Annotated in this window: 57 protein-coding genes (1 of these 57 cut by a window edge); 26 read left to right on the top strand and 31 right to left on the bottom strand. The window is 67.3% G+C overall.

Annotation, left to right across the window (positions count from 1 at the left end; genetic code table 11):
* On the top strand, window positions 1–243 hold the 3' portion of the coding sequence (locus ASE48_RS09660; RefSeq protein ID WP_057166860.1) for an adenosine deaminase. It extends 846 nt beyond the left edge of the window; the window shows 243 of its 1089 coding nt (coding positions 847–1089); the start codon falls outside the window, past its left edge; it ends in the stop codon at window positions 241–243.
* A gap of 57 nt (window positions 244–300) precedes the next feature.
* Here ASE48_RS09660 and satS read toward each other — a convergent pair whose 3' ends face one another.
* The 4 genes from satS to ASE48_RS09640 are packed head-to-tail and all read right to left on the bottom strand — an operon-like array spanning window position 301 to window position 3737.
* A complete protein-coding gene (satS, locus tag ASE48_RS09655; RefSeq protein ID WP_057166859.1) occupies window positions 301–1572 on the bottom strand; it encodes a protein export chaperone SatS in 1272 nt (423 codons plus the stop codon).
* 46 nt (window positions 1573–1618) lie between these two features.
* Window positions 1619–2305: a GOLPH3/VPS74 family protein gene (locus ASE48_RS09650; protein WP_156409129.1), complete on the bottom strand. Its 687-nt coding sequence runs from the start codon at window positions 2303–2305 to the stop codon at window positions 1619–1621.
* 53 nt (window positions 2306–2358) lie between these two features.
* A complete protein-coding gene (locus tag ASE48_RS09645) occupies window positions 2359–3444 on the bottom strand; it encodes a C40 family peptidase (RefSeq protein ID WP_057166857.1) in 1086 nt (361 codons plus the stop codon).
* A 2-nt stretch (window positions 3445–3446) separates the two neighbouring features.
* Window positions 3447–3737, bottom strand: a complete 291-nt coding sequence (locus ASE48_RS09640) for a hypothetical protein (RefSeq protein WP_057166856.1) — start codon at window positions 3735–3737, stop codon at window positions 3447–3449.
* A gap of 49 nt (window positions 3738–3786) precedes the next feature.
* Here ASE48_RS09640 and upp point away from each other — a divergent pair, with 49 nt between their 5' ends.
* Window positions 3787–4410 (top strand): uracil phosphoribosyltransferase, encoded by a 624-nt coding sequence (gene upp / locus ASE48_RS09635; protein WP_057166855.1) that lies wholly within the window; start codon window positions 3787–3789, stop codon window positions 4408–4410.
* Window position 4411: 1 nt separating this feature from the next.
* Here the strand turns inward: upp and ASE48_RS09630 are convergent, their stop codons facing one another.
* Together ASE48_RS09630 and ASE48_RS09625 are read right to left on the bottom strand one after the other, a co-directional pair.
* Window positions 4412–6001: a phospho-sugar mutase gene (locus ASE48_RS09630; RefSeq protein WP_057166854.1), complete on the bottom strand. Its 1590-nt coding sequence runs from the start codon at window positions 5999–6001 to the stop codon at window positions 4412–4414.
* A complete protein-coding gene (locus ASE48_RS09625) occupies window positions 5998–6447 on the bottom strand; it encodes a MarR family winged helix-turn-helix transcriptional regulator (RefSeq protein WP_057166853.1) in 450 nt (149 codons plus the stop codon). The genes ASE48_RS09630 and ASE48_RS09625 overlap by 4 nt, the downstream gene beginning before the upstream one ends.
* 94 nt (window positions 6448–6541) lie before the next feature.
* Here ASE48_RS09625 and ASE48_RS09620 point away from each other — a divergent pair, with 94 nt between their 5' ends.
* Window positions 6542–7633 (top strand): AbrB family transcriptional regulator, encoded by a 1092-nt coding sequence (locus tag ASE48_RS09620; RefSeq protein WP_156409128.1) that lies wholly within the window; start codon window positions 6542–6544, stop codon window positions 7631–7633.
* Here ASE48_RS09620 and ASE48_RS09615 read toward each other — a convergent pair.
* Both ASE48_RS09615 and ASE48_RS09610 read right to left on the bottom strand, forming a co-directional pair.
* On the bottom strand, window positions 7590–8351 hold the full coding sequence (locus ASE48_RS09615; RefSeq protein WP_057166851.1) for a hypothetical protein: 762 nt from the start codon (window positions 8349–8351) through the stop codon (window positions 7590–7592). The two genes, ASE48_RS09620 and ASE48_RS09615, sit on opposite strands and share 44 nt — an antisense overlap.
* Before the next feature lie 13 nt (window positions 8352–8364).
* Window positions 8365–9498, bottom strand: a complete 1134-nt coding sequence (locus ASE48_RS09610; protein ID WP_235570981.1) for an FAD-dependent oxidoreductase — start codon at window positions 9496–9498, stop codon at window positions 8365–8367.
* A gap of 110 nt (window positions 9499–9608) precedes the next feature.
* Between ASE48_RS09610 and ASE48_RS09605 the strand changes: the two genes are divergently transcribed.
* On the top strand, window positions 9609–10154 hold the full coding sequence (locus tag ASE48_RS09605) for a TetR/AcrR family transcriptional regulator (protein WP_057166849.1): 546 nt from the start codon (window positions 9609–9611) through the stop codon (window positions 10152–10154).
* On the opposite strand, the gene ASE48_RS09600 is transcribed toward ASE48_RS09605, so the two are convergent.
* Window positions 10151–10945 carry a purine-nucleoside phosphorylase gene (locus ASE48_RS09600; protein WP_057166848.1) on the bottom strand — a complete coding sequence of 265 codons (795 nt, stop codon included), beginning with the start codon at window positions 10943–10945 and terminating at the stop codon, window positions 10151–10153. The two genes, ASE48_RS09605 and ASE48_RS09600, sit on opposite strands and share 4 nt — an antisense overlap.
* An 18-nt stretch (window positions 10946–10963) precedes the next feature.
* Between ASE48_RS09600 and ASE48_RS09595 the strand changes: the two genes are divergently transcribed.
* Together ASE48_RS09595 and ASE48_RS09590 are read left to right on the top strand one after the other, a co-directional pair.
* Window positions 10964–12148, top strand: coding sequence for a M20 family metallopeptidase (locus ASE48_RS09595; protein ID WP_057166847.1), 1185 nt, complete (start codon window positions 10964–10966; stop codon window positions 12146–12148).
* Window positions 12145–13314: a M20 family metallopeptidase gene (locus ASE48_RS09590; RefSeq protein ID WP_057166846.1), complete on the top strand. Its 1170-nt coding sequence runs from the start codon at window positions 12145–12147 to the stop codon at window positions 13312–13314. Before ASE48_RS09595 ends, ASE48_RS09590 begins: the two co-directional genes overlap by 4 nt.
* Before the next feature lie 96 nt (window positions 13315–13410).
* Here the strand turns inward: ASE48_RS09590 and ASE48_RS09585 are convergent, their stop codons facing one another.
* On the bottom strand, window positions 13411–13884 hold the full coding sequence (locus ASE48_RS09585) for a gamma-glutamylcyclotransferase (RefSeq protein ID WP_057166845.1): 474 nt from the start codon (window positions 13882–13884) through the stop codon (window positions 13411–13413).
* 131 nt (window positions 13885–14015) lie between these two features.
* Between ASE48_RS09585 and ASE48_RS09580 the strand changes: the two genes are divergently transcribed.
* The 4 genes from ASE48_RS09580 to ASE48_RS09565 all read left to right on the top strand — a co-directional run bounded on the left by ASE48_RS09580 (window position 14016) and on the right by ASE48_RS09565 (window position 18587).
* Entirely contained in the window at window positions 14016–15428 is a 1413-nt protein-coding gene (locus ASE48_RS09580; RefSeq protein ID WP_057166844.1) for an NAD(P)H-quinone dehydrogenase, read from the top strand.
* A 60-nt stretch (window positions 15429–15488) separates the two neighbouring features.
* On the top strand, window positions 15489–17228 hold the full coding sequence (locus ASE48_RS09575; protein WP_057166843.1) for a glycerol-3-phosphate dehydrogenase/oxidase: 1740 nt from the start codon (window positions 15489–15491) through the stop codon (window positions 17226–17228).
* Entirely contained in the window at window positions 17225–18088 is an 864-nt protein-coding gene (locus tag ASE48_RS09570; protein ID WP_057166842.1) for a pseudouridine synthase, read from the top strand. The genes ASE48_RS09575 and ASE48_RS09570 overlap by 4 nt, the downstream gene beginning before the upstream one ends.
* Window positions 18089–18161: 73 nt before the next feature.
* A complete protein-coding gene (locus ASE48_RS09565; protein WP_057166841.1) occupies window positions 18162–18587 on the top strand; it encodes a hypothetical protein in 426 nt (141 codons plus the stop codon).
* Between the two features lie 5 nt (window positions 18588–18592).
* Here ASE48_RS09565 and ASE48_RS09560 read toward each other — a convergent pair whose 3' ends face one another.
* Window positions 18593–19201, bottom strand: coding sequence for an FkbM family methyltransferase (locus ASE48_RS09560; RefSeq protein ID WP_162264209.1), 609 nt, complete (start codon window positions 19199–19201; stop codon window positions 18593–18595).
* 363 nt (window positions 19202–19564) lie between these two features.
* Here ASE48_RS09560 and ASE48_RS09555 point away from each other — a divergent pair, with 363 nt between their 5' ends.
* Window positions 19565–20335: an SDR family NAD(P)-dependent oxidoreductase gene (locus ASE48_RS09555; protein ID WP_057166839.1), complete on the top strand. Its 771-nt coding sequence runs from the start codon at window positions 19565–19567 to the stop codon at window positions 20333–20335.
* On the opposite strand, the gene ASE48_RS09550 is transcribed toward ASE48_RS09555, so the two are convergent.
* Complete coding sequence (locus tag ASE48_RS09550; protein WP_057166952.1) at window positions 20332–21120, bottom strand: enoyl-CoA hydratase/isomerase family protein; 789 nt, start codon at window positions 21118–21120, stop codon at window positions 20332–20334. The genes ASE48_RS09555 and ASE48_RS09550 overlap by 4 nt on opposite strands.
* 10 nt (window positions 21121–21130) lie before the next feature.
* On the bottom strand, window positions 21131–21844 hold the full coding sequence (locus ASE48_RS09545) for a TetR family transcriptional regulator (protein ID WP_082614085.1): 714 nt from the start codon (window positions 21842–21844) through the stop codon (window positions 21131–21133).
* Between the two features lie 129 nt (window positions 21845–21973).
* Here ASE48_RS09545 and ASE48_RS09540 point away from each other — a divergent pair, with 129 nt between their 5' ends.
* Together ASE48_RS09540 and ASE48_RS09535 are read left to right on the top strand one after the other, a co-directional pair.
* The gene (locus ASE48_RS09540) at window positions 21974–23029 is read left to right on the top strand and encodes a ferredoxin reductase (protein WP_057166837.1); all 1056 of its coding nucleotides are present in this window, start codon (window positions 21974–21976) and stop codon (window positions 23027–23029) included.
* Between the two features lie 17 nt (window positions 23030–23046).
* Window positions 23047–24210 carry a fatty acid desaturase family protein gene (locus tag ASE48_RS09535; protein WP_082614084.1) on the top strand — a complete coding sequence of 388 codons (1164 nt, stop codon included), beginning with the start codon at window positions 23047–23049 and terminating at the stop codon, window positions 24208–24210.
* Here the strand turns inward: ASE48_RS09535 and nei2 are convergent.
* From nei2 to ASE48_RS09520, 3 genes are read right to left on the bottom strand one after another with little or no spacing between them, the layout of a single operon-like run.
* The gene (nei2, locus tag ASE48_RS09530) at window positions 24198–24953 is read right to left on the bottom strand and encodes an endonuclease VIII Nei2 (protein ID WP_057166836.1); all 756 of its coding nucleotides are present in this window, start codon (window positions 24951–24953) and stop codon (window positions 24198–24200) included. The two genes, ASE48_RS09535 and nei2, sit on opposite strands and share 13 nt — an antisense overlap.
* A 16-nt stretch (window positions 24954–24969) precedes the next feature.
* A complete protein-coding gene (locus ASE48_RS09525) occupies window positions 24970–25449 on the bottom strand; it encodes a DUF2834 domain-containing protein (RefSeq protein WP_057166950.1) in 480 nt (159 codons plus the stop codon).
* Window positions 25450–25497: 48 nt separating this feature from the next.
* The gene (locus ASE48_RS09520) at window positions 25498–30018 is read right to left on the bottom strand and encodes an ATP-dependent helicase (RefSeq protein ID WP_057166835.1); all 4521 of its coding nucleotides are present in this window, start codon (window positions 30016–30018) and stop codon (window positions 25498–25500) included.
* A 122-nt stretch (window positions 30019–30140) separates the two neighbouring features.
* Between ASE48_RS09520 and ASE48_RS09515 the strand changes: the two genes are divergently transcribed.
* Complete coding sequence (locus ASE48_RS09515; RefSeq protein ID WP_057166834.1) at window positions 30141–30506, top strand: hypothetical protein; 366 nt, start codon at window positions 30141–30143, stop codon at window positions 30504–30506.
* A gap of 29 nt (window positions 30507–30535) precedes the next feature.
* Window positions 30536–30886, top strand: coding sequence for a heme-binding protein (locus ASE48_RS09510; RefSeq protein ID WP_057166949.1), 351 nt, complete (start codon window positions 30536–30538; stop codon window positions 30884–30886).
* Here ASE48_RS09510 and ASE48_RS09505 read toward each other — a convergent pair.
* The 4 genes from ASE48_RS09505 to ASE48_RS09490 all read right to left on the bottom strand — a co-directional run bounded on the left by ASE48_RS09505 (window position 30883) and on the right by ASE48_RS09490 (window position 33439).
* Window positions 30883–31542: a TetR/AcrR family transcriptional regulator gene (locus tag ASE48_RS09505; protein ID WP_057166833.1), complete on the bottom strand. Its 660-nt coding sequence runs from the start codon at window positions 31540–31542 to the stop codon at window positions 30883–30885. The genes ASE48_RS09510 and ASE48_RS09505 overlap by 4 nt on opposite strands.
* 39 nt (window positions 31543–31581) lie before the next feature.
* On the bottom strand, window positions 31582–32205 hold the full coding sequence (locus ASE48_RS09500) for an NADPH-dependent F420 reductase (RefSeq protein WP_057166832.1): 624 nt from the start codon (window positions 32203–32205) through the stop codon (window positions 31582–31584).
* 61 nt (window positions 32206–32266) lie between these two features.
* Window positions 32267–32704, bottom strand: a complete 438-nt coding sequence (locus ASE48_RS09495; protein WP_057166831.1) for a nuclear transport factor 2 family protein — start codon at window positions 32702–32704, stop codon at window positions 32267–32269.
* Window positions 32705–33439, bottom strand: a complete 735-nt coding sequence (locus tag ASE48_RS09490) for an SDR family NAD(P)-dependent oxidoreductase (RefSeq protein WP_057166948.1) — start codon at window positions 33437–33439, stop codon at window positions 32705–32707.
* 126 nt (window positions 33440–33565) lie between these two features.
* On the opposite strand from ASE48_RS09490, the gene ASE48_RS09485 reads away from it, so the two are divergent.
* Together ASE48_RS09485 and ASE48_RS09480 are read left to right on the top strand one after the other, a co-directional pair.
* Window positions 33566–34150: a TetR/AcrR family transcriptional regulator gene (locus tag ASE48_RS09485; protein ID WP_057166830.1), complete on the top strand. Its 585-nt coding sequence runs from the start codon at window positions 33566–33568 to the stop codon at window positions 34148–34150.
* Between the two features lie 77 nt (window positions 34151–34227).
* Complete coding sequence (locus tag ASE48_RS09480) at window positions 34228–34722, top strand: VOC family protein (protein ID WP_057166829.1); 495 nt, start codon at window positions 34228–34230, stop codon at window positions 34720–34722.
* Here the strand turns inward: ASE48_RS09480 and ASE48_RS09475 are convergent.
* From ASE48_RS09475 to ASE48_RS09455, 5 genes are all read right to left on the bottom strand, one after another.
* The gene (locus ASE48_RS09475; RefSeq protein ID WP_442928712.1) at window positions 34719–35594 is read right to left on the bottom strand and encodes a hypothetical protein; all 876 of its coding nucleotides are present in this window, start codon (window positions 35592–35594) and stop codon (window positions 34719–34721) included. The genes ASE48_RS09480 and ASE48_RS09475 overlap by 4 nt on opposite strands.
* 173 nt (window positions 35595–35767) lie before the next feature.
* The gene (locus ASE48_RS09470; RefSeq protein ID WP_057166827.1) at window positions 35768–36745 is read right to left on the bottom strand and encodes an aldo/keto reductase; all 978 of its coding nucleotides are present in this window, start codon (window positions 36743–36745) and stop codon (window positions 35768–35770) included.
* A 46-nt stretch (window positions 36746–36791) separates the two neighbouring features.
* Complete coding sequence (locus ASE48_RS09465; protein WP_057166826.1) at window positions 36792–37205, bottom strand: (R)-mandelonitrile lyase; 414 nt, start codon at window positions 37203–37205, stop codon at window positions 36792–36794.
* The gene (locus tag ASE48_RS09460; RefSeq protein WP_057166825.1) at window positions 37202–37594 is read right to left on the bottom strand and encodes a DUF2255 family protein; all 393 of its coding nucleotides are present in this window, start codon (window positions 37592–37594) and stop codon (window positions 37202–37204) included. The genes ASE48_RS09465 and ASE48_RS09460 overlap by 4 nt, the downstream gene beginning before the upstream one ends.
* A 102-nt stretch (window positions 37595–37696) precedes the next feature.
* Window positions 37697–38581: a helix-turn-helix transcriptional regulator gene (locus ASE48_RS09455; RefSeq protein WP_057166824.1), complete on the bottom strand. Its 885-nt coding sequence runs from the start codon at window positions 38579–38581 to the stop codon at window positions 37697–37699.
* Window positions 38582–38682: 101 nt separating this feature from the next.
* On the opposite strand from ASE48_RS09455, the gene ASE48_RS09450 reads away from it, so the two are divergent.
* Together ASE48_RS09450 and ASE48_RS09445 are read left to right on the top strand one after the other, a co-directional pair.
* Entirely contained in the window at window positions 38683–39567 is an 885-nt protein-coding gene (locus ASE48_RS09450) for an aldo/keto reductase (RefSeq protein WP_057166823.1), read from the top strand.
* Window positions 39568–39576: 9 nt separating this feature from the next.
* Entirely contained in the window at window positions 39577–40566 is a 990-nt protein-coding gene (locus tag ASE48_RS09445) for an aldo/keto reductase (RefSeq protein WP_057166822.1), read from the top strand.
* A gap of 43 nt (window positions 40567–40609) precedes the next feature.
* On the opposite strand, the gene ASE48_RS09440 is transcribed toward ASE48_RS09445, so the two are convergent.
* Genes ASE48_RS09440 through ASE48_RS09415 form a run of 6 tightly spaced genes read right to left on the bottom strand, consistent with a single transcriptional unit; the run spans window position 40610 to window position 47520 of the window.
* Complete coding sequence (locus ASE48_RS09440; RefSeq protein WP_057166821.1) at window positions 40610–41407, bottom strand: SDR family oxidoreductase; 798 nt, start codon at window positions 41405–41407, stop codon at window positions 40610–40612.
* 18 nt (window positions 41408–41425) lie between these two features.
* Entirely contained in the window at window positions 41426–42907 is a 1482-nt protein-coding gene (locus ASE48_RS09435; protein WP_057166947.1) for an AMP-binding protein, read from the bottom strand.
* Window positions 42904–43677: an SDR family NAD(P)-dependent oxidoreductase gene (locus ASE48_RS09430; protein ID WP_057166820.1), complete on the bottom strand. Its 774-nt coding sequence runs from the start codon at window positions 43675–43677 to the stop codon at window positions 42904–42906. Before ASE48_RS09430 ends, ASE48_RS09435 begins: the two co-directional genes overlap by 4 nt.
* 1 nt (window position 43678) lies before the next feature.
* Window positions 43679–45178, bottom strand: a complete 1500-nt coding sequence (locus ASE48_RS09425; protein ID WP_057166819.1) for an AMP-binding protein — start codon at window positions 45176–45178, stop codon at window positions 43679–43681.
* Entirely contained in the window at window positions 45175–45918 is a 744-nt protein-coding gene (locus tag ASE48_RS09420) for a GntR family transcriptional regulator (RefSeq protein ID WP_057166818.1), read from the bottom strand. The genes ASE48_RS09425 and ASE48_RS09420 overlap by 4 nt, the downstream gene beginning before the upstream one ends.
* Before the next feature lie 9 nt (window positions 45919–45927).
* Window positions 45928–47520 carry an SMP-30/gluconolactonase/LRE family protein gene (locus ASE48_RS09415; protein WP_057166817.1) on the bottom strand — a complete coding sequence of 531 codons (1593 nt, stop codon included), beginning with the start codon at window positions 47518–47520 and terminating at the stop codon, window positions 45928–45930.
* 169 nt (window positions 47521–47689) lie between these two features.
* Between ASE48_RS09415 and ASE48_RS09410 the strand changes: the two genes are divergently transcribed.
* The 7 genes from ASE48_RS09410 (at window position 47690) to ASE48_RS09380 (ending at window position 55951) form a co-directional block, all read left to right on the top strand.
* Entirely contained in the window at window positions 47690–48535 is an 846-nt protein-coding gene (locus ASE48_RS09410) for an SDR family NAD(P)-dependent oxidoreductase (RefSeq protein ID WP_057166816.1), read from the top strand.
* 14 nt (window positions 48536–48549) lie between these two features.
* Window positions 48550–49968, top strand: a complete 1419-nt coding sequence (locus ASE48_RS09405) for an aromatic ring-hydroxylating oxygenase subunit alpha (protein WP_057166815.1) — start codon at window positions 48550–48552, stop codon at window positions 49966–49968.
* Window positions 49969–50037: 69 nt separating this feature from the next.
* A complete protein-coding gene (locus tag ASE48_RS09400; RefSeq protein ID WP_057166814.1) occupies window positions 50038–51219 on the top strand; it encodes an LLM class flavin-dependent oxidoreductase in 1182 nt (393 codons plus the stop codon).
* The gene (locus ASE48_RS09395; protein ID WP_057166813.1) at window positions 51216–53063 is read left to right on the top strand and encodes a flavin-containing monooxygenase; all 1848 of its coding nucleotides are present in this window, start codon (window positions 51216–51218) and stop codon (window positions 53061–53063) included. The genes ASE48_RS09400 and ASE48_RS09395 overlap by 4 nt, the downstream gene beginning before the upstream one ends.
* A complete protein-coding gene (locus ASE48_RS09390) occupies window positions 53060–53893 on the top strand; it encodes a TauD/TfdA dioxygenase family protein (RefSeq protein ID WP_057166812.1) in 834 nt (277 codons plus the stop codon). Before ASE48_RS09395 ends, ASE48_RS09390 begins: the two co-directional genes overlap by 4 nt.
* Window positions 53890–54804, top strand: coding sequence for an SDR family NAD(P)-dependent oxidoreductase (locus ASE48_RS09385; protein ID WP_057166811.1), 915 nt, complete (start codon window positions 53890–53892; stop codon window positions 54802–54804). Before ASE48_RS09390 ends, ASE48_RS09385 begins: the two co-directional genes overlap by 4 nt.
* Window positions 54797–55951, top strand: coding sequence for a CaiB/BaiF CoA transferase family protein (locus ASE48_RS09380; RefSeq protein WP_057166810.1), 1155 nt, complete (start codon window positions 54797–54799; stop codon window positions 55949–55951). Before ASE48_RS09385 ends, ASE48_RS09380 begins: the two co-directional genes overlap by 8 nt.
* The last annotated feature ends 222 nt before the right edge of the window (window positions 55952–56173 follow it).

Here is a 56173-nt window from a genome sequence, read left to right as displayed (position 1 = left end):
CATCCGTTCGATCTGCTGGCGCGGGCCCGGTTCCGGGTCACGGTGAACACCGACAACCGGTTGATGAGCGACACCACCATGAGCCAGGAGATGCTGCGCCTGGTGGAGGCCTTCGATTACGGCTGGAGCGACCTGCTGCGGTTCACCATCAACGCGATGAAGTCGTCGTTCCTGCATTTCGACGAGCGGCTGGCGCTCATCGACGGGGTGATCAAACCGCGGTATGCGGTGCTGATCGGCTGAGCCCGGCGGCGATTCGTGGAGCGGCGGCCGTAATGGTCACGGCCGGCGCTCCACACGTCACTCGGCGCGCAGCCGGGATTCGACGAAGCGCTCCAGCTCTTCCCACTGGTCGACGGCCTCGGCCGTGGAACCCTTGGGCTTGGGCTTCTTGGGGTCGAGCACGTGGTCGACGAAGCCGCCCAGCGGCTGGCTGGACTCCAGCGCCTTCGACACGCTCGGGTCTTCGGCGTAATCGCCGACATCCCTGAGGAATTCCAGCGCCAGGTCCAGCTGATCACGGTCGACGGCCTCGGGGCCGTCGGCGATATCGTCGGCCAGACCGGACAGCACGTAGATGTTCTCGTCGGTCACCTCGACGCGCAACGAACCGTCGGTCGCCGCGGTGCGGATGATCTCGTAGGAGCTGAAACCGGACAGGTCGCTCTCGTGTTCGTCGGCCAGATAGCGGGCCAGGGTGCGCTCGGAGCTGAACACGCTGATGCGGCCGTTGCGGCCCAGGAAGCGCGGTTCATCGCCGAAGTAGCAGCGCAGCGTGTACAGGGTGCCGCTGCTGGTCATGATCCGGATCGGGTCGATACCGACCTGGGTCCAGAAGTCCTTGTCGCTGCCGAGGACCTGGCGTTCGGCCTCGGCCTCCAGCGCGTCGCTTTCCTCCTCGGTGTCCACCACGCCCTCGATGACCACCTCGTCGTCGTCCTCGTCGTCGACGATGATGTCGTCGATCTCGGGGGCGGGCTCGGCCAGCTCGGCTTCGGCCTTCGCCGACTCCGCCGAGGGCACGTCCGGGGTCTTCACCAAGGCGTCGATCGCGTCGACGACACCGTCCCAGGCGCGGCCGATCACCGCCTCGATCTCGGCCCACCGCTTGCGTCCGGCGCGGCCGCTGAACGCGTCGAGGCCGCCGCCGATGGTGCCCAGCACGGGGTTGCCGTTGAACATCTTGGTGACGGTGGGCAGGTCGCACACCGAGCCGATCGCCGAGACGAAGCCCAAGGTGCCGCGCAGCGTCTTGATGGACTCCTCGGTGGGCTTCTCGGCGACGAGCTCCGGCACCGCGATCAGGTCGTGCTGCTGGTCCTCGGCGGGATCGAACCGATGCGCATTGGCCTGGGTGAGCTTCTCCCAGGCGGGGTGATCGGTCAGATCGTTGTCGCTGTCGGTGCGCACGAACGCCGCCAGGTCGGCGACCGATTCGAACGCGAAGATGTCCTCGTCCTTGCCGAGGAACGCCTCCCATTCGTCGCCGGCGTCGCGCCAGCGCGGTGCCCACAGTGTGTAGAGGTCGCCGTTGGTCAGCCCGATCCGGACCGGGACGATGTCAGCCGCCATGGCGCACAGCGTAACGATGCCTGCTGAGCGACCCGGTGCCACACCCTCAGGAGATGTATCCGATCTCGTTTCGGGCATTCCTCAGCTGCCACAGAACGGCCTCGTGCAGACCCAGGATCGGTTCGATGGTCGCGTCGATCAGGTCACGGAGGCGATCGCGACAATGGGACGCCTCTTCGAAGCTGAACACCGTCGGCAGCTGGCCCACCACGCCCAGCAGGCCGACTGCCAGCGGCGGGGGATCCGCGGGCAGCCCAGCGATGGCATTGCGCACCGCACGCGTGACGCGCTCGGCAAGGGATTCGACGAGGGCGTCGTCGTGCAGGCTCACCCGGGACGCGGTGAATCCCGGAATTGTGCGCCGCGGAATGATCCAGCCCTCGGCTTCCAGCTGGAGCCGGACCGTGCGGATCGCCTGATCGGGTTTCGGCGATATCGCTCTGGCCCAACTCGAATACCTGCGGCGGACGAGCTCGTCGATCATCGCGTTCAGCACCGGGTCGTGCGGGCGTGTGCTGCCGCCGCATTCGTTCGGCATGCCCTGCACATCGTGGATGTGGCCGTTCAGGTAGAGGTCGGTCAGCATGGCCGCGCGCAACGCCATGCCCAGCAGTCGTGGACCGGTGTGATCCAACCGCCCGCGCCGGCGGTCTATGCACAGCAGGTACAGCTGCCCGTGCAGAGTGTCCGGCAGGCCCGTGGGCATCATGCGGATCAGTGTGTGGTCCTTCATCACGTCACGTCTGCGTATCCCGGTACCTGAGTTCTGGACAATCGCAGGGGTACTCACGCGGTCGGGCGCCAGAACCCTTGAAAGCCCTGTCCGGCGTTGGTCGTTCTGATCGGGGACAACTTCACCGGATCTCCCGCCTCGATCATGGTGCCGTTTCCGACGATCATCGCGACGTGGCCGTCCCACACCGCCAGGTCGCCGGGACGCAGGGAGCCGGCGCCGACGGCGGCCCCGATGTCCTGCTCCTGCGCCAGCCGGGGAATGTTCAGCCCGGCCTCCTGGTAGGCCCACTGGGTCAGCCCGCTGCAGTCCAGGCCGACACCGGCCGTCGTCCCGCCCCATTGGTACGGGACGCCGAGCTGGGTGAGCGCGTGCCGCACGGCACCGGCGGCCACCGCGTTGGGCGCCATGACGGTGCTGCCGTCGGGCAACGTGACCGTCTCGCCGGCGCCGAACTGTGCGGCCTCGGGCACATCGCCGTGGCGTGCGGCGAGCATCGCCTCGGCAGGCCCGGACCCGAACCCCGACGACAACCCCGCACCCGGACCGGATGACAGGCCCGAGCCTCCCGATGGCGCGAACCCGCCGTCGCCCGCGCTGGGCAGTGCCGGCGAGAAGCCGGCCGGACTGGTGGCAGCGGGCGACGGCGGCGACGCGGTGACGCGCTGTGCGCCGCCGGTGAGTTCGGCGCGCAGGTGATCGACCATCTGCTCGGCCGATGACCGGGCTCGACGTGCCTCATCGGCGAGTTCCTCGGCGGCGCCCGGGGTGTCCAGCTGCGCCTCCAGTGCCGCGGCGCGGGCCTCGAAGTCGGCGATGAGACGCTCCAGTTCGGCGCGCACCCGGGTGACCGCTTCGGCGGCGGCGCCGATCTTCTCGCCCAGTGCGGCGATGCTTCCGGCGAGCAGGCGGATGTCCGCCACCGACCGCTCCAGCCGGTCGGCCGCCGAGGTCGCCCCGGCCCCGGCCCATGACCCCAGCAGCTCGTCGGCAGTGCGGGTGACGGCGGCGGCGGCATCGCCGAGCCGCCGCTGCGCGCCATCCAGCGCCGCCGCCGGCTGCGCCGTCTGCCCGGTGCCGAGGAGCGTGAGTAGCTGGTGCAGCGGCGCGCTGAGCGCGGCAGTGACGGCGCCGGGCATCGTCAACCGCCGAGAGTGGCGATCGACCGGCGTTCGGCGTCCACGTAGGTCCCGGCGGTCCGCGCGGCGGTGTCTGCGGCCCGGGCCAGGTCCGCGCCCAGGCTGGTGACCCGATGTGCGGCGTCGTGCAGAGCGGACGCGAGCGCGGACACGAAGTCCGACCCGACCGGCCCCAGTGCTTCGGCGCACGGCCCGGCGGCGGCGGGCAGGGCCGCGGCAATGGCGGCGAACTCGGCGGCTGTCCGGGTCAGCTCAACGCCGGCGGCTCCGATGGCCGCGGTATCAGCGAACATGTGGTTATGACGCGCGCCGGGGCCGTTCGGTTCCATTAATCTTCGCCGTATGGACTGTCGCGTTGTTGACCACCCGCTCGCCGCTGCCCGGCTCACCACGCTGCGTGACGAGCGCACCGACAACGCGGGCTTCCGCGCGGCACTGCGGGACCTGACGCTGATGCTGATCTACGAGGCCACCCGCGACGCGGCCACCGAACCGGTGCCGGTGCGCACCCCGCTCACCGACACCACGGGCACGCGGCTGGCCAATCCGCCGCTGCTGGTGCCGGTGCTGCGGGCCGGACTCGGCATGGTGGACCAGGCGCACGCGCTGATCCCGGAGGCGCAGGTCGGCTTCGTCGGGATGGCGCGCAACGAGGAAACCCACCAGCCGACTCCGTATCTGGCTTCGCTGCCCGACGATCTCAGTGCGCGTGCCGTTTTCGTGCTCGATCCCATGCTGGCGACGGGCGGATCCATGGTGCACACCATCGATCTGCTCCGCGAGCGGGGCGCCGTCGACATCACCGCGGTGTGCGTGGTGTGTGCACCCGAAGGTATTGCCGCGCTGGAGAAGTCGGCGCCCGGTATCAGGCTGGTGACCGCGACCATCGACGACGGACTCAACGAGATCGCCTATATCGTGCCGGGTCTCGGAGACGCCGGGGATCGCCAGTTCGGACCCCGCTGAGTCACCACTGCGAGACGGCGGCCACCAGTTCGGTGCGCAGCAGCTGGGCGTGCGTCCTTGCGGTTGCGAGGTCATCGGTCGGAGCGCGGCGCACCTCGATATAGGACTTCAGCTTCGGCTCGGTGCCCGAGGGGCGCACCACCACCCGGATGTCGTCGCCGGTGAACACCAGGGCATCGGTGCGGTGCAGGCCGCGGCGCTGCCCCAGGTCATCCAGGCTCACCGCGATACCGGCAAGGGTGGCAGGCGGATCGGCGCGCAGCGCCGCCATGGCTTCAGCCGCGTCCTGCACCCGGCGCGAGACCGCCGACGTCAGGTGCACGCCGTGACGCCGGGCCAGGTCGTCGAGGGCGTCGGCCACGGTGCGGCCCCGTGACCGCAGCGCCGCCACCAGATCGCAGACCATCACGGCGGCGCTGATGCCGTCCTTGTCGCGTACGGCATCCGGATCGACGCAGTGCCCGATCGCCTCCTCGTAGGCATAGAGCAGTGCCGCGCCGGGCGCGGTGGCGCGGGCCAGCCACTTGAACCCGGTGAGCGTCTCGGCGTGCTGCGCCCCGTAATCCGCGGCGATGGTGGCCAGCATCCGGGAGGACACCACCGTACTGGCCACCAACGCCGAGGACGGATCGGTCAGCAGGGACAGCAGATAATCGCCCAGCAGCCAACCCGTTTCATCGCCGGTCAGCATCCGCCAGCCCTGCGTTTCCCCGTCGGGTACGCCGACCGCGCAACGATCCGCGTCGGGATCCAACGCGATCGCGACGTCGGCACCGACGTCGGCGGCCAACGTCAGCAGCAGGTCGGTGGCGCCGGGCTCTTCGGGGTTGGGGAACGCGACGGTGGGGAAGTCCGGATCGGGCGCGAACTGCGCATCCACCACGTGCACATCATCGACGCCCGCCAAAGCCAGTGCATCCAGGGCGAACTCGCCTCCGACACCGTGCATCGCGGTGAGCGCCACCCGGACCTCTCCGGCTGACCGCCGCACCGTCGCGACGCGCTCCAGGTAGGCCGCCACCAGCTCGGCGCCCGCGGGTTCCACCGGGGTGCGGGCGATTTCGTCGGCGTGCGGGGCCCGCGTGATCGCCGACTCGATCTCCCGGTCGGTGGGGGAGATGATCTGCAGGCCGCCGTCGGCGAACACCTTGTAGCCGTTGTCCGCCGGCGGATTGTGCGACGCGGTGATCTGCACGCCGGCCGCCGCGCCGAGGCGCCGCACCGCGAACGCCACCACCGGTGTGGGCGCCGGCGTGTAGAGGTGAGTGACGGTAAAACCCTCGGCAGCAAGAACTTCGGCCGCCGCCCTGGCGAACTCCTCGGATCCGTGCCGGGCGTCGCGGCCGACCACCACCGGTGAGCCACCCAGGCAACGATCCTTGAGCACCTGTGCCAGCGCCCAGGTGGTGCGCATCACGACGGCCTGGTTCATACCGTCCGGTCCACCGCGTAGCGGCCCACGCAATCCGGCGGTGCCAAAGGTCAGTGGATGCGCGAACCGACGGGCCAACTCATCGGCATCGCAGGCGGCCAGTTCTGCGGCGGTGACGGGGTCGGGGTCATGCGCGATCCAGTCCTGTGCCGACGTCATGTCCCGATTGTGCCTGCCTCGGCGTCGGCGAGCTTGCGCAACACCGGGGCCACCAGCAACAGCAGCCCGAACTCCAACTCGGTGAGGTTCTCCCGCATCGAAGAGTCCAGCCAGGCGTCCCGCTCGGCGCGGTCGGCGGCCAGTAGCGCGGTGCCGTCGTCGGTGAGCTCGACGAGCTGTCGTCGCCGGTCGCCATCATCGGCGCGGCGGGACACCAGCCCGGCGGCGGCCAACCCGTTGATGCTGTCGGTCAGGGACTGCACGCGCACCTGCATCCTGGCGGCCAGTTCGGCCGGGGTGGCGGCTCCGGTGCGGGTCACCTCCGCGAGGACCTGCATCTGGCTCAGGGTCAGGCCGTGATCGGGTCGGTGACGTCGCAGTTGACGTGCGACCGCCATCACCGATTCCCGCAGTTCGGTCGCTGTCGAGGTGTCGGGCTGCGCCATATACCAAGTTATACCTTGCTAATTGTCGAGAATGTCCCAGTTTGTCGCAGCGCAATTACAAGGGCATACTTGCTATCGAGAGGAGTGCTTGTTGATGAGGAAGTGGCGCGGACTGGCGAAGTGGATCCTGCTGGCGGCGGTCAGCGTGGCGGCCACCGTTCCGCTCACCGCCCTCGGCGTGCCCTCGGCAGGCCTGTTCGCCGCCCTCGTGGTCGGTATCGTCCTTGCGCTGGCGAACCTGGCCCCCGCGGCGGTGCCACGCACAGTGGGCATCGCCGCGCAGGGCGTGCTCGGCGTCTACATCGGGACCATGGTGTCGCGCGACGCCGTGGGCGCACTGGGTCCGCACTGGATGATCGTGCTCGGTGTGGCCGTGGCGACCCTGCTCATCAGCGTGGTCTTCGGCGCCCTGCTCGGCCTGCGCCGCGACGTGAGTCCGCTGACCGGATCGTTGGCCATGGTTGCCGGCGGGGCTTCCGGCCTGGTGGCCATCGCACGCGAACTCGGCGCCGACGACCGCGTGGTGGCCGTCGTGCAGTACCTGCGGGTGGCGCTGGTGACGGCCTCCATGCCGATCGCCGTCACACTGATCTACCGCGCCGAGCGGACCCACCACGGCGCACTGTCCGATCACAATTCCTCGGCGCCGTGGTACCTCAGCGTCCTGGTGCTCGTCGGTCTGGTGGTAGTCGGGGCCACGGCCGGCAAGCTGATCCGGCTGCCCGGCGCGGGCCTGCTCGGGCCGTTGGCGCTGACCGTGGCGCTGCAACTGAGCGGGGTGCCGTTCGATCTGAGCGTGCCCGCCGTGCTGGTTCAGGTCGGCTACCTGGTGATCGGCTGGCAGGCCGGCGTCGCGTTCACCCGCGATTCGCTGCGTGCGGTCGGACGCACCCTTCCTGCGGCGCTGACGCTGATCGTGGTGCTCACCGTCGCCACCGCCGGTCTCGGCGCGCTGCTGGCCCACTTCGCCGGCCTGACCCCGCTTGAGGGGTATCTGGCCACCAGCCCGGGCGGCGTGTACGCAGTCCTGGCCACCGCCGTCGAGACCGGCTCCAACGTCACCTTCATCATCGCCGCGCAGGTGGTGCGCATCCTGTTGATGCTGTTCGCCGCACCGTTTGTGGCCAAGGCGATCGTGCGGGTCAGTGACCGCTTCCGGCCGCGCGCGGTACTCGTCGGTACATGATCGGCTGTGCGGCAACACCGTTGGCCGCGAAATTCGCCAGGACGAAGGTTCGGAAACTCGGCCGCAGCAGCAGGGCCGGCAGGAACGTCCGCAACGTGGGCCAACTCGCATGGTTGACGACGCTGAAATCACGGTCCTGGCGGGGCAACGGCCGCAACAGCGTCGAGTTCGGCAGCGCGGTGCGTTGTTGGAACCAGCCTGCCGTGTACCGCCAGACGGAGTACACGGTGTCGGCGTCGTCGCAGTGAAAGTAATTGAACAGAAACCAGTCGTCGCTGCGGTGATCGACATCGGCAATCCGGGCGGCATTGTCGGCGCCGACCCGGTACGAATACTTTGCGGTGCTCGATATCTCGGCGCTCAACGCGCGATAGGCTGCGTCGCCGCGCACCGCGTCGAGGTCGTCCCGGCCGCGGGTGAGGATGAGTACCACCACATCGAAGCGGGCAGGCCGCGCGCCCGCCCTGGCCAGGATGTCGGCGCCCTCGCCGGGCGGACGCAGCGCGCCACGGAACACGACGGCCTCAAGCACATCGTCGCGCTCGGCCAGTTCCGCGCACAACTGGACCGCGCGCGCGAGCGTGTGCCCGCGTGTTCTGCTCGGCAACGCGAAAGGGCCTGCCCAGGTGCCGATTTCAGCGGCGAGCACCAGGTATCCGGCGGTGCTCGCCTCGGCGAGCCGGACGGGTACCGCCGACTGGTCGTTGACGATCTTCACGGTCGTCCGCCTCTCAGCGCCGGTCCAGGCCGGACAGTCGGACCGCGAGGCGGCGGCGCACCGCGGGCAGCCTCCCGGCGAGCCGCATCACGGCGTTGCGTAAGGGGCGTTTGCGCGCGGACAGGGTGGCCAAGTCGGTGAGCCGGTCGGCCAGTTGCACGACCCGGCCGGCGACTTCACGACGCTGGGTGGCGTAGGCGTCCAGCAGCGTCTCCGGCTCACCGTGCAGCACCCGGGACAGGCATTCACCGGCCGCGACCGCATCTTCGATACCGAGGTTCATGCCTTGCCCGCCGGCGGGCGAATGGACGTGAGCGGCGTCCCCGGCGAGCAGGATCCGGTCACTGCGGAACGTGTCGGCGATCCGGTGGTGCACCCGGAACCGCGAGCCCCACAGCACTTCCTCGACGACGACGGGCTTGTCCTGCGGGCCGCGCTCATCGAGCAGCCCCTGCACGAATGCGGTGTCGGGTAGCGCCGGGGCGTCCTCGACGGTGGCCACGATGCGGTACCGGTCGTCGGGCAGTGGTGCGAGCACCACGAGGCCGGTCGGAGAGAAGTAGAGGATCACCTCGTCGGCGGGGACGCCCCCGGACAGGCGCACGTCGGCCAGGACGAACGATTCGGCATAGGTGCTGCCGGTGAAGGGGATGGCGAGGTGTTCGCGGATGGTGCTGTGCACGCCGTCGGCGCCGATCAGGTAGCGGGCCCGGATCTGATGCCCGTCGGCGAACGTGGCCAGGACCCCGTCGGCACCCTGCTCGACTCCCGTCACAGTGGCGGGCCGCAGGACGCGCCCGCCGAGGTTCTCCAGTTGCTTGAGCAGCAGGGCCTCTGTGTCGGCCTGCGAGATCATCAGCGTGTAGGGGTACGGAGTCGGCAAGGTGCTGAACGGAATCGCGATGAGCAGTGCGTCCCGGTCCCGGATCGCGAACCGGGGTGTGTGCAGGCCGCGGGCGACAAGGTCCGGCGTCACGCCGTAGGGCTCCACTAATTCGAGGGTGCGGGAGTGCACCACCGCAGCTCGTGAGGTGTTGGCACCCTCGGGTTGACCGTCGACCAGCGTCACCGTGTGGCCGCGTTGGGTGAGCACGATCGCGGCGGTGAGGCCGACCGGGCCGGCACCGACCACCAATACGTCTGTCATGGATGGGGACATCTCGACTCCTTTGTCAACAACTGTTGGCCAACATCTGTTGACAACGGTAGGTCGCCCATGGGCTCAATGTCAACACTTGTTGGCCTACAATCGTTGACATGAGACGACCGGCCACCGAGACCAAGGCGGTGATCCTGGCCGCGGCCAGGGAACGCTTCGCCGCGGACGGCTACGAGCGCGCCACCATCCGGGCCATCGCCGCCGATGCCGGAATCGATCCGTCGATGGTGATGCGCTACTACGGCAACAAGGAGAATCTGTTCGCCGCGGCTGCGGAATTCGACCTCGAACTGCCGGACCTGACGCAGGTCCCCGTCGAGGGGATCGGCGCCGCGCTGGCCGACCACTTCGTGGAGCGCTGGGAACGCGACGAGGCGCTGCTCATCCTGCTGCGGGCCGGCGTCACCAACGAGGCTGTCGCGGAACGGATGCGGACCATCTTCGCGGCCCAACTGGCGCCGGTGATCATGAAGACCGTCGCCGACCCGGAGCAGGCGCCCAAGCGGGCCAGCCTGGCCGCTTCGCAGGTGCTCGGCATGGCGCTGTGCCGATACGTGCTGGCGTTCCCGCCGCTGCGTGAGATGACGCGCCACGAGCTGGTCGAGTGGATCGGGCCCACGCTGCAGCGGTACCTCACCGGCTAAAGCCGGGCGATGACCCCGGCCAGCAGCGCGCCCATCCTGGCCGCCGACTGCCGGCCCGCTTCCAGCACCTCGTCGTGGCTGAGCGGCTGACCCGTCATGCCCGCGGCCAGGTTCGTCACCAGCGACACGCCCAGCACCTCGGCGCCGGCGGCGCGCGCGGCGATCGTCTCGTGCACCGTGGACATGCCCACCAGGTCGGCTCCCAGGGTGCGCAGCATCCGGATCTCCGCGGGCGTCTCGTAGTGCGGCCCGGGCAACCCGGCGTACACGCCTTCGGCCAGCGTCGGATCGATCTCGCGGGCGATCGCGCGCAGGCGGGGGGCGTAGGCGTCGACCAGGTCGACGAACTGCGCGCCGACCAGCGGAGAGCGGGCCGTCAGATTCAGATGATCGCTGATCAACACCGGCTGGCCGACGCTGTACTCGGGGCGCAGCCCGCCCGCGGCGTTGGTCAGGATGACGGTGCCGGCCCCGGCGGCACACGCGGTCCGGACCGGGTGCACCACATGTCGCAGGTCGTGGCCCTCATAGGCGTGGATGCGCCCGACGAGCACCAGCACGCGGTGTGCACCGATGGTGACCGAATGCACCTGACCGCGGTGCCCGGCCGCGGTGGGCGGGGTGAATCCGGGCAGGTCGGCCATCGCCACGGACGCCGACGGCTCACCCAGCGCACTCAGCGCCGGCGCCCATCCCGACCCGAGGACCACGGCGATGTCGTGGGCGGGCACCCCGGTTTGTTCGCTGATCGCGGTGGCGGCGTCGTTGGCGGCCGTCTGGGGATCTGACACGAGTGAGATACTGCCAGGATGTCCACGGGTAGCGCGTCGTCGATCGTCGAGGACGCCGTCAACCGCCGCCGCGATGACCTCGTCGCACTGTCGCACGATATCCACGCCGAACCGGAGCTCGCGTTCGACGAGCACCGCAGCTGCGCCAAGACCCAGGCGCTGGTCGCCGAACGTGGCTTCGCCGTCCAGGCCGCGCCCGGCGGGCTCGACACCGCGTTCCGCGCCGAGTTCGGCAGTGGGTCCCTGGTGATCGGTATCTGCGCCGAATACGACGCGCTGCCCGAGATGGGGCACGCCTGCGGGCACAACATCATCGCCGCCTCGGCGGTGGGCACCGCGCTGGCGTTGGCCGAGGTGGCCGACGAACTGGATCTGACGGTCGTCCTCATCGGCACCCCCGCCGAGGAGGCCGGTGGCGGAAAGGTGTTGCTGCTCAACGCCGGAACGTTCGATGACATCGCCGCGGCGGTCATGCTGCACCCGGGGCCCGCCGATATGGCCGCGGCCCGTTCGCTGGCACTCTCCGAGGTGGCGGTCAGCTACACGGGGCGTGAGTCGCATGCCGCGGTCGCGCCCTACCTGGGTATCAACGCCGCCGACGCGGTCACCGTCGCCCAGGTGGCCGTCGGGTTGCTGCGCCAGCAGCTCGCGCCCGGGCAGATGATGCACGGCATCGTCACCAACGGCGGTCAGGCCACCAATGTCATTCCCGCACATGCCGAAATGAAGTACACGATGCGTGCCACCGACATGAATTCGCTGCGCCTGCTGGAGGCCAAAATGGCCGGCTGTTTCGAGTCCGGCGCGGTGGCCACCGGCTGCGAACACGGTGTCCGGGAGACCGCGCCGCCTTATGACGCGCTGGCGCCCGACCGTTTCCTGGCCGAGGTGTTCCGTGCCGAGATGATCCGCAATGGCCGGCATCCGCTGCCGGTGGAATTGGAGGCGGCCTTGCCGTTGGGGAGTACCGATATGGGCAACGTCACCCAGGTGCTGCCGGGCATCCACCCGGTGGTGGGCATCGATGCCGGCGGTGCCTCGCTGCACCAGCCGCAGTTCGCGGCCGCCGCTGCCGGGCCCAGCGCCGACAAAGCCGTCATCGACGGGTCGATCATGTTGGCGCGCACCGTCGTTGCCCTGGCGCAGAACGACACCGAACGCGGTCGGGTGCTGGAGGCACAGGCCCGACGGAGGGCGTCATGACCTTGCGGGAACACACCGACGCGTGGCTGGCCGCCCACCACGATGAGCTGGTCGCCTGGCGCCGCCACATCCACGCCCATCCCGAACTCGGCCGCCAGGAGTTCGCGACCACCGAATTCGTCGCGACCCGACTGGCCGACGCCGGCCTGAACCCCAAGGTGCTGCCCGGGGGGACCGGCCTGACATGTGATTTCGGGCCCGAGGACCGTCCGCGCGTGGCACTGCGTGCCGATATGGATGCCCTGCCGATGGCGGAGCGCACCGGGCTGCCGTTCTCCTCGACGGTTCCCGGCGTGGCGCATGCCTGCGGGCATGACGGGCACACCAGCGTGTTGCTCGGCGCCGGGCTGGCCATGGCATCGGCTCCCGAACTGCCGGTCGGCGTGCGGCTGATCTTCCAGCCCGCCGAGGAACTGATGCCCGGCGGTGCGATCGACGCGGTCGCGGCCGGAGCGGTGACCGGTGTGGCACGGATCTTCGCCCTGCACTGCGATCCGCGTCTGGAGGTGGGCAAGGTCGCGGTGCGGCTCGGTCCGATCACCTCGGCGGCCGATTCGATCGAGATCACCCTGCATTCGCCCGGCGGCCACACGTCGCGGCCGCACCTGACCGGTGACCTGGTGTACGCACTGGGCACCCTGATCACCGGTGTGCCCGGGGTGCTGTCGCGGCGTATCGACCCCCGCAAGAGCACCGTCATGGTGTGGGGTGCAGTCAACGCCGGGGTGGCGGCCAATGCGATCCCGCAGACCGGCACGCTGGCGGGCACCATCCGGACCTCCAGCCGCGAGACCTGGCTGACACTGGAATCGCTTGTCCACGACATTGTTTCGTCACTGCTGGCACCGTTGGCCGTGGAGTACAGCGTGAACTACCGACGTGGCGTGCCGCCGGTGGTCAACGAAGAGGTGTCCACCCGCATCCTCACCCACGCCATCGAGGCGCTCGGGCCGACCGCGCTGGCCGACACTCACCAGTCCGGGGGCGGCGAGGACTTCTCCTGGTACCTGGAGGAAGTGCCCGGCGCGATGGCACGCCTGGGCGTCTGGTCGGGGCAGGGGGCGCAGCTGGACCTACACCAGCCGACCTTCGATCTGGATGAGCGGGCGCTGGCGGTGGGTGTGCGCACCATGGTGAACCTGGTGGAGCAGTCGGGCCTCGTCTAGTGCGATTACATGCCGCAATGTCACTCTGACAGCGTCGTCGTGGATATATAGGCACGGCGACGCTGTCAGGGTGACATTGCGAGTCAGCCGAGGGGTCTAGGTGCCGGGCCCGACGTTGCCCGCGGGGCGGATGCGCAGATCGTGCACGTACTCGGCAGGGGCGCCGGCGATCTCCGCGGCGTCGGCCATCACGCCGAGGTAGCGCGCGGACGGCACCCCGCCCTCCCAGGCGTCCACCACGTACAGCCAGGCCAGCACCGGGTCGGTGGTGGTGTCCGAGGTCAGCCGGTCCACCCGGCAGCGGATCTTCTTGTGGAAGCCGAGTTCGGACCCTTCCCAGCGGTCCAGGTTCTCCTCGTCCTCGGGAGTCATGTCGTAGAGCACGACGAACACCCGGGACAACGGATCCTCGACCAGGGTCGCCAACGCGCCCTCCCAGCTGAGGTCCTCGCCGCCGAAGGTCAGCCGCCAGCCATACAGCCAGCCGGTCCCCGCCATCGGTGAATGCGGAGCCCGCTGCAGCATCTGTTCCGGATGCATGTTCGATCCGTAAGCGGCGTAGAGCGGCACGCGCCCAACTTTAAGGGGTACGGCGGGCAGGAGCGCAGCGACCCGGGAGATAGGCGCGGCGGGCAGGAGCGCAGCGACCCGGCGGATCAGTCATGTGGGCTCGAGCGCAGTGACCCACTACGTTTATCACCGTGCCAACCCGCATCGTGATCATCGGCGGCGGTCCCGCCGGATATGAGGCAGCCCTCGTCGCCGCGGCCCGCGGACCGGCCGTACAGGTGACCGTCATCGACTCCGACGGCATCGGCGGCGCCTGCGTCCTGTTCGACTGCGTCCCGTCCAAGACGTTCATCGCGTCCACCGGTGTGCGCACCGAGCTGCGCCGCGCCAACGGTCTGGGCTTCGACATCGCCATCGACGATGCCAAGATTTCCCTCGCCGACATCCACAACCGGGTCAAGACGCTGGCCAGGTCGCAGTCGGCCGATATCGGCTCCCAGCTGCTGAGCAGCGGGGTCTCGGTCGTGCGCGGGCGCGGTGAGCTCGTCGACGACGTGCCCGGCATGGCGGCCCACCGGGTCAAGGTCACCACCACCGACGGCAAGACCGGGGTGCTCAAGGCCGATGTGGTGCTGATCGCCACCGGCGCCACCCCCCGGGTGCTGCCCAACGCCCGGCCCGACGGCGAGCGCATCCTGAACTGGCGCCAGCTCTACGACCTGACCGAACTGCCCGAGCACCTGGTGATCGTGGGTTCGGGCGTGACCGGCGCCGAGTTCTGCAGCGCCTACACCGAGCTCGGGGTGAAGGTGACTGTGGTGGCCAGCCGCGACCAGATCCTGCCGCACGAGGACTCCGACGCCGCCGCCGTGCTGGAGGAGGCTTTCGCCGAGCGCGGCGTGAAGCTGGTGAAGAACGCCCGCGCCGACTCGGTGACCCGTACCGACAACGGCATCAAGGTGGCGATGGCCGACGGACGCGTGGTCGAGGGCAGCCACGCCCTGATGACGGTGGGTTCGGTGCCCAACACCGGGGGCCTGGGACTGGAGCGGGTCGGCATCGAGCTCGGAGCGGGCAACTATCTCAGCGTGGACCGGGTGTCGCGGACCACCGCGCCCGGCATCTACGCCGCCGGTGACTGCACCGGCTTGCTGCCGCTGGCCTCGGTGGCCGCCATGCAGGGCCGCATCGCGATGTACCACGCACTCGGCGAAGGGGTGTCGCCGATCCGGTTGCGTACGGTGGCCGCCGCGGTGTTCACCCGCCCGGAGATCGCCGCCGTCGGCGTCCCGCAGACCGCGATCGACAGCGGCGCAGTCCCCGCCCGCACCCTGATGCTGCCGCTGACCACCAACGCCAGGGCGAAGATGTCGCTGCTGCGGCGCGGCTTCGTCAAGATCTTCTGCCGGCCCGCCACCGGTGTGGTGATCGGCGGCGTGGTCGTCGCGCCGATCGCCTCCGAGCTCATCCTGCCGATCGCGTTGGCCGTCCAGAACAACCTGACGGTGACCGACCTGGCCCAGACCCTGTCGGTGTACCCGTCGCTGTCCGGTTCGACCGTGGAGGCCGCGCGCCGGCTGATGGCTCACGACGACCTCGACTAAAGGCGAGGTCTGGGCGCTGACGCCCCACACCGTGCGGTCGTGCAACGTAGGCTCGTAATCGTGACCGACCCGATCTCAGGCACTGCTCAAGCTCGGCTCGGGCCCACCCAGCGGGCGACCGCCTGGGAACGGCTCGGCAGCGAACAGTTCGACGTCGTCGTCATCGGTGGTGGTGTGGTCGGTGCCGGTGCGGCCCTGGACGCCGCGACCCGCGGCCTGAAGGTCGCCCTCGTCGAGGCCCGCGACTTCGCGTCGGGCACCTCCAGCCGGAGCTCGAAGATGTTCCACGGCGGCCTGCGCTACCTGGAACAGCTGGAATTCGGCCTGGTCCGCGAGGCGCTGCACGAACGCGAGTTGTCGCTCACGACGCTGGCGCCGCATCTGGTCAAGCCGCTGCCGTTCCTGTTCCCGCTGACCAAGCGGGTCTGGGAGCGCCCCTACATCGCGGCGGGCATCTTCCTCTACGACCAGCTGGGTGGATCGAAATCCGTTCCGGCGCAGAAGCATCTGCTGCGGGCGGGCGCCTTGAGGCTGGCGCCCGGGCTCAAGCGCAGTTCACTCATCGGCGGAATCCGCTACTACGACACCGTCGTCGACGACGCCCGGCACACCATGACGGTGGCCCGCACCGCGGCGCACTACGGTGCCGTGGTGCGCACCTCCACCCAGGTCGTCGCGCTGCTGCGCGAGGGTGACCGGGTGACCGGGGTCAAGGTGCGCGACTCCGAGAACGGTGCGGTCACCGAGGTCCGTGGGCACGTCGTGGTGAACGCCACCGGGGTGTGGACCGACGAGATCCAGGCATTGTCCAAGGAGCGCGGCCGATTCCGGGTGCGCGCCTCCAAGGGTGTGCACATCGTGGTCCCACGCGACCGTGTCGTCAGCGAGGTCGCGATCATCCTGCGCACCGAGAAGTCGGTGCTGTTCGTCATCCCGTGGGGCACGCACTGGATCATCGGCACCACCGACACCGACTGGAATCTCGATCTCGCGCACCCGGCGGCGACCAAGGCCGATATCGACTACATCCTCGGCCATGTCAACACGGTGCTGGCCACCCCGCTGACCCACGACGACATCGACGGCGTGTACGCGGGCCTGCGTCCGCTGCTCGCCGGTGAGAGCGAGTCGACGTCGAAGCTGTCGCGAGAGCACGCCGTCGCGGTGCCCTCACCGGGCCTGGTCGCCATCGCGGGCGGTAAGTACACCACCTACCGGGTGATGGGGCAGGACGCCATCGACGCGGCCGCCGAATTCGTGCCCACCCGGGTGGCGCCGTCCATCACCGAGAAGGTGCCGCTGGTGGGCGCCGACGGATACTTCGCGCTGGTGAACCAGACCGAGCACGTCGGCACCCATTACGGTCTGCACCCGTACCGCGTGCGTCATCTGCTCGACCGCTACGGTTCGCTGATCAGCGAGGTGCTCTCGACTGCCGAGGACAAACCCGAACTGCTGGAACCGATCACCGACGCCCCGGTGTATCTGAAGGTGGAGGCGGTGTACGCCGCGGCGGCCGAGGGGGCGCTACACCTGGAGGACGTCCTGGCCAGACGGACGCGGATCTCCATCGAGTACCCGCACCGCGGCGTGGACTGCGCCCGCGAGGTTGCCGAAGTCATTGCGCCCGTGCTCGGTTGGAGCGCCGAGGACATCGACCGCGAGGTGGCGACCTACCTGGCCCGGGTCGAGGCCGAGGTGCAATCGCAGCAGGAGCCCGACGACGAGTCCGCGGACGCACTTCGCGCGGCGGCCCCCGAGGCGCGCGCCGAGATCCTGGAACCGGTGCCGCTGAATTGAGCGCCCCGTTGCCCGACCGCGACGGGCTGGGACCTACCCGTGTCCGCCTTCGCGGCGGAGCGGTCCTCGTCGAACTGGCCGACCGGTTCGGCGAGGGCGCGGCCACCAAAGTGCTTGCCGGGGAGGTGGTTTGCGCGGACGGTGCGGTGGTCGGCGCGTCGACGGTGCTGCCTCCCGGCGCGTTCGTCTACCTGTACCGCGACCTGCCCGACGAGGTGCCCGTTCCGTTCGAGATGCCCATCCTGCACCGCGACGACGACATCGTGGTGGTCGACAAGCCACACTTCCTGGCCACCATGCCCCGCGGCGGGCATGTCGTACAGACCGCGGTGGTACGGCTGCGGCGTGAACTCGGTCTGCCGGAGTTGAGCCCCGCGCACCGCCTGGACCGGCTGACCGCCGGAGTGTTGCTGTTCACGGCACGACGAGAGCTGCGCGGCGCGTACCAGACCCTGTTCGCCGCACAGAAGACCCGCAAGATCTATCTGGCGCGCGCGACCGGCACACCCACGGTCGACCTCCCGGCGGTGGTGCGCAGCCGGATCATCAAGGAGCGCGGCCGTTTACAGGCCTACGAGGAGCCCGGAGAACCGAACGCCGAAACCTACGTCGAACACCTCTCCGGCGGGTTGTACCGGCTGACCCCGCGCACCGGGCGCACTCACCAACTGCGCGTGCACATGGCGTCGCTCGGTGTGCCGATCGACAACGACTCGCTGTACCCGGACGTGCTCGAGGTGGCGGCCGACGATTTCAGCCGCCCGCTGCAACTGCTGGCGCAGACGCTGGAATTCGAGGACCCGCTGAGCGGCGAACCGCGGCGGTTCACGAGCGGCCGGGCGTTGCTCGCCGGGACGTAGGTCTTGTCGGGAAGCCTCCGGCGTGGTCAGGTGTGCGACGGGTCGGCTCATTTGTTTTCGGAAAGGTTCGTTCATGCGTGCTGCAGTGGCTGCGTTGTCGATGTTGGCGGTGGGGGTCATGAATGCGACGGGTGTGGCGTGGGCGGCACCCGCAGCGCCCAGCGCCGAGGAACTGACCTCGGAGTTGCAGCAGGTGCTCAACACGGGTGCCCCCGTCGCCGCGCGTGCCGCCAAGCTCGCCGGCGGGGATGCCGCGGTGCCCACCGCCGACAACATCGCCAACCGGCTCAACGCCTACAGCGGCATGGTCAACTGGCAGGTACAGAATCCGGTGCTCAACGGAAACCAGGTGGACGCGCAGATCGCGGTGACCATCCCGCTCTTCGGGACCAAGACGCACCACATCTACTGGATCGACCAGGGCGGTGCGTGGAAGTTGTCCAATCCGTCGGCGTGCGTCATCGCGCGGGACGTCGCCGGGGTCGACTGCACCGTCTGAAGCGGTCAGTTCTCCTTGAGCGTGAATTGCGCGATACCGCCCCAGTGCTGCAAGGTATGCGTCTGCTCCAACGGGTTCTCGGCGAAAAGCCATTCGACATAGAGCTTTTTGATGTTTCGCGCCAAATCGACCGGAATATTGCCGATGACGGCCGCTTCCAAACCCTCGATATCGATCTTGAGGATGTCGATTTGGCCGTGCTTTTCGACGACGTCACGCAATATCTGCTGAGAATTGACGCATGTCACGGTCAAGGAATTGCCCAATTCGGCGTTCACGCCGCCGTACCGGCCGGTTTCCTCGAAGCCGAACTCGACCTCGCCGGCGACGGCACCGACCGCAACTTCCTGCAGCGCATAGCGGTCCTCGAACGGGCGCAGGTTGTTCTGCAGGCGCGCGACGTTACGCGGCAGCGGCTCGAACAGGTAGGTGAAGGCTTCTGGATTCCGTGACAGGAAATACGCCGCGGAAATGCCGATATTGGAGCCGAAATCGACGATGACACGGTCATTGGTGTCGGCGTGATAGTCGGATCGGCAGAAGATCTCGTTCACCGTCAGCACGTCATGCGCGGTGTAGAGCTGCAGCGAGACCCAGCCCAGCGGGGTGCGCACGCGGATGACGGTGGGGTAGGTGCCGGCACCGGTGAGGTAACGCCTGAAGATCTCCACGGGGTGCTCGTAAACCCGCAGCATGTTGCGTGCGGCGATGTAGTTCCGGCGGTGCAGAACTGAACCGGCAATTTTGCCGAATCCACGCCCAGCGATCTGCATTCCACCTCCAGAGTGACGGGTCAACCTTGCGGTAGGTATGCCCGGTTCCGAATGAGATTAGTCGTAAGCGCACATTTTGACAGCGGAGGGCCGCGCATGTGTGACGTAGTAGTGACTTTGTCGCGGGCGGGGCCGCCATTAGCCGATGGTTGCTGAACGGTGGTTCACCGCAACCGGCGACGTCGATCTGATCTACTGACCGGCGTGGATCGCACCGGGTTTGACCAACTGTTCGACATGTCGGATCGCACGGTGATCGTGACCGGCGGCACCCGCGGAATCGGTCTGGCGCTGGCCGAGGGGTTCGTCCTGGCGGGCGCGCGGGTGGTGGTGGCCAGTCGCAAGACCGATGCCTGCGAGGCCGCCGCTGAGCACCTGCGCGGGCTGGGCGGGCAGGCCCTCGGCGTCCCGACGCATGTGGGCGACCCCGATTCGCTCGCAGCGCTGGTCTCGGCCACCGTCGGGGAGTTCGGTGGTGTCGACGTGGTGGTGAACAACGCCGCCAACGCCCTGGCGCAGCCGCTCGGTGAGATGACGCCCGAGGCGTGGACCAAGTCCTATTCGGTGAATCTGCAGGGGCCGGTGTTCTTGGTGCAGCACGCACTGCCGCATCTGAAGCAGAGTTCGTCGGCCGCGGTGCTGAACATGGTGTCCGTCGGGGCCTTCAATTTCGCGCCGTCACTGGCCATTTATGCGTCCGGGAAGGCGGCGTTGATGTCGGTCACCCGGTCGATGGCGGCCGAACTTGCTCCGTCGGGTATCCGGGTCAACGCCATTGCGCCGGGGCCCGTCGACACCGACATGATGCGCAACAATCCGCAGCAGGCCATCGACGCGATGACCGCGGGCACGCTGATGAAGCGCCTCGCCTCGCCCGACGAGATGGTCGGGGCGGCGCTGCTGCTGTGTTCGGGTGCAGGCAGTTACATGACCGGTCAGGTGGTCATCGTCGACGGGGGCGGGACGCCCCGCTAGTCCTTCTTGCGGTTGGCGAACGCCTGGGCGAAGGCCCGCATCTCACCGCTGGTGCCTGCCAGGATCTGGCTGCGGTTCTCGACCTGCAGTGCGTTCTCCAGGCTGCCGGCGTCGAGGTTGGCCCACAGCACCTGCTTGGTGGATTCGAGGCCGAATTTGCCGTATCCGCAGAGGGTTTCGGCGATCCCGAGGGCGTCCTGCACGACCGCGTCGTCCTCGGATATGCGAGACACCATGCCCAGGCGCAGGGCCTCATCGGCATCCACGGTGCGCGCGGTGAGGATCAGGTCGAAGGCAGGTCCGGCTCCGATGATGCGCGGCAGGGTGTAGCTGACGCCGATGTCGCAGCCCCCGATGCCCAGCTTGATGAACTGCGTGCAGAACCGTGCCGACCGGGCCGCGATCCGGATGTCGCCGGCCATCGCCAGCGCGAAGCCGCCGCCGTAGGCGGGTCCGTTCACCGCGGCGATCACCGGCTGGCGCAGCCGGTGCAGTTTGACCGTCAGCTCTGCGATGCGTTCCTGCCAGCGCATGCCGGCGCGCGGCGCGTCCAGGCCCGCCGACACCGAAGGCGGGTTGGGATCGGTGAGGTCCAGCCCGGCGCAGAATCCGCGGCCGGCGCCGGTGAGCACCACGACCCGGCAGTCGTTGTCGGCCCTGATGGCGTCGAGGGTGCTGTGCAGGTCCTCCACCAGCGTCGAGGACAGCGCGTTGAGTTTTTCCGGGCGGTTGAGCGTGATGACGGCGATCTCGGGCCGCGGATGGGTCAGCTCCAGTTCTGGCATGTGCGACACCCTAGGTGTCGTCGCTGCGCCATCCACGGACACCGACGGCGATCATCAGCATCTGTTTGATCGCGGTCTGCTTGATCGCTTCGAGGGCAGCCGGGTCGGCGACATCCTCGACCAGTTCGGCGATGGAGATCATCGCGTTGACGAACAGGTTGGCCAGGATGTTGAGGTCCTCGCTGCTCCAGTTCTTCAGCCCGGGGAAGCGGGCCAGGTCGATCGCGAGCTCGGAGGTGAGCAGCCGGATTTCGGTGCGGATCGCGTACCGCAGGGACGCGGTGCCGCTGGAGCGTTCGCGGGTGATGAAGCGCCAGTGCTCGCGGCGCTCGCTGATGCCGGCGATCAGGATCTCGGCGGAGGAGTCGATGACGTGGTTGGGGTCGAGTTTGCCGGCGCGGGCGCCGCGCAGCATGTCCCGCAGTGACCGGAACGATTCGTCGATCAGCACCAGGCCCAGCGACTCCATGGAGTCGAAGTGCCGGTAGAACGCGGCGGGCACGATGCCGGCCTCGCGGGTGACCTCACGCAGGCTCAGGCCGGTGAAGCTGCCCTCTTCCAGCAGGTGCAGGGCAGCGGCCACGATCGCACGGCGGGTGACCTCCTTGCGTTCGTCGCGCGACAAGGTATCGCGCGAGCGGGACTTGCTCGAGCGACCGGAACGCCCCGAGCGGGCCTTGGGAACGTCGCTTTCCACAGCTAAAGAGCCTACAACCGCGCGCATGGCCGGTTCTTGGCCAGCCGAGCTACCAGGTGTTTGTGATTCAAGAGTACGAGTGTTCACTATGTTGCGCCCATCACAGCCTGCAGATTTTCCTTGACCAACAACCTCTAGCACGATCAGAGTGTACATATGTTCACCGAAACATTGACGCGGCGGATGTCCCGGTCCTCCCTGCTGAATTTGCTCACCGGACCCCACGGTGTCGACCGCTACACCGAGATCGTCGACCCCACCTGGACGCAGGGACAGGCCCGCGCACGCGTCGTCGCCGTCCGCCGTCAGACCTCGCGCAGCGTCACCCTGACCCTGCAGCCGAACCGCGCCTTCGCCGGCTTCCGCGCCGGCCAGCACATCAACTTGTCCGTCGAGATCGACGGACGCCGCCGCACCCGCTGCTACTCACCCGCAAGCGCCGAGGGCAGCCCGCTGATCGAACTGACCATCGGCCGTCACGACGACGGTCTGGTCTCGACCTATCTGTGCGATCACGCCCGACCCGGCATGGTGGTCGGCCTGGACTCCGTCGGCGGCGACTTCGTGATGCCCGCCGTCCGTCCGCGGCGCATCCTGTTCGTCTCCGGTGGCAGCGGCATCACCCCGGTCCTGTCCATGGTGCGCACGCTGCGCACCGAGGGATTCACCGGTGAGATCGCCTTCATCCACTACGCCCGCTCGGCCGCCGAGGCCTGCTATCAACAGGAACTCCACGCGCTGCCCGGCGTCCGGGTGCTGCACGGCTACACCCGCGAAACCGCCGGATCCGATCTGGAAGGACGCTTCGGGACCGCGCATCTGGCGGCCGCGATGCCCGAACCGGATGCGGTGTTCGTGTGCGGCCCCGCGGTACTCATCGAGGCCGTCCGCGAGATCTTCCCGCAGGCCCACTCGGAGAGCTTCGTGCCCCCCGAGTTCGCCTTGCCGACCGAAACCAGCGGCGGCACAATCAGCTTCGTCGACAGCGGTATCGAGGTCGTCGATGACGGACAGCCACTGCTGGCCCAGGCCGAGGCCGCCGGGCTCAACCCGGAAAGCGGATGCCGGATGGGTATCTGCCACAGCTGCACCCGCTTCAAGAAGAGCGGCGCGGTGCGAAACCTCATCACCGGAGCGGTGTCCACCGCTGATTGTGAAGACATCCAGATATGCGTCACCGCCGCCGTCGGTGACGTCGCCATCGATCTCTGAGACCGGAAGGAACAGTTATGACTGACATGATTTCCGTTCGCCCCGAAGCAATTTCCAAGGACGACATCCGTAACCGCGCGGTGCGCTCCGACAAGTACTCCCTGACCCCCGAGCAGGCCGATGCGTTCGGCGCCGAACTCGACGCCATCCGCGAACGGGTGGTCGCCGACCTCGGTGAGCGGGACACCACCTATATCCGCAAGGTCATCAAGGCCCAGCGCACCCTCGAGGTCGGTGGCCGGGCCCTGCTGTTCGGTGGCATCTTCCCGCCGTTCTGGCTGGCAGGCACCGCCATGCTGGGGATCGCCAAGATCCTCGACAACATGGAGATCGGCCACAACATCATGCACGGTCAGTACGACTGGACCGGTGATCCGGCGTTGGCCAGCAAGGCTTTCGAATGGGACAACGCCTGCCCGTCCGATCAGTGGCGGCATTCGCACAACTACATGCACCACACCTACACCAACATCGTGGACATGGACCGTGACATCGGCTACGGCATCCTGCGGATGAGCGAGGACCAGCGGTGGTCGCCGTACTACCTGGGCAACCCGGTGTACGCGTTCCTGCTGATGGTGCTGTTCCAGTACGGTGTGGCGTTGCACGAGCTGGAGACCGAACGCATCCGCTCCGGTGAGATCAGCGTCGCCGACAAGCGCGATATCATCCGCGGTATATGGCAGAAGACCAAGAAGCAGACGCTGAAGGATTATGTGGCCTTCCCGCTGCTGGCCGGGCCGTTCGCGCCGTGGGTGTTCACCGGCAACCTGACCGCCAACCTGATGCGCAACGTGTGGTCCTACATGATCATCTTCTGCGGACATTTCCCGGAGGGAACCCAGGAGTTCTCCATCGAGGAGACCAAGAGCGAATCCCGCGGCCAGTGGTACTTCCGCCAGCTGCTCGGCTCGGCGAACCTGACCGGCGGCAAGTGGTTCCACATCTTGAGCGGCAATCTGTCCTTCCAGATCGAACACCACCTGTTCCCGGACATCCCGGCCCACCGGCACGCCGAGATCTCGGTGGAGGTCCGCGAGATCTGCGAGCGCTACGGCCTGCCTTACAACAGTGGACCGCTGTACAAGCAGTTCGGCACCGTGGTCAAGAAGATCCTGCGGCTGGCCTTGCCGACCCGCAATCCGGCTGCTCCGAAACCTGAAGCGGCTCAGGCCGCCTGACAATTCGGGCACCAGTATCTGATCCGGTCGCCGCTGTCGTCCCTCTTGATGGGGGTACGGCAGCGGCGACACGGTTCTGCGGCCCTGCCGTACACCCAGAATTGCTGGCCGCGATGGGTGTTTCCGGTGATGATGCGATTCGGCCGGTTTCGGTTCAGCCACAACATGTCCCGTGCGCGTTGTACGACTCGTAGCGGATCGGCAAGGCTACCGACCGGCGCCTCGGGGCTGCGGCCGAACACGAAACACAGTTCGTTGGCGAAGACGTTGCCGACGCCGGCCATCACCCGCTGATCCAGCAGGGCATCGGCGAGTTCGCGGTCCGGTTCGGCGATCAGGTTCGCCGCCGCCCGCTGCGGATCCCAATCCGGGCCGAGCAGATCCGGCCCGAGATGGGCGACGACATCCTGATCATGGTCGCGTTCCAGGACGTCGAGGATGCCCAGATCGATCCCGAATGCCACCGTGTCAGCGGTGCCCAGCACGATGCGTACCCGGTGCTGGGGGCCGCGGAACCCGCCGATCACCCAGCTGCCGTCCATCTTCAGATGAGAATGGATGCTGGCGTCGCCCACCCGGATGAACAGGTGCTTGCCGCGGCTGAGGACCTCGTCGACAACCTGCCCGGTCAGGTCCACCGTCGCATGGCGGGGGACGCGGATATCGCAGCGGGTCAGCGTCTTTCCGGCGAGCGCCTCGCGCAGTTTGGTGGCGGTGCGGAAGACGGTGTCACCTTCGGGCATACCCCATTGAACATGCTCACACCGACGTGAGTGCCTTCTGCTGCCGGTGTACCCGGTCCAAGGTGGCGAAATAGAACGCGTAGGCAAACGCGCAACTGGTGAACAGGCTGGCCACGAAGTACAGCCACGGACGTTTGATGCCGCGCCGGTAGCCGTCGACGACGGTGAACAGCGGCAGCAGGATGACGTTGATGATGGTGTAGTCCTGGCTGGCCGAGGCGGCCGCCGGGTTCGCGTAGCCGAGCACGATGAACTGTTGCCAGCTGCCGGGACCCCAGATCGGGTTGCCGCCCTCGACTGCGTAGCTCGCGACGAATTGATGGTTGAAGTAGTAACCGAGCGCGATCGATGCGACGCCGATGACGTAGAAGAGGATCTCCAACGGTGAGAACATCGGGCTGCCATCGGTCGGGCGGGCGAACACGTGCTGATTGGCGCGGACGATCCAGGCGATGACGCCGATACCCAGCACGAGGTGAACGATGAGCGAGACCATCATCGGAGTATCGGACAGCGGCCTCAAGTTTTGTCAGTTTTGACAAGTTCAACGCAGGCGAAGTCCTCGGGGGGTGCGCGCGAAGCCGGCGGCGACGAGCGCCTCCAACACGGCGGCATGTTCTTCACCGGCGTTGGGGTCGAGCACCGTGACACCGTTGACCCGTTCCACCAGCAGTGACGGAATCCGGCCGCCGGGTCCGACCAGGGTGGCCAGCGCCGCCGCGGCGGCACCCTGCGCTTCCGCCTCGGCGCCGAAGCTGAGCAGGGACTTTCCGCCGCGCTCCAGGAACCACACCAGCTGCCCGTCGACCAGCGCCACCAGCGCTCCGGCCTTGCGCCCGGGGCGGTGTGTCACCTCGGCGGCATCCGGCCAGGGCAATGCCATGCCGTACGGGTTGGCGGGGTCGGTGGCCGCCAGCACCACGGCGTGCAGTTCCGGGCGCTGCGGGTCGATACCGTCCAGATAGGAGCGCAGCCGGTCGACCGTGGAGGCCGCGGCGAATTGTGCGCCGCCCAGTGATTCCACAAAATAGCCACGCTGGCAACGTCCGGCGTCCTCGAACGCGGTGAGCACCTTGTAGAGCATCGCGAATCCGCCGGGTACGCCGTCGGCGGCACCGCGGGTGAGCACTCCGAAACGGTTGAGCAGCAGCTCGGCCTGGAAGTGTGCGCGCACCGTGGAATCGGGTGTGGCGGCGGGCAACGCCGACCAGCGACCGGCCACCGTCGGATCGCTCCGCGGCTGCCCCTGTGCCAGGCTGTAGCGGCTCAGCCGCGGGGGGCGCTGGCGCTGCCGGTGCGACGGAGCGCCGGCGCGGCGCGGGCCCGACAGCAGGGCGCGCACCGGGGCGAACGTGTCACCGGTGACCCAGCCGGCCCAGATCAGTTCCCACAGAGCTGTTTTCAGATCGCCCTCGGACAAACCGTCGGCCAGCTGACGGAAGAAATAGGCTCCGCCGTGACCGAGGGTCTCCATGATGGCGCGGTGATTGTCGTTGAACTCGATCTCGGCGGGCGGGGCGAGCGTCATCGGCGCGGAGTCGCCCAGGTGGAAGGCGATCCAGCCGTCGGATCCGCCGATCTGACCCATACCCGACCAGGTCACCTCGCCGGAGGCCAGCAGCTCATCGAGCATCGCGGGCTGATAGTCGGCCACCCGCTGGGGAAACACCAGTGTCTCGATCGCCGACGCCGGCAGTGCCTGGCCGGCCAACTGTTCGATCACCACGGCCAGGCCGTCCACCCCGCGGTTGTGGGTGGAGCCGACATGTTGCCAGGCCGGCAGGAAGCGGCCGTACGCCGCGGTGCTGACCGGTTCCACCGCGGCGCGCAGGGCCGCCAGTGACCGTCGCCGGAGAATCTTGAGAACGGTGGTGTCACACCATTGTTCGGAAGATCCGGCGATCGCTTCGGTGAACTCGCCGCGGATCAACCGGCCGTCGCCGGCCAGCCGGCCCAGTACGTCGGCGGTCACCCGGATGCCCAACCCGAACCGGGCGGCGGCTTCGTCGGTGCTGAAGGGCCCGCGGGTGCGGGCGAAGCGCCCGAGCAGATCGCCGAGGGGATCGGTGACCGATTCGGTGAGGCTGGCGGGCACCCAGACCGGTACCGCCACCCCGACACCGTCGCGCAAGAGCGCGACGTCCTCGACGGTCACCCACCACGTCGATCCGGCGTAGGACACCGTCAGCGCGCGTCGGGCGTGGCGCAACCCGTCCAGCCAACCGCCGATATCGTCCTGCACGCAGCGTTCCACGATCTCGGCTTCGGTGAGCGGCCCGAGCAGGCGCAGCAGATCGGCGACACCCTCCGCGTCGCGGACGGCCCGGTCGGCATCGAGATGTTGCAGTTGCCTGGTGGTCGCGGTGACCACATCGGGGTCGAGCAGGTCGCGCAGCTCCACCCGGCCCAGCAGTTCGGCCAGCAGGACGGTGTCCAATGACAGTGCTGCGGCGCGTCTTTCGGCGAGCGGACTGTCGCCTTCGTACATGAATGCGCCGACATACCCGAACAACGCGGCGGCGGCGAACGGTGACGGCGTGGCGGTCTCGACTTCGAGCAACCGGATCTTGCGCTGGGCGACCCTGTTCATGATGTCCGTCAGCGCGGGCACGTCGTAGACGTCCTGCAGGCATTCCCGGACGGTCTCCAGCACGATGGGGAAATCGGGGTACTTGCGGGCCACGTCGAGCAGTTGGGCGGCGCGCTGGCGTTGGTGCCACAGCGGGGACCGCTTGCCGGGATGGCGGCGTGGCAGCAGCAGCGCCCGGGCGGCGCACTCGCGGAACCGGGACGCGAACAATGCCGAACCACCGACCTCGTCGGTGACGATGGGTTCCAGTTCGTCGGCGTCGAACACGAAAAGTTCTGCCCCGGGGGGATCGTCGCCGCCATCGGGCAGTCGCACGATGATGCCGTCGTCGGAGGCGGTCGGCTTCTCGTCGATCCCGTAGCGTTCCCGCAGCCGCCGTGCGACCGCCAGCGCCAGCGGACCGTGCACACGTAAGCCGTAGGGGGAGTGCAGGATCACCCGCCAGTCGCCCAGCTCGTCATGGAAGCGTTCCACGATCAACGTGGTGTCACTGGGGACCGCACCGGTGGCTTGACGCTGTTCGTCGAGCAGCTGCCACAGGTTGTCCGTCGCGAACTCGTCGAATCCGGTTTCCTGGCAGCGCTTGCGGAAGTCGTCGGATCCCAATTGCGCGAGTTCGCCGGTGAACGCCCCGACCGCCGCGCCGAGTTCGGCGGGACGTCCCACGCTGTCACCACGCCAGAACGGCAGCCGAGCGGGCAGGCCGGGTGCGGGCACCACCAGTACTCGGTCGTGGGTGATCTCGGTGATGCGCCAGCTCGTGGCACCCAGCGAGATCACGTCACCGGGCCGCGATTCGTAGACCATCTCCTCGTCGAGTTCGCCGACCCGTGAGGGCTTTTCGGACTCGGAGGCGAGGTAGACGGTGAACATGCCGCGGTCGGGGATGGCGCCACCGGAGGTGACCGCCAGACGTTGCGCGCCGGGCCGTGCGTTGAGGGTTCGGGCGTCGCGGTCATAGACCAGCCGAGGGCGCAGTTCGGCGAACTCGGTCGACGGGTACTTCCCGGACAGCAGATCCAGCGTCGCCTCGAAGGCGCTGCGCGGCAACGCCGCAAAGGGTGCGCTGCGTCGCACCGTGTCGAACCAGGCATCGGCGTCCAACGGTTCGAGCGCGGCCGCGGCCACGGTGTGCTGGGCGAGCACGTCCAGGGGGTTCGCCGGCACCCGCATGGTTTCGATCTGGCCGGCCCGCATCCGCTCCACCGTGACGGCACAGTCGATCAGGTCGGTGCGATGCTTCGGGAAGAGGACGCCCTGGGAAATCTCACCGACCTGGTGCCCGGCCCGGCCGACGCGCTGCAGGCCGCTGGCCACCGACGGCGGCGCGGACACCTGGATGACCAGGTCCACCGCGCCCATGTCGATGCCGAGTTCCAGGCTGGAGGTGGCGACGACAGCCTTGAGCCGCCCACTCTTGAGATCGTCCTCGACCAGTGCGCGTTGCTCCTTGCTCACCGAACCGTGATGGGCCTTGGCCAGCACGGTCGGCGCCCCGAAGCTCTGCCCGCTGGCCATGACGTGTGCCGGCGCGCCGGCAGCCACCTTCGTGTTGTGCCCGCCCGGCAATTCGACACCGTTGCGTTCGGCGTGGATCTCGTTGAGCCGGGAGGTGAGACGTTCCGCGAGGCGGCGCGAGTTGGCGAACACGATCGACGAGTGATGCGCTTCGACCAGGTCGACGATGCGTTCTTCCACATCGGGCCAGATGGAGCCCTCGGTCAGGTTCGTCATATCCGGCACCGGAACCTGGACCTGCAGTTCGAAGGTCTTGTCCGCTGGCGGGGCGACGATGGTCGTCGGCGCTGTCCCGGCCAGGAACCGGGCCACCTCCTCGGCGGGCCGCACCGTGGCCGACAACCCGATGCGCTGCGCGGGCCGCTCCAGCATGGCGTCCAGTCGCTCCAGGGAGACGGCGAGGTGGGCACCGCGTTTGGTGGCGGCAACGGCGTGTACCTCGTCGATGATCACGGTGCGCACCTCGGTCAGGGTGTCGCGCGCCGCCGAGGTGAGCATGAGGAACAGCGATTCGGGGGTGGTGATCAGGATGTCGGGAGGTCTGGAGATCAGGTCGCGGCGGTCTTTGGGTGTGGTGTCCCCGGAGCGCACGCCGACGGTGATGGTGGGTGCCGGCACGTCCGCGCGCTCGGCCACCCGGGCCAGGCCGGTCAGCGGGGTGCGCAGATTGCGCTCGACATCGACGGCCAGCGCCTTGAGCGGGGATACGTAGAGGACACGCGTGCCGGCAGACCGTTCCGAGGGGTGCTGGGCGAGGTCGTCGATGGCCCACAGGAAGGCGGCCAGTGTCTTGCCGGAGCCGGTCGGGGCGATGACCAGCGTGTTGTCCCCGTCGGCGATCGCCGACCAGGCCTGCGCCTGGGCCGCGGTGGGGGCGGGGAAGGTGCCACGGAACCAGTCCCGGGTCAGCGGACTGAACCGGGCCAGTGGGTCGATCTCGGCGGGCACGTCCTCCATGGTGCCCCCACCCACCGACAAGTTGCGATGACCTGCGGCAATCGCTGTGCAGAGGCGCTCGAACTGGCATACGATCCTGACGGAGACGTCAGTTTCGCTCACGACGACTGAAGGAGTCAGTGATGCGACTGTTCAACATTCTCGTGGTGCCCGTGCTGATCGGCGCGGGCCTCACCGTAGCGCCCACCCCCATCGCGGCAGCGGACTGCACGAGTACGGGCGGAACCACCATCTGTTCGCAGGGCGATGTCCGTGGCTCGAACACCGGCGACGGACCGAGCGGTTCGTCCGGGCCGTACGTGCCGTACCCATGCGACTACGACTGGACCGACTGCAACGACGCCTGGGGCTGGGAGATCGACGTCAACCTGGACCCGGATATCGGCCGGCCGGGCGGGCCCGGTGGACCCAATGTCGGATTGCCGGGCGGAAACCGGCCCAACGCCGGTGGTGGCCGTGGCGGCGGGCGTGGCGGTGGCCGTCGATGAAGGAAAAGAAATCGATCAAGGAGAGCGGCATGCTGATCAATTCCATCCCGGCGCGACGGGTGTTGGCGGTGGCGTTGGGGGCGCTCGCCGTGTTCGGTTCCGTCGCAACGGCATCCGCGGAGCCGCTCCCTCCGCCTCCGCCGCCGAACTGCACCGCCGCCGATCTGGCCGGGGTGATTGCCGGCGTGACCGCGGCGACATCGGCCTACCTGTTCACCCATCCGCCGGTGAACGACTTCTTCACCGGTCTACAGGGCAAGACGCAGGAGGAGCGCCGGGACGAGCTGGGTACCTACCTGGACGCCAATCCGCAGGTGCGAGATGAGCTTCGGGGCATCCGGCAACCCACCAGGGATTTCCGCGCGCGCTGCGGCGGCTAGCGACGCGCTGCCGATACCGCCGCGGCCAGGCGTGCCGGGATACCCGGCACCCGGCCGACAGCGTCGAGCAGGCTGTGCGCGCAGGTGTCGGCGACGAAATCGGCATCCAACGCAGGATCGAGCACGCGCTGGCGGCACAGCTCGAACGTGAACGCCAGCCAGCCGTACACGGTGACCCGCAACTCGCGGGCCGTGGTGCCGTCCAGCGGTTGGCCCGCGGCCGCCCACACCCGGTCGATGATCCGGTCGGCCTGTTTGGCATTGGCCAGGTCACCCAGGTCGTCGAGGCCTCGTAGCACCGGATCGGCGCGGCCTATCCCCATGTACGCCGCCCATGCGCCGTGCGGATGCTGCTCGTCATAGTGCAGGTAGGCCAGCACGCCGGCGCGTACCTGGTCGAACAGCGACTGCCCCGGATCGGCGGGGGCATTGGTGGCGTCGAACAGCCGCTCGCCCTCGGCTTGGACCACCGCGGCGAAGAAGGCGCGCTTGTCCGGGAAGTAGTGGTACATCAGGGCGCGCGACACCCCGGCGCGTTCGGCGATCTCGTCGATGCGGACCTCGTCGTAGGGGCGTTGCCCGAAGACCTCGGCACCCAGGATCAACAGTTCGCTACGTCGATCGCCGGGGGAGAGCCGGCGCCGGGTTTCGCCCACCCAGGCATCGTAGTGCGCGCGTTGTGCCGGCGGTGCGGCTCAGCCGGGAACCGCGGCGCCGAGGGCGAAGTCGAAGTTACCCATCCCGTGGCGGGCGAGGCCCATCAAGACCAGACTGGTTCCCTCCAGCCAATGCGCCATGTGCAACCCGCCGACATCCAGCGGACGCAGCTCCAGGCTTTCGATGAACTCCGCCACGCCGGTCTTGGCGTGCGTGTCGTCGCCGGCGATGAAGACATCCAGCGGCCGGCCCTGCGCCAGCACAACGCCGAATACGGTGTTGAATGCCTTCACCACACTCGCGCCCGCGGGGGCCACCTCGGCAACTTGCTGCGCGATCGAGGTGCCCTCGGGGATGGCCAGCCCGTCGGCGGCGGCATTGAACGGGTTACTGATGTCGACGATGATCTTGCCTGCGAGGGCATTTCCGTACTGGGCAACGACGGGAACAACATTGGCGTACAGCAGAGCGACGATGACGATGTCCCCGGCCGGGACGGCGCCGAACTCTGCCGTCGTCGCGCTGCCGCCGAGAGCCTCGGCCAGTTCAGCGGACCTGGACCGATCACGGCCGATGACTTCGACGGTGTTGCCGCCCGCTACCGCCAGCGTGCCGATGGTGCGGGCCATGTTCCCGGTGCCGATGATGCTGATGCTGCTCATGAAATATCCTGTCTTGGTTGATGATCGAACGAAATGTCGAAAGAAAGGCCTGGCCTCGTCGTCAAACCCCGTTCGTGTGCAATTCCCAGGGCCGCATGCCGAGGAGGTCGGCAAGGTGACCCTGCATCTCGACGCCGGACGGCAGCGGGCGCCACCAGATGGTCACCTCGGCGATCTTCCCGTCCGCGTCGAGCAGGATGTAGTCCATTCCGTCGACCGCGGTGTTCTCGATCTGCAACCGGAAGTACGCGGCATGGTGCGTCTCGCCGCTGAGGACTTCCTTATAGGTGAGGTCGGCTGCCACCGTGCCGATTCCGCGCATGGCTTCCAGGACTGATTCCCGGCCGGTGAGTGGCTCGTCGCCGAGCGGGCCGTACAGGACCACGTCCTCGGCGAGGATGTAAGACAGCGCGTCTCGGTCTGCGCCGCCGTGCATGGCGACGACGAAGGCCTCCACGGTGTCGCGGTGTGGGGCAAAAGTGGTGCCGTTGTTGCTCATTCAGATCACCGTGGTCCCGCCGTCGACGACCAACTCCTGGCCATTGACGTAGCTCGAGTCGCTCGACGCAAGGAACAACGCGACCGAGGCGATCTCTTCGGGGCGGCCCATCTCTCGCCGCGGGATCACCGATTCGAACTGCGCCTTCATCTCCTCGTCCATCACCTCCGCCAACATCGGCGAGGCGACCTGACCGGGTGTCAGCACGTTCACCCGGATCTTGCGGTCTCTCAACTCCGACACCCACACCCGTGCGTAGGCGGGCAGCACGGCCTTGCTACCCGCGTACACACTCCAATTGGGGTAGCCGCGCAACGAGGCGTTCGATCCGGTCATGAAGATCGAGCCACCATCGTTGAGGAGTGGCAGCGCCTTCTGGACGGTGAACAGCGTGCCGCGCGCGTTCAGCGCGAACGCGGCATCGAAGTCCTCCGCGGTGATCTCGCCGAGCTTGCTCTGCGCGCCCGTCCCGGAGCTCGCCCACAGCACGTCGATCGCGCCCCTCTCCTGCCTGACCGTGTCGAACAGACGGTCCAGATCGTCGAGGTCAGCCGAATCGGCCCGCACACCGGTCACATTCCGTCCGATCTCTTCAAGGGCCTGATCCAGCGCGTCCTGCCGTCGGCCCGTGATGAAGACGTGAGCTCCCTCGTCGACGAACAACTTCGCGCCTGCCAGTGCCATACCGCTTGTCGCGCCGGTGATTACCGCGACCTTGCCGTCGAGTTTTCCCATGGTCATCCCATTCAGTCGGTGGTGCCGGTCTTATGTACACCACTTGGAGTGCTTAACGTATCGGACGTCCTGGCGGTATGCAAGCTATGTACACCGCCCGGTACCCGAGTCGGCTACGCTGGGCGCATGACGGAGGTAGAGAAGGGGCCGCGAGGTCTGCGCCGCGGGAGGGGCGCACGAGAGCGCATCCTCAGCGCTTCTCGGCAACTTTTCCGCGACCAAGGCATCAACACCACGGGTTTGGCCGAGCTCTGCGCGGTGGCTCAGGTGTCCAAGCGCACGTTCTACCAGCACTTCGCCGGCAAGGATGAGCTGATCGCCGAACACCTGCGCCGATTCGATCCCGGCATCCTGCCCGAGGTATTCGACCGCACCGACCTGACGCCCCGCGAACGCCTCCTCGCCGCCTTCGACATCCATGCGCCCCTGTGCCCGTTCATCGCGGCGGCCGTGGAGATCCACGATCCGGCCCACCCGGCACGCACGCAGGCCCGCGACTACAAGAAGGCTTTTGCCGCGCGATTCACCGAAACCGCGCGAGAGGCCGGCGCCGCCGACCCCGAACAGCTCGGCGAACAACTGGCGCTGCTCTTGGATGGCGCTTCGGCCCGCAACCGGGTCCTCGACACCGACACCTTCGCCACCGCCGCCGCCATCGCAGTCGTCCTCATCGACAACGCCATCCCTGTCTCGGCGCCACCCTCTACCTGACCGCGGCCCACGCGTGACAGTTCACAAGATCCCCGAATAGACGCGAACGTTGCGAACTCCCATGTCACACTCCACTTATGATCCAGGGCTTCTCACATATCGGCATCGCCGTCACCGATCTCGACCGTTCGATCCGCTTCTACACCGAGGTGTTCGGGTTCGCGCAGCTCTATCAGCTCGACTTCGACAACAACGAGGTCGCCGCAACCATGGAGCAGGAGGGCCGATTCCGGTCCGCGATGCTCATCCGCGACGACATCCGGATCGAGTTGTTGCAGTGGGTCGACGTTCCGATCACGGGGTCGGGGCAACGCAAGCCGATGACCGAGCTGGGCTTCACCCATCTGTCGTTCCGGGTCGAGGACGTCGACGGCCTCACCGAGGCCATCGTCGCCGCCGGCGGAACGTTCGTGGAGTCGACGCGCACCGTGCTGGGTGACGTGGCGGACCCGACGTCGGGTCGGTTCATCTACCTGACCGACCCCGACGGCACCCGCATCGAACTCATGCAGAACGTGCCCGACCTCTCCGGCATCAGCGCAGCCGATATCGCCGCGTCAGCCGGCGGTTAGATCGTGCCGCCCGGAAACATCGTCTTGACGGCCTCGGTGATGTTCGTCCGTGCTGCGGCCGCACTGGTGGGATCCAGCGAGCTGATCGCCATCACGTAGCGCCGATCTGCTCCAATCACGCCGGTGGACACATGCAACTGGTTGGGACCGCTCCAGCAGCAGAACCAGCCCTGTTTGACCGCCACCGGCTCGGCGTAGAGACCTTCGGGGATGCCGAACCGCTGCGGATACCCGTCGTTGCCCGTCGGCGTGGACTGCGCCAGGTCGCCGACGATGATGTTGGCCTGTGCGGGTGGCAGCCCGCCACTGCCGTCCAGCAACATGTCGTAGTAGCGTACGAGATCGCTTGCGGTGCTTGTGGTCACGTCCCAATGCCCGTTGTAGGGCGCCGTCGTGCCCGCCAATCCGTACCGCGCCTTGACGCGGGCGATGACAGCGTTGCCCCCGCTGCGGTCCCAGAAGTTCTGGGCCGCGCTGTCATCGGAGGAGCGCAACATCGCGTCCAGCGAGCTTCGGTCGGCGGCCGAGAGTTTCGTCTTGCCCTCGGACTCCTGCAGCAGCAGATCGTCGGCGATGAACAGCTTCACCACGGACGCCATGGGGAACGACTGATTCGCTCCACTGGAAGCGATCTGGCCGGTGGTGCGGTCGAGTACGACCGCCGTGATGTCGGCGCCGGACGTGGCCGCGTCGGCGGTCGCCTGCTGGACGCGGGCCTCGAGTCCGGCGAAGGACGCGGGCGGCTGGCCGGGTGGGGCCTCGGGCAGCGCGGGCGCGGTCGCGGGTGCCGGGGTGTTCTCGGCGGTCGGGGGCGTACCCCAGGACTGCGCCTCGCATCCGTTGACGACCAGCGCCACCCCGACGATCGCCATGGCCGTCATCGTTCGGTTACGCAGCGGCCAACGCATAAGTCTCCTCGAAGCAGATCCTGAAACCGGGGGAGCGGTGTGGTTCCTGTACCCATCCGCTACACCAGCCTAAACGGGCGGCCCAGAGCATGGGGTGTCTGCCGGCACCTGGCGTGACAGACACGCCCAGGGCCGTCCTACCGCTCGATCATCTGCATCTGCTCATCGGTGTGATGGCCGCCCGCGGCCGGGGTGAGCTCGTCGAGTCGCTTCAGCTGTGCGTCGGTGAGCGCCACGTCGTCCGCGGCGACGTTCTCCTCAAGCCGGACCACCCGTTTGGTCCCCGGAATCGGAGCGATATCAGTGCCTTTGGTCAGCAGCCAGGCGATGGCGACCTGAGCCGGTGTCGCGCCGACCTCGTCGGCCACCGCCTTGACCTCGTCGGCGACGGCGAGATTGCGCTGGAAGTTCTCGCCGGTGAACCGAGGGTTGGTGGCCCGGAAGTCATCGGCATCGAACTGGTCGGTCGACCGGATGGCGCCGGTGAGGAAGCCATGACCGAGCGGCGAATACGGTACGAAACCGATACCGAGCTCGCGCAGCAGCGGCAGCACCTCGGGCTCCTGATCCCTGGTCCACAGTGAGTACTCGGACTGCAACGCCGTGATCGGGTGCACGGCGTGGGCACGCCGGATGGTGTCGACCCACGCCTCGGACAACCCGATGTGGCGGACCTTGCCTGCGGCAACCAGTTCGGCGACGGCGCCGATGGTGTCCTCGATGGGGGTGTTGGGGTCGACCCGGTGCTGGTAGTACAGGTCGATGTGGTCGGTGCCGAGCCTGCGCAGCGAACCTTCGACTGCGGTGCGGATGTTGGCCGGGCTGCTGTCGATGTTCCACGGACCCGCGCCGCCGTGCGAGACGAGGCCGAACTTCGTCGCGAGCACCACGTCGTCGCGGCGGCCCTTGATGGCGCGGCCGACCAACTCCTCGTTGATGTATGGGCCGTAGATTTCGGCGGTGTCGATGAGGTTAACGCCCAAATCGAGGGCGCGGTGGATGGTGCGGATCGATTCGTCGTCGTCGGACCCGGCGCCGGTGTAGCCGTGGGACATGCCCATGGCCCCCAGGCCGATGCGGGAAACTTCGAGGCTGCCGAGTTGTGCGTTCTTCATTCTTGTCCCTTCTCTGATGGCTATTCGCCGGGTACGTTGCTGATCGTCACAGGTCGACCTGCTGGGGATACTCGTCGTCGGTGACGTGTTCGCCCCACTCGGTCTCCGGCGTGCCGGAAGTCGGATCGGGTGCCTCCCACATGGCGAGGTGGGTCATGAAATGCGTGGGGGCCGCTCCGTGCCAGTGCCATTCGCCCGGGGGCGTGTAGACGGTATCGCCGGGGCGCATGACGACGACCTCACCTCCGCGGGACTGGACCAGGCCGATGCCGTCGGTGACGTGCAAGGTCTGACCACATGCGTGGGTGTGCCACGCGGTGCGGGCGCACGGTGCAAAACGCACGGTGTTGACCCGCAACCGTGAGGGCTCCTCGCCCTTCGCAATGACATCGAAATACACGTCGCCGGTGAACATCTCGGCCGGTCCTTTTGTGGAGGAACCACGAGGCATCTTCTTCATGCGCTGTCCTTTGTGGTGTGGCGGGGAACGATTCTCAGGGTGGTGGCGTGGGCCGTCGCGCCGGTGATCGATGCGACCGGCCCGGGGTACCGGCCGTACTTGCGCTGGTATGCGGCGTCGATCTCGTCGTCGGCGTCACCAACGGCGTCGACGAAGTCCACATCGATCGTCATTGCGCCGGCACCGAGTTGGCCACGGTGCGTTGCCCGGGCGCCACGGAACCATCCGACGTCCGGGCCGTTGACGGATCGGGCATACAGGTCGTCGCCGACCCGTACCGCCCAGACGATCACCGGCTTGCGCAACGAGCCGTCTGGGCGGGCTCCGGCGATCCGCACCTCTTGTGCATCGCCGAAATGGGTCAGGTCGGCTGAGGTCCAGGTGGTCATCTGGCGATCTTCCGGTGCTGAGTGCGTGCTCTCATGACTCCAGCCAACGCCTGTTTCCCGATACCTGGCAGTACCTGTCGTTACAAGTACTGGCAGTACCCCTCAGCCCTTGGCCGGGGCCTGCTCGGACAGCAGATTCTCCTGGCTGGCGGCCCAGGAAGCGAGCAGTTTGAGACCGTCGGCGGTCGGGGTTCCGGCTGCGGCGGTATAGACATTGAGCTGCAGCCCGGGTTCCGACGGCAGTAGCATCGCCTCGAAATCGAGATCGAGCTGACCGACCACGGGATGGTTGAGCCGCTTGCGGCCCGAACGGTGGTAGCGCACATCCTGCGACGCCCACCGCTGCCGGAACAGCTCGCTGCGCGTGGACAACTCACCCACCAGTGCGATCAGCTTCTCGTCGTGCGGGTTGTTGCCCGCCTCCATCCGCAGCATCGCGGCGGCATCCCGGGTGACCTGGTCGTAATCGACGAAGAACCGCTCGGCCTCTTCGGGATGCAGGTAGACGAAGCGGGTCGTGTTCGCCGGTCGTCGGGGATCTGCCAGGACAGGTGAATACAGGGCGCGGGCGAGTTGGTTCATGGCGAGCACGTCGTGGCGACCGTTGCGGATCCAGGCAGGCGCGTCGGTGAAGGCGTCCAGGATCTGCAGTAGCGCCGGTCGCACGGTCCCAGGCGCCTTTCGTTGACGCCGATGGCTGGATGCCCCGGATTCCCGCGCAAGAGCGAAAAGGTGTTCCCTCTCGGCGTCATCGAGTTGCAGTGCTGAGGCGAGAGCGTCAAGGACAGCCTCCGAGGCGCCTCCGAGGCTGCCTCGTTCCATGCGCACGTAGTAGTCCACAGACACGCCGGCGAGCATGGCCACCTCCTCACGGCGCAGACCCTTGACGCGCCGGTTGCCGCCATAGGCGGGTAGCCCGGCCTGCTCCGGGGTCAGGCGCGCGCGACGCGAACTGAGGAATTCGCGGATCTCGATGCGCACGTCCATGCCTCCACGGTATGCCCGGCAGAGACGCGTTGAGAGGTACTGGCGGTGCCTGGTTCAGCAGGCCCTCCCGCATCACTGCGTTCGGGCCTACCGTCGAGGACATGACCATTCCGAAATTCAGTCTGAACAATGGTGTGACCATGCCGGTCCTCGGCTACGGGGTTTTTCAGACGCCCCCGGATGAGACGGTCAACGCCGTCGAGACCGCGCTGCAGGTCGGCTACCGCCATGTCGACACCGCGGCTGCCTACGGCAATGAGCGTGAGGTCGGCAAGGCCATCCAGCAGTCTGGACTCGCGCGCGACGACGTGTTCATCGAGACCAAGATCTGGATCACCGACTTCGGTTACGACGAGACCTTGCACGCGTTCGACAAATCGGTCGGAAAGCTCGGCGTCGAACGGCTCGACCTGCTCATCCTGCATCAGGCTCTGCCCGGCGAATTCGAGCTGACGGTTGGTGCGTACAAGGCGCTGGAGCAGCTCTACGCCGACGGCAAGGTACGGGCCATCGGCGTCTCCAATTTTATGCGCGCGCACATCGACCGGCTCACCGCCGAAACCGAGATCGTGCCGACCGTGAACCAGATCGAAGTGCACCCCTACTTCAAACAGTCCGATGTGCTGGCGGCCGACGCCGAGCGCGGCATCCTCAGCCAGGCCTGGGCGCCCATCGGCGGCGTCACGTTCTACCGCGAAGGTCCGCACACCTCAACGCTGGAAAATCCGGTGATCGGCGGGATCGCGGCCGCACACGACAAGACGCCGGCTCAGGTGATGCTGCGTTGGCACATTCAGCAAGGGCGCCAGGTGATCCCGAAATCGGTGACGCCATCGCGCATTGCGGAGAACTTCGACGTCTTCGACTTCGAGCTCAGTGAAGATCAGCTCGCGGCGATCGACGCCCTGGACACCGGGGTTCGCGGGGGCCCGGAGCCCGAGGACATCACTCTGGAGAAGTTCGGCATGAAGATCCCGGAAGCCTGAGGAGGCGCCATGCATATCCGCACTCTTGGTCAAGGCCTGCAGGTATCCGCCATCGGCCTGGGAGCCATGGGCATGTCGCAGAGCTATGGGCCCAACCCCGGCGACCGCGACGACATGATCGGCGTGCTCCGCCACGCGGTTGAGGAAGCCGGCATCACCTTCTTCGATACGGCCGAGGTTTACGGGCCCTATGTGAATGAGGAGCTTGTGGGAGAGGCTCTTGCGCCGTTGCGCGAGCAGGTGGTGATTGCCACCAAATTCGGCTGGAACATCGCCGACGGCAAGATGGTCGGTACCGACTCGCGCCCCGAGCAGATCCGAAGGGTGGCTGACGCATCACTGCAGCGCCTGCAGACCGATGTCATCGATCTCTTCTATCAGCACCGGGTCGATCCCGATGTGCCGATCGAGGACGTCGCAGGCACCGTTGCAGCGTTGATTCAAGAGGGCAAGGTCCGGCACTTCGGGCTGTCGGAGGCGGGCGCCGACACGATTCGGCGCGCGCACGCCGTCCATCCTGTGACCGCTCTGCAGAGTGAGTACTCGCTATGGACCCGGGACCCGGAGCCCGAAGTGCTGCCCACCTGTGCGGAACTCGGTATCGGCTTCGTACCATTCAGCCCGCTCGGCAAGGGCTTTCTCACCGGTACGGTGGCTGGTTCGACGCAATTCGGCGCGGGTGACATCCGGGGCACGATTCCGCGATTCGCCGCCGAAAACATCAGCGCGAACGAGGATTTGGTAGCGCACGTCCGCGTTCTCGCCGAGGCGAGGGGCTGCACCGCAGGCCAGATCGCACTGGCATGGCTGCTCGCCCAACAGCCGTGGATCGTGCCGATCCCGGGCACTCGCCGTCGCGGACGGGTTGACGAGAATGCCGCCTCCACCGGAGTGGCGCTGTCCGCCGACGAAGTGGCCGACCTCGACGCTCTTGCGGCGCGGGTCGGCGTGCGGGGCGACCGCTATAACGCCGCCGGTATGGCGATGGTGGGCCTTTAAGCCAGCCAACTGTCACACGTCTTGCGGCGCAGGGTATGCGTGCTCAGCCACCCAACGCCCGCTGATACCGGCGCATCCCGGAGATCCAGCGGTCGTAGTCGGCGCCCTTGCCCCGGTACATGTCCAGTACCGACGCATGCGGCAGCACCAGGAAGCGGCCGTCACGTACCCCGTCCAGCGTCGCCGCTGCCACGTCCTCGGCGCTCAACACCTCACCGGCGGTGGTGATGGACGCGGCGGCCACCCGGGCAGTGGCATCCTCGGAGTCGGTGATCGCGTCCAGCAGGGGCGTGGCCACCCCCATCGGGCACACGCACGTCACGCCGATCCCGTTGTCGCCGTAGGTGATCGACAACCACTCGGCGAACCCGACCGCGGCGTGCTTGGACACCGCGTAACCGGCCGCGCCGACCTGGGTGAGCAGCCCGGCGGCCGACGCGACGCCGACGAAATGGCCACTGCCGCGGGCGATCCAGTCCGGCAGCAGCGCATCGGCGGCCCGGATGTGCGCGCGCAGGTTCACCGCCAGCACCCGGTCCCAGTCGTCGTCGGAACCCAACCCGGAGGCGCCGATCACACCGGCATTGGCGACGTAGACGTCGACCGGGCCGAACGCGTCCCGTGCGGCGTCGAGCAGCGTGGCGATACCGGCGACCGAGGCGGCATCCGCGCCGACACCAACCGCGCGCTCACCGATCCCGGCGGCGGTCGCTGTGGCGGCTTCGGAGTCGATATCACCGACCACCACCGAGGCTCCGGCATCGGCGAACTGTTGCGCCAGGGCGCGGCCGATTCCCGAACCCGCCCCGGTGATGACAACGACCTTGCCTTCGATCTGCATGGAACGTGTCTACCGCATCTATCCCCGTCGCTCCGCCACCAGTTCCCGCAGCTCCCGCTTGAGTACCTTGCCGTAACTGTTCTTCGGCAGTTCGTCCACGTAGACGTAGCGCTTGGGCCGCTTGAATCGGGCGATCCGTTCCAGCAGATGGGCGTCGAGATCGTCCTGGGCGGCCGTACCCACGATGAACGCCACCACCACCTCGCCCCAGTCCTCGTCGGGCGCGCCCACGACGCAGGCCTCGGTGACGCCGGGGTGCTCGATGAGCACCTCCTCCACCTCGCGCGGGTAGATGTTGCTGCCGCCGCTGATGACCACGTCCTTGCTGCGGTCGCGCAGGGTCAGGTATCCGCGCGCGTCGAACGATCCCATGTCCCCGGTGTGCAACCAGCCCGCGACCAGGGTGGCCGACGTCGCCGCGGCGTTGTTCCAGTAACCCGACATCACGACGTCACCACGGCAGGCGATCTCACCGATTTCGCCGACAGCCGACGGGTTGCCATCGGGATCGAGCACCGCGACCTCGACACCGGAGCGCGAATAGCCGACCGACCCGAGCACCGCGTCGTCAGCATCCAGGTGGTCACCACGACGCAAACCGGTGATGGTCATCGGGGCCTCACCCTGACCGTAGAGCTGCACGAAGATCGGGCCGAACGCCGCCATCGCCTTCTTGAGGCTGTCCACGTACATCGGGCCGCCGCCGTAGACCACGGTGGTGAGGTTCCCGGGTCGCGGGCGGCCGGTGGCGACCAGCCGCTGCACCATGGTGGGCGCCAGGAAACAACTGGTGCGCGGGTGGTGGTCGCACAGGTCGAGGAACTCATCGGGTTCGAAGCCGGCCGATGCGGGAATCACCTGCCGTGCCCCGCGCAGGATGTAGGGCGCGATATAGAGGCCCGAGCCGTGGGACATGGGCGCACCGTGCACCAGGCTGGAATTCTCGTCCGGGGAGTCGAAGTCGGCCAGATGCGACACCGTCATCGCCATCAGATTGCGGTGCGAGAGCATCGCGCCCTTGGACTTGCCGGTGGTGCCGCTGGTGTAGAACAACCACGCCAGGGCAGCGGAATCGGTGTTCACCGGGACGGCCGGCTCCGACTCCAGGCGCCCCGCGTAGGCGGGGGAGTCGATGTCCTCGACCGGCACGTCGGTGACTGCGGTGAGACCGGCGGCGATCTTCGGTGACGCGAACACCACTGCGGCGCCGGAGTCATCGAGGATCTGCGCCATCTCGAGCGGGTGCAGTTTGAAATTGATCGGAACGACGGCACACCCGGCGGCCCAGACGGCGAACATCAACTCGATGATCTCGGGCCGGTTCTCGCTGGCGATCGCGATCCTGGCCCCGGTGTCGCGATCGGCGGTCACCGAGGTGGCCAGCCGCAGTGCGCGGTCCCGGAGCTCGGCGAAGGTGTGCAACTCTTCGGTGCCGCGGTACACCGCGCCACGGTCCCCGAAACGCGTTGCGGCCTGGTCGAGTACCGAGAACAGATTCACCTGGCGACCCATTCCGAGGTCAGCGCGAAGTCCGACAGATACTTGGTCGAGCTCCAGCCACCGTCGACCACGATGGTCTGTCCGTTGATGAAAGCGCCTCCGGGAGAACACAGGAATGCCACGGTGCTGGCGATATCGTCGACCGTGCCGAGGCGGGTGTGTGGTGTCATCTCGGTGTTGATCTTGCGGAAGCGTTCATCCTCCAGGCGGGTCGCGACCATCGGTGTCAGCGTGACGCCGGGCGCCACCGCGTTGCAGCGGATGCCCTCCGCGCCGTACTGGCAGGCGATGTGACCGGTCAGCGCGGTGAGACCGCCCTTGGCCGCGGAATAGGCGCCGCCGCGCATGCCGCCGACGACGGCGAAGGTCGAGGTCACGTTGATGATTGCCGAGCCGGGCCCCATGTGCGGCAGCACGTCGCGGGCCAGCCGGAACGGTGCACGCAGCATCAGGCCCAGAAAGTAGTCCAGCGAGTCGTCGTCGGTTTCGTGCAGCGGTTTGGGACTGCCGACACCGGCATTGTTGACCAGGAAATCGATGTGGCCCCAACGTGACACCGCGGCCTCGACGATCTGCGCCGGCGCCTCGTCGGCGGTCAGGTCCACGGCCAGCGTCGCGATCCGGTCCGGATCGCCGACCGCAGTTTCCAGTTCGGCCAACCGATCCCGGTCACGCCCGGCGCCGAGCACCGCCATCCCGGCCTCGGCGAGTTTGACGGCGCAACCGAAGCCGATCCCGCTGCTGGCGCCCGTCACGATCGCAACCTGCATGTCAGTTGAGCCCCTTCGTCAGCGTCGCTCGGATCTGGTGTTTGAGGACTTTCCCGGCATCGTTCTTGGGCAGTGCCTCCCAGATGACCACCTGCTCGGGGGTCTTGAACCTGGCCAGGCCGTGCGCATTCAGCAGTTCCCGCAGATCGTCCACATCGGGTGTGTCCGTGCCGCGGGAAACGATGACCGCGCAGGCCCGCTCACCGGTACGGGCGTCGGGGATCCCGACGACGGCGACCTCGGCGATACCGGGATGGCCGATCAGGACGTCCTCGACTTCCTTCGGGGAGATGTTCTCGCCGTTGCGGATGATGATGTCCTTGGCGCGCCCGGTCACCACCAGGTGGCCGTCCTCGGTGAGGCGGCCGAGATCACCGGTGCGAAAATACCCGTTGCCGTCGAAGGCTTCCGCGGCATCCTCGTCGTGCAGGTAGCCGGTGAGCATCTGTGGACCCCGGACCCGGATCTCGCCGTCCACGATCGTGATGTCAGCGATGCCGGCATGGCCGTCGGTGTCCGCCGCGCGGTCCGCGTCCTCCGGGGAGCCGACGGTGGACACCGGGACCTCGGTGGACCCGTACACGCGGGTGACGATGGCCTTGTCGAAATAGCCGGTCGCCCGGCGGATCAGCGAGGGCGGCACCGAGGCGCCACCGCAGATGAACACCTTGAGGTCGGGGAGCCGGCTGCCGGCGCGTTCGGCGGCGCCGAGTAGTCCGTCCAGAAACGGTGTGGCGCCGGCCATGTGGGTGCAGCGGCGTGCCTGCATCAGCGCGACGGCCTCGTCGGGGTCCCACTGCTCCATCAGCACGGCCACCGAGCCGAGCAGCAGCGGACATTCGAACGCGTAGATGGAGCCACCGATATGAGCGATGGGGGAGGGCACCAGGAAGGTGTCACCCGCATCGATGCGCCAGTGCTCGCCGAGCTGGCGGATCAGCGCGTGGATCGAGTCATGGCTGTGCAGCACACCTTTGGGCCGCCCGGTGGTGCCCGAGGTGTACATGATCATCCGTACCGCGCCGGAGTCCACGTCCAGCGGGTCGGCGGCCGGCGCTTCGAGAAGTTCGGACAGCGGTGTCTGCCCCGGATGGACCCCGCGGACCACGACGACCTCCGGAGGCGAGGACATGGTGGCGGTCACCCGCGACAACATTGCGCCGTAGTCGAATCCGCGGAACCGCGCCGGGATGACGATCATCCGGACATCGGCGTCGGCGAGGATGAACTGCAGTTCACTGTCGCGCAGCGACGGCAGGATCGGGTTGATCACCATGCCGGACATGGTTGCGGCCAGGTAGACGATCGCGGCCTCGTGCCAGTTGGGCAGCATGAAGGAGACCACGCTACCGGTGGGCATCCGCTGCGACATCGACGTGGCAAGGGACCCGGCCTGCCGGTACAACGCGGCGGTGGTCAGGTCGTCGTCTCCGTCGACGATGAGGACCCGGTCCGGAGTGTCCTGCGCCGCAACGCGAAGTGCGTCGGCGAGTGTGGTCACGGCTGGCCCTTGACGCGGCGCATGGTCATCGAGTGGCGGTAGCGGGCTGCCGGGTGGGTGTTCACGGTGACCTGCGCGATCTCGCCGTCGGAGGTCCGGTAGCTGCGCTGCATCTGCAGCGCGGGTGCGCCCGCATCGATCTGGAGCAGCTCGGCGAGATCGGCCGAGAGCGCGATCGCGGTGATCTCCTGATGCACCTCGGTGATGCTGACACCGTAGAGATCTTCGATCAGCGGGAAGATCGGTCCGGAGTGGCGTTGCAGCATCCGGCCCACCGCGGCGAAGGCCCGGTTGATGTAGTACTCGGTGCGGCAGATCGGGGTGTTGGTCGCGGCGTCCCGACGGTAGCCGCGCACGGCCAGCCATTGCTCGCCGAGCGCCAGACCGGTGCGCCCGGCCAGTTCGGCGTCGATGGTGACCATCGCATTGGAGTCGATCTCGAACTGCGCCCCCGCCGCGAACGCCAGCAGGTCGTTGATCGACATCACGTCCTGGGCATAGGAACTCGACGACGGACGCGGGACGACCAGGGTGCCGGTCCGCGGCCGCGACGACACCAGGTTGTCGTCACGCAGCCGGCGCAGCGCCTCACGCACGGTGTAGCGGCTGACCGCGAAGCGATCGCACAGTTCGTGCTCGGTGGGCAGCTGTGAGCCGACGGGGTAGATCCCGTCGACGATCTCCTTGCGCAGCGTGCGGGCCACCTGCAGGTAGCGGTGCTCCGTGGTTTCAGTGGTCATGGCTCGCCATCACAACTTTCGCAGCGCGTACACGCTGCCCTCGCCGTCGGCCGAAATGTACAGCGTGCCATCGGGTCCCGCGGCGATGCCGGCGAACGGACCCTGCGGACCGGAGAACGGCGGCATGCCGCGCAGTGGCTTGGGCGTGATGCCGGGCGGCGCTCCGATGGGGAGTCCGGCGGCGATGGTGTGGCGGGCTCCGGTGGTCAGGTCGACCGTGATGACGGCCTTGCTGCCGGAGTCCACGATGTAGAGCAGGCCGTCGCGCACCAGGATGCCCTGCGGGGTGATCAGCCCGTCGGCCACGGTGTCGGTGCCCGCCGACGTCACCCGCAGCACCGCGGAGTTCACCGAGACCAGCACGTTGCCGTCGGCGTCGGTGGTGACCCCGACGGGGGTGTCCAGGTCGGCGGCCAGCACCTGGACCCCGTTGCCGGTGACGGCCAGCACCCGTCCGGTGCCCTGCTCCACGACGACCGGGGTGCCGTCGGGCAGCAGGGTGACACCGTAGAGCTGGTCCAGACCGTCTGTCAGATAGTCGGTTTCATTGTCGGTGGGGCGGTAGCGGGCAACCTGTCCGCCAGACGTGGTGACGACGAACTCGCCGGTCGCACCCGGGGTGAGCCCGCGCACGAAGCCCGGATAGCCGGGGCTGAACAACATGCCCACGGTCTGCAGCCCCCCGTCGGAACCCACGGTGTAGAGGTAGGTGCCGTCGGCGATGTAGAGCAGACCGTCGGCCCCGACGGTGATGTCCAGCGGCCAGTTGAGCCCGCCGGGCAGCAGCGCGCGGGTGTCCCCGCCACCGAGGATCTCGGTGATGGCGCCGGTGAAGTTGGAGACGAACAGCCGGCCGTCGACGAACGCGCAGTTGTCCAGGCCCGGTGTCAGGGTGGCCAGCACGGTCTGGGTGCCGGTGCGCGGGTCGATGCGCAGCACCTGTCCGCTGGCGACCTGGGTGGAGACGATGGTGCCGTCGGTGTCGAACTTGACCGAATCCGGTACGCCGAGATCGCCGGCGACCACGTCGGGTTCACCGCCGTCCGGGTTCACCCGCCAGATCTGATTGGCGTTCATCACCGGGAAGTACAGCAGCCCGTCCGGCCCGACCTCCATGGCATTGGGGGAGGGCAGGTCGGCCAGGATCAGCCGTGGCTCGCCACCGGTGAGGTCCATCTCGAACAGGCGCCCACCTTCTCGGCATTCGTTGACGAACAGCCGGCCCTGATGGACGGTGATGCCGTTGGCCGAGGGCAGGTCGTCGCGCAGCACGCGGGTGGTTCCGGACGCGTCGCGCGCGCTGACCCGGCCGTCCATCACCTCGGTGGCGAAGAGGCTGCCGTCAGCGCCGAAGGCGAGATCGTCGGGGGCGACGATGTCGCCGCCCTTGGCGCTGATCGTCTCGATCTCGCCGGTGTTCACATTCAGCGCGCTGATCTGGCTGCCGGTCACCTGTGCGATGTAGAGCCGGCCGTCGGGTCCGGTGCGTAGGCCGTTCGCGCCGAACAGCCGACTGGGTGCTGTGAGGCGGGTGAGGATCCAGCCGGTGGCGGCTTCCGGTGACGACGCGACCGGGTACCGACCGGCCTGCAGGGTGCTCATGTGCTGGACGCTATCAAGCCACTGCTAGTCCAGACAATAGTCCGTCAAGGTCCGCGGCTCACCCTTGACGAGGAGATAACTGCTGCGGAATAGTGTTCTCCGTTGAGTAGAGTCACATATGTTGTACGGACAAATGATGGATTCCGGCGCGGATCCACGGAAGCGAGTCATGACTGATCTCCTGAGCCTCGATGGCCGCATTGTGGTGGTTTCCGGCGCCGGTGGTGGCGGAATCGGAACCACGGTGACCCGGCTGGCGGCCGAGGCCGGAGCGACGGTGATCGCGGTGAGCCGCTCCAAGGACAATCTGCACACCCACGTCGCGCCGCTGGCCGATCGCGGGCTGTCGGTGATTCCGGTGGCCGCCGACGCGTCGACCGACGAGGGCATCGAGACCGTGCTGGAAGCGGCACGCATCGCCGAGGGCACGCTCTACGGGCTGGTGAACATCGCGGGTGGTGCCGCGCCGGCGACCTGGATGCCGGCCACCCGCGTCTCCCGTTCGGATTGGCGCGAGTTGTTCACCGCGAATCTGGAGACGATGTTCTTCATGAGCCAGGCGGTGGCCGCCGAGATCCGGGCCGCCGGTGACCCCGGCTCGATCGTGTCGGTGTCCTCGATCAGTGGGATGAACACTGCGCCGTTCCACATCGCGTACGGCACCGCGAAGGCCGCGATCGTGGCCGCCACCCGCACGCTGGCGGTCGAGCTGGCGGATCACGACATCCGCGTCAATGCGGTGGCACCCGGGGTGACCGAGACCGCGGCATCGGCCACCTATGTCGATGCCGACCCGGCCCGCGATCAGAGGGCCATCGCGATGGGACGCCGTGGGACGCCCGAGGAGCAGGCCGGAGCGATCCTGTTCCTGTTGTCGGACCTTGCGGGCTATGTCACCGGACAGACGCTGCTGGTCGACGGCGGTCTCAATCTGCGGTGGACGCACCTGGGAGCGGACAACACGTCGTTGTTCCTCAAAGATGACAACTTCCGCGAAGCGATCAGTCGGATCTGAAGGAAAGACAAGCCATGACCCACACCGAATCCGATCTCGACGCCGCGATCGAGATCGAGGCGGACCCCGACGATTCGACGGGCGAGATCGCCGAGGACCTGTCGACGGCGATGACCATCCCGGTCGACGCCTACATCTCCCCGGAGTATGCACGCAACGAGCGAGACAGATTGTGGCGCAAGGTCTGGCAGCAGGTCGGCCGGGTCGAGGAGATCCCCGAGGTCGGCAGCTACCTGACCTACGACATTCTCGACGACTCCATCATCGTGGTCCGGACCGGGCCGGGCCCTTCGGACTTCGCGGCCCACCACAACGTCTGCATGCACCGCGGACGCAAGCTGATCGACAACCCCGAAGGCGCCAAGAACGCGACCGGGCGGGCGCGCAAGTCTTTCGTCTGCGGGTTCCACGGCTGGACCTATGGTCTCGACGGCACCTGCACCCACATCCGCGAGCAGGACGACTGGCAGGGCAAGCTCACTCCGGGCAATACCCACCTGGCTCCGGTGCAGGTGGACACCTGGGGCGGATGGCTTTTCATCAACATGGATCCGCACTGCGAGGCGTTGGTCGATTATCTGTATCCGGCCGCCAAGATCCTCGATCCGTTCGGCCTGGAGAACATGCGCTACAAGTGGCGCAAGTGGCTGTATTTCGACTGCAACTGGAAAGTCGCGATGGAGGCCTTCAACGAGACCTACCACGTGTTCACCACCCACCCGGAATTCAACAAGTTCGGTGAGTTCAAGGGCTGGGCCAAGGCGCAGGGTAAGCACAGCAATATCGGTTACGACGCGCCGAAGGGTATGGACGAGACCAAGTCCAAGATCCGCCTCGGCACCGGGGACCCCCGCATCTCCACCGCCGAGATGCAGGTCTACACCATGGAAGAAACCAACGCGACCACGACGAAGACCCTGGTGAATGCGGCCAAGCGTCTGGTCGACGAGCTGCCCGAGGGCACCCCGGCCGATCAGGTGCTGCAGCACTGGCTGGCCTCGGCGCGCCGCGATGACGAGGCCAGGGGTGTGGTCTGGCCGACCATCCCGCCCGACATCCTCGGCCAGAGCGGAACGGCGTGGCAGATCTTCCCGAACTTCCAAGTGGGCCAGGGCCTGACCAGTGCGCTGTGCTACGCCGCGCGCCCCGACCCGAGCTACGACCCGAACAAGTGCATCTTCGAGGTCGCGGTCTACGAGCTGTACCCCAAGGGTGAAGAGCCGGAGACGGAATGGGCCTACACCCCCAAGGATTCACCGAACTGGCTGTCGGTGCTGCCGCAGGACTTCTCCAATATGGCTGCGGTGCAACAGGGTATGAAGTCGGCCGGATTTCCCGGTACATTGCCCAACCCGTACCGCGAGCGCAGCACCGTGAACCTGCACCACCAGCTCTCCAAATACATGGACGCCGGAAAACCTCAAGATATTTAGCGATTTCGGCGTGATCGGGTGCGCTGAGCGCAGCGAATCACGCCGAAATCACCTCAGCAAGGAGACGATATGAAGGTCAACCTCGGTACCGGTGCGCAGAATTCGCACGACTGGGAACGCGTCATGGCGGGCGATTTCAGCAGCCCGCCGGCGACGCCGGACTACAAGTGCGTGCAGGCCGCGCTGGCATTGGGTGATCTGGCCGAACCGCTCGGCTACGACGGCATCTGGTTCCCCGAGCACCAGGGCACTCCGTACGGGATGACGCCCAACCCGATTCAGGCGCTCACCTACTTCGCGGCCCGCACCGAGCGAGTCAGCCTGGGCACCTTCGTCGCCGTCGCGCCGTGGTGGAATCCGGTGCGGCTGGCCCATCAGATTGCCTATCTGGACATCGTCTCCAACGGCCGCTACAACACCATCGGCATCGGCCGCGGGGTGTCCAAGACCGAGTTCGACGCCGTCGGTGTGCCCCGCGAGCAGAGCCGTCAGCGCTTCAACGAGACCCTCGACATCCTCGAACTCGCCTTTTCCGGTGAGCGGTTCTCCTACGACGGAGAGATCTTCAGCTTCCCGGAGATGTCGCTGCGCCCCGAGCCGCTCAGCAAGGACCTGTTCTCCCGCATCTTCAGCTCCTCCTCGACGGCCGAATCGCTGGAGATCCTGTCTCGGCGCGGGATGGTGCCGTTGTTCGTCGGCAACAAGCCCATCTGGGATGCCGGCGAGGAAGTCCGCAAGGTCAACACCTTCCGTGCCGAGGAGGGCTTCGAGCCCTGCCAGCCGAAGAACGTGATGTTCATGTACGTCACCGAAAAGGAGGACGACAAGCTCGCGGCGCTCACCGAGCAGTGGATCTGGACCGCCAACCGCGACGTCAACGTCCATTACGGCTTCGCCGACTCGTCGAACTTCAAGGGCGTCAGCGGATATGAGGCCTACGCGGCCCGCGAGGCGACCGCCACCGCGGTCCTCGCCTCATCGGTCACCGGCGACCAGAAGAAGGGCGGCCCGCCCGGATACCACGCCTCCAACCTGCTCATCGGCACACCCGAGGTGGTCTTCGAGAAGCTCAAGGCCGCCCAGGAGGCGTGCTCGTTCTCCGAGGTGACCATCGTCCCGCAGTTCGGCACCATGCCCTACGAGGACGCCTTCGAGAGCACCAAGCTGTTCGCCAAGGAGGTGCTGCCGGCCGTGCACGAACTCGCCGCACCACTGCATCCCGCTGCTCTGCCGGAGAACGCCACCGTATGACCACCCAACAGACCTGCGGGCCCACCGACACCCCGACCGATATCGACATCCCGGCAATCCGGGAGAAGTACGCCGCCGAACGGGCCAAACGACTGCGGTCCGAGGGCGCCGACCAATATCTGGAACTGGAAGGCGATTTCGCCGATTTCTACGAGGTCGACCCCTACACGACGGTCACCGAGCGGGACCCGATCACCGAGGACGTCGACGTCGTCATCCTCGGTGGCGGCTTCGCCGGATTGCTGGCCGGGGCGTACCTGAAGAAGGCAGGCGTCGAGGGCATCCGCGTCATCGAGATGGCCGGTGACTTCGGCGGCGTCTGGTACTGGAACCGCTTCCCGGGCATCCAGTGCGACAACGACGCTTACTGCTACGTCCCGCTGCTCGAGGAACTCGGTTTCATCCCGTCCAAGAAGTTCGCCGACGGCGCCGAGATCTTCCAGCACTGCCGCAACATCGGCAAGCACTTCGGCCTGTACGACGGTGCGCTGTTCTCCACCCAGGTGCGCGATCTGCGCTGGGAGGACGCGACGCAGCGCTGGCAGATCAGCACGGACCGCGGCGACGCCATCCGGGCACGGTTCGTCGTAATGGCGCAAGGGTCCTACAACCGCCCGAAGTTGCCCGGAATCCCGGGGATCAAGGATTACCAGGGTCACGTGTTCCATTCGGCCCGCTGGGATTACGACTACACCGGCGGTGACGCCGACGGTGGCCTGGACAAGCTGGCGGACAAGCGCGTCGCTCTCGTCGGCACCGGTGCGACCGGCATCCAGCTGGTGCCGCACCTCGGCCGTGACGCCAAAGAGCTCTTCGTGTTCCAGCGGACACCGTCCTCGGTCGACGCGCGGTCCAATCCGCCCACCGATCCGGACTGGGCGGCGTCGTTGCAGCCGGGCTGGCAGGAGGAGCGCAAGCGCAACTTCCACAACTGGTCACCGTTTGTCGGCGTGGTCTTCGGTGAACCGGATCTGGTCTGCGACTTCTGGACCGAGCTCGGACGCAACCTGACGGCCCGGATCGCGGGCAGCGATGACCCCGCAGCGGTGACGATCGAACAGATCATGGCGTTCCGGGAAGAAGAGGACTACAAGATCATGGAGCGGCTGCGTCGCCGCGTCGCTGAGATCGTCGAGGATCCCGAGACCGCCGAGGCGCTGAAGCCGTACTACCGCTTCATGTGCAAGCGGCCGACCTCCAGCGAGCAGTACCTGGCATCGTTCAACCGGCCGAATGTGACGCTCGTCGACGTGTCGGCGTCCAAGGGCGTGGAACGGCTCACCGAGAAGGGCATAGTCGCCGACGGCGCCGAGTACGAGGTCGATTGCGTGATCTTCGCCAGCGGCTTCGAGATCTCCACCGAGATCAGCCGCCGCTTCGCCATCGACAACATCATCGGCCGGGATAGCCTGTCGCTGTTCGACTATTGGCAGAACGACTACAAGACGCTGCACGGGATGACCACCCGTGGATTCCCGAACCAGTTCTTCATGGGCTTCATCCAGGGCGGTGTCTCGGCCAACACCACCGCGATGTTCGAGCAGCAGGCCGAGCACATCGCCTACATCATCGCCGAAGCCCAGAACCGCGGCGCCAGGACGGTCGAACCCAGCCAAGCAGGTCAGGACGGGTGGGTCTCGACGGTGCGCGAGCTGTCGATCGACAACTCGGCGTTCGAATTATCCTGCACGCCCGGCTATTACAACAACGAAGGCCGCGGCGGCGCGGAACGCAACGGCTCGTTCCTCGGTGACTTCTACTCGCCGGGTTTCTACGCCTTCGATGACCTGATCGCGCAGTGGCGGGCCAAGGGCGACCTCGACGGACTGGAGCTCACCACATGACGACCGCTGTCGAGGCACTACAGGCACGGGACCTCAAGCCCCGCATCGGATCCGAGGTGCGCGCCGACAAGGCCACCCTGCTGTCCGGTGAATACGCCGCTGAGATCCGGGATCTGCTGGAGCAGCGAGGCGTGCTGGTCTTCCCGCAGATCGGGTTCAGCGATGAGGAGCAGATCGCCTTCACCGAGACGCTCGGCACGTTCGCCCCGGAAGCCCGCGGCGAGAAGCTGTACAAGGTGTCGCTGGACACCGAGGTCAACAAGCAGGCCGACTACCTGAAAGGGTCGTTGTACTGGCATCTGGACGGCACCATGAACGAGGTGCCGATCCTGGCGTCGCTGCTGCAGAGTGTGGCGTTGGGTAACCCGGACGAGGGAGACACCGAGTTCTGCAACACCTACGCCGCCTATGACGACCTGCCGGACGAGGAGAAGGCCGAGATCGCGGACCTGCGGGTGATGCACTCGGCGTGGAACACGTTGTTCTACTACGACCCGGAACCGTCGGTGAAGACCCTCAAGCAGATGATGGCCATCGGTGACCGGGAACTGCCTCTGGTGTGGACGCACAAGTCGGGCCGCAAGTCACTTGTGCTGGGCGCCACAGCACGCCACATCACCGACATCGACTACACCAGGAGCGCGGAACTGCTGGTCCGGCTGCGTGATTGGGCGACCCAGCCGCAGTTCACCTACCGGCACAAGTGGACCGTCGGAGATCTGGTCATCTGGGACAACACCGGCACCATGCACCGCGCCACACCGTATGACCCCAGCTCGGGCCGGCTGCTGCAACGCACCAAGCTCGAGGGCGAGGAACCGTTCGCTTGACGAGTCAACTCAGCTTCGATGATCGCGTCGCCGTCATCACCGGCGGCGGTCGCGGCCTGGGCCGCGAGTACGCGCTGCTGCTGGCATCGCGCGGCGCCAAAATCGTCGTCAACGATCCCGGCGTCAGCCTGACCGGGACCGGGGTCGATGAGGGCCCCGCGCATCACGTGGTGCGCGAGATCATCGCTGCCGGTGGCCAAGCCGTCGCCAGTACCGATTCGGTGGCCACCGCCGACGGCGGCAAGGCCATCGTGGATACCGCTACCGAGAACTTCGGGCGGGTCGACATCCTCATCCACAACGCGGGCACCGTCCGTCGCGGCTCACTCAAGGAGCTGAGTTACGAGGACTTCGAGTCCGTCCTGGATGTGCACCTGCGTGGCGCCTTTCACGTGGTGCGTGCGGCATTCCCGCTGATGTGTGCCGCCGGCTACGGACGGATCGTGCTCACCTCGTCGATCGGCGGGCTGTACGGCAATCAGGGTGTCGCCAACTATGCCGCGGCGAAGGCCGGGATACTCGGCCTCACCAATGTGGCGGCGCTGGAAGGGGCGGCCGAGGGTGTGATCTGTAATGCGATCATTCCCGGCGCGGTGACCAGAATGGCCGAGGGACTGGACACTTCGGCCTACCCGCCGATGGGATCGGATCTGGTGGCACCGGCTGTCGGCTGGCTGGCACACGAATCATGCTCTGTCACCGGGGAATTCTTCGTGGCAATCGCGGGACGGGTCGCGCGGGCCTTCATCGCCGAGACGCCAGGGGTGTATCAGCCGTCGTGGTCCATCGAGGACATCGCGGCCAATATCGACGCGATCCGCGACGACACCGCACCGCTGGTCTTCGCGCCGGTGCCCGACGGACATAGCGATCACATTCGCTACTCGTTCGGGGTCGCCGCCCATGACTGAATTCCAGGGTCCGCTCAAGGGTGTACGGGTCATCGACCTGACCGCGATGGTGATGGGGCCGTACTGCACCCAGATCATGGCCGACATGGGTGCCGACGTCATCAAGGTGGAACCGCCGGCCGGTGACAACACCCGCTACATCTCGGTGGGCCCCGTCGCCGGGTTGAGCGGTGTCTTCATCAACGTGAACCGCGGTAAGCGGGGCGTGATGCTCGATCTGCAGACCAGCGAGGGCAAGGCCGCGCTGCGGTCGTTGATCGAGACCGCCGACGTGTTCATCCACTCGATGCGGGCCAAGGCGATCGCCAAGCTCGGATTCGCCTATGAGGATGTCGTCGCGCTGAACCCGTCCATCGTCTACACCAACTGCTACGGGTACGGCAGGCGTGGTCCCGATGCGGACCGCCCCGCCTATGACGACACCATCCAGGCCGAATGCGGATTGCCTGCGGTACAAGAACAATTGACCGGCGAAGCCAGCTATGTCGGCACCATCATGGCGGACAAGGTGGCGGGCCTGACGGCGCTGTATGCCACCACGATGGCGCTGTTCCACCGCGAGCGCACCGGGGAGGGGCAGGAGGTGGAGGTCAGCATGTTCGAGACTATGGCATCGTTCATGTTGGTCGAACATGCCAACGGCGCCATGTTCGACCCCGCGCTCGGCCCGGCCGTGTATCCCCGCGCGGTGGCGCCCAACCGCAAGCCGTACGAGACCAAAGACGGTCAGATTGCGGCGCTCATCTACAACGACAAGCACTGGAACGCCTTCATCGAGCGGGTGCAGCCGGTCTGGAACAGTGTCGAGTTCGCCACGCTCGAGCAGCGCGCCAAACAGATCGACACCGTGTACGGGCTGGTGGCGCAGACGCTCAAGGAACGCACCACCGACGAGTGGCTGCAACTGTTCCGCGAACTGGAGATCCCGGCCGCCGCCGTCAACACCCCGGACGCCCTGTTCGACAACGAACACCTCAAGGCCGTCGGACTATTCGAGACCATCGAGACCGAGCACGGGACGATGCGTATCCCGGGTGTGCCGACCTGGTTCTCCCGGACCCCCGGCCGAGTGCACGGGCCCGCTCCGGAGCTTGGCGCCGACACCGATGCGGTGCTGGCGGAACTCAAGGTGCTGCCTCGGCAGTAGGGCGTGTCTGGTCTACGTGAACAGTGTTGCGCCTGTCCCTGTTCGGCGCTTTCGGCCGTGCCGCGTGAGCGGCAGAACTGTCACCGATGTCCCGAGACATGACACTTGCGGGCGGTCCATAGAGCGTGTCTTGAGTCAAGAAGTTGGCAGGTTTTTTTGGTTAATTGGGTTTAGGTATGCCTGCTGTGGGGTGTGGTCCTGGATGGCTTGGTGTGGTCGGAT

It is taken from the genome of Mycobacterium sp. Root265 (assembly GCF_001428895.1).
Lineage (GTDB): Bacteria > Actinomycetota > Actinomycetes > Mycobacteriales > Mycobacteriaceae > Mycobacterium.
Note: the sequence above shows the minus strand (reverse complement) of the source record. Positions and strands in the feature narration are given on the sequence as shown.

Coding starts and splice junctions, on each gene's coding strand:
- ASE48_RS09460 (WP_057166825.1), bottom strand. CDS start 37,594: ATGACCACCTGGACCTCAGCCGACCTGACCCATTTCGGCGATGCACAA.
- ASE48_RS09485 (WP_057166830.1), top strand. CDS start 33,566: ATGACGGAGGTAGAGAAGGGGCCGCGAGGTCTGCGCCGCGGGAGGGGC.
- ASE48_RS09440 (WP_057166821.1), bottom strand. CDS start 41,407: ATGCAGATCGAAGGCAAGGTCGTTGTCATCACCGGGGCGGGTTCGGGA.
- ASE48_RS09490 (WP_057166948.1), bottom strand. CDS start 33,439: ATGGGAAAACTCGACGGCAAGGTCGCGGTAATCACCGGCGCGACAAGC.
- ASE48_RS09525 (WP_057166950.1), bottom strand. CDS start 25,449: ATGGTCTCGCTCATCGTTCACCTCGTGCTGGGTATCGGCGTCATCGCC.
- upp (WP_057166855.1), top strand. CDS start 3,787: ATGGACTGTCGCGTTGTTGACCACCCGCTCGCCGCTGCCCGGCTCACC.
- ASE48_RS09430 (WP_057166820.1), bottom strand. CDS start 43,677: ATGCAGGTTGCGATCGTGACGGGCGCCAGCAGCGGGATCGGCTTCGGT.
- ASE48_RS09475 (WP_442928712.1), bottom strand. CDS start 35,594: ATGGCGATCGTCGGGGTGGCGCTGGTCGTCAACGGATGCGAGGCGCAG.
- ASE48_RS09650 (WP_156409129.1), bottom strand. CDS start 2,305: ATGAAGGACCACACACTGATCCGCATGATGCCCACGGGCCTGCCGGAC.
- ASE48_RS09540 (WP_057166837.1), top strand. CDS start 21,974: ATGTTCACCGAAACATTGACGCGGCGGATGTCCCGGTCCTCCCTGCTG.
- ASE48_RS09630 (WP_057166854.1), bottom strand. CDS start 6,001: ATGACGTCGGCACAGGACTGGATCGCGCATGACCCCGACCCCGTCACC.
- ASE48_RS09545 (WP_082614085.1), bottom strand. CDS start 21,844: ATGCGCGCGGTTGTAGGCTCTTTAGCTGTGGAAAGCGACGTTCCCAAG.
- ASE48_RS09515 (WP_057166834.1), top strand. CDS start 30,141: ATGCGACTGTTCAACATTCTCGTGGTGCCCGTGCTGATCGGCGCGGGC.
- ASE48_RS09380 (WP_057166810.1), top strand. CDS start 54,797: ATGACTGAATTCCAGGGTCCGCTCAAGGGTGTACGGGTCATCGACCTG.
- ASE48_RS09565 (WP_057166841.1), top strand. CDS start 18,162: ATGCGTGCTGCAGTGGCTGCGTTGTCGATGTTGGCGGTGGGGGTCATG.
- ASE48_RS09510 (WP_057166949.1), top strand. CDS start 30,536: ATGCTGATCAATTCCATCCCGGCGCGACGGGTGTTGGCGGTGGCGTTG.
- ASE48_RS09620 (WP_156409128.1), top strand. CDS start 6,542: ATGAGGAAGTGGCGCGGACTGGCGAAGTGGATCCTGCTGGCGGCGGTC.
- ASE48_RS09395 (WP_057166813.1), top strand. CDS start 51,216: ATGACCACCCAACAGACCTGCGGGCCCACCGACACCCCGACCGATATC.
- ASE48_RS09550 (WP_057166952.1), bottom strand. CDS start 21,120: ATGCCAGAACTGGAGCTGACCCATCCGCGGCCCGAGATCGCCGTCATC.
- ASE48_RS09390 (WP_057166812.1), top strand. CDS start 53,060: ATGACGACCGCTGTCGAGGCACTACAGGCACGGGACCTCAAGCCCCGC.
- ASE48_RS09400 (WP_057166814.1), top strand. CDS start 50,038: ATGAAGGTCAACCTCGGTACCGGTGCGCAGAATTCGCACGACTGGGAA.
- ASE48_RS09625 (WP_057166853.1), bottom strand. CDS start 6,447: ATGGCGCAGCCCGACACCTCGACAGCGACCGAACTGCGGGAATCGGTG.
- satS (WP_057166859.1), bottom strand. CDS start 1,572: ATGGCGGCTGACATCGTCCCGGTCCGGATCGGGCTGACCAACGGCGAC.
- ASE48_RS09415 (WP_057166817.1), bottom strand. CDS start 47,520: ATGAGCACCCTGCAGGCCGGTCGGTACCCGGTCGCGTCGTCACCGGAA.
- ASE48_RS09590 (WP_057166846.1), top strand. CDS start 12,145: ATGACCTTGCGGGAACACACCGACGCGTGGCTGGCCGCCCACCACGAT.
- ASE48_RS09480 (WP_057166829.1), top strand. CDS start 34,228: ATGATCCAGGGCTTCTCACATATCGGCATCGCCGTCACCGATCTCGAC.
- ASE48_RS09520 (WP_057166835.1), bottom strand. CDS start 30,018: ATGGAGGACGTGCCCGCCGAGATCGACCCACTGGCCCGGTTCAGTCCG.
- ASE48_RS09450 (WP_057166823.1), top strand. CDS start 38,683: ATGACCATTCCGAAATTCAGTCTGAACAATGGTGTGACCATGCCGGTC.
- ASE48_RS09420 (WP_057166818.1), bottom strand. CDS start 45,918: ATGACCACTGAAACCACGGAGCACCGCTACCTGCAGGTGGCCCGCACG.
- ASE48_RS09605 (WP_057166849.1), top strand. CDS start 9,609: ATGAGACGACCGGCCACCGAGACCAAGGCGGTGATCCTGGCCGCGGCC.
- ASE48_RS09495 (WP_057166831.1), bottom strand. CDS start 32,704: ATGAGCAACAACGGCACCACTTTTGCCCCACACCGCGACACCGTGGAG.
- ASE48_RS09410 (WP_057166816.1), top strand. CDS start 47,690: ATGACTGATCTCCTGAGCCTCGATGGCCGCATTGTGGTGGTTTCCGGC.
- ASE48_RS09405 (WP_057166815.1), top strand. CDS start 48,550: ATGACCCACACCGAATCCGATCTCGACGCCGCGATCGAGATCGAGGCG.
- ASE48_RS09640 (WP_057166856.1), bottom strand. CDS start 3,737: ATGTTCGCTGATACCGCGGCCATCGGAGCCGCCGGCGTTGAGCTGACC.
- ASE48_RS09465 (WP_057166826.1), bottom strand. CDS start 37,205: ATGAAGAAGATGCCTCGTGGTTCCTCCACAAAAGGACCGGCCGAGATG.
- ASE48_RS09595 (WP_057166847.1), top strand. CDS start 10,964: ATGTCCACGGGTAGCGCGTCGTCGATCGTCGAGGACGCCGTCAACCGC.
- ASE48_RS09645 (WP_057166857.1), bottom strand. CDS start 3,444: ATGCCCGGCGCCGTCACTGCCGCGCTCAGCGCGCCGCTGCACCAGCTA.
- ASE48_RS09445 (WP_057166822.1), top strand. CDS start 39,577: ATGCATATCCGCACTCTTGGTCAAGGCCTGCAGGTATCCGCCATCGGC.
- ASE48_RS09455 (WP_057166824.1), bottom strand. CDS start 38,581: ATGGACGTGCGCATCGAGATCCGCGAATTCCTCAGTTCGCGTCGCGCG.
- nei2 (WP_057166836.1), bottom strand. CDS start 24,953: ATGCCCGAAGGTGACACCGTCTTCCGCACCGCCACCAAACTGCGCGAG.
- ASE48_RS09500 (WP_057166832.1), bottom strand. CDS start 32,205: ATGAGCAGCATCAGCATCATCGGCACCGGGAACATGGCCCGCACCATC.
- ASE48_RS09470 (WP_057166827.1), bottom strand. CDS start 36,745: ATGAAGAACGCACAACTCGGCAGCCTCGAAGTTTCCCGCATCGGCCTG.
- ASE48_RS09610 (WP_235570981.1), bottom strand. CDS start 9,498: ATGACAGACGTATTGGTGGTCGGTGCCGGCCCGGTCGGCCTCACCGCC.
- ASE48_RS09535 (WP_082614084.1), top strand. CDS start 23,047: ATGACTGACATGATTTCCGTTCGCCCCGAAGCAATTTCCAAGGACGAC.